Raw genomic sequence first — 54,947 nt, 5'->3', positions numbered from 1 at the left:
ATCCCAGCCGTCCGCAACGCCGAATGGGTAGAAGCAGGCGAGCCCGTCACCGCCGCAGAACTCGATGCGGCCGTCGAAGCGGCGGGAGTGACCCTTGAGCCCGGCGATGCGCTCCTTATTTATCAGGGCCGCGATCGTTTTGAAGCCGCTGGCCACAGCTACCCAAGTGGGGCGAAGGCATTTCCACGCCCAGGTATTGGCGAAGAAGGTGCCAAATGGATCGCCGAGCAGAACCCGGGGCTCCTTCTCTGGGACTTCCACGATGCTCGTAATAACGCACAGGGATCGCTCGAGGTCCACAGCCTCATTTTCGCGATTGGCCTCTGCATCATCGACAACTGCGATCTTGCCGCCGCCGCGCACGCGTTCCGCGAGGCAAACGTGTCCACGGGCCTGCTGGTCGCTGCCCCGCTCGCAATCCATCGGTCGACAGGTGTGCTGATCAATCCTCTCGTGTTGTATTAGTCAGCCGGTAGTCAACGCACAGCTGCCTACTTCCCCGCAAGCAACCGCTCCACCCGCGGCTTCACCTCAGTCGCCAGAAGCATGAGCGATTCAATGAAATGCTCCTGCGGCAGCCCGCCGATGTCCATTTGAAAGAAATGCCGCATGTGCCCCAGGTGGTCGTGCAAATCCACGATCCGCTTAGCAACCTCATCGGGATCGCCAATGAAGTAGGCACCAGGCGAATCAGCCTGCGCGAGGTACTGCCGTTTGTCGGGCGCCGGCCAACCCCGCAGTCGCCCCATCTCGACATTGAGGTTGTGCCAGCCCGGGTAGAAGCGATCGATCGCCTCCTGCTTCGTCGGAGCAACCAGGCCCATGGTTGCGACAGAAACCTTGATGTCCTCGGATGCGTGCCCAGCTTGTTCTGCCGCCTCGCGATAGAGCTGCGCGAGCGGCGCGAATCGGTGCGGTTCACCGCCGATGATCCCGTAAGAGATCGGTAGCCCGAGCCGTCCCGCGCGCACCGAGGAACCGGGGTTGCCACCCGTCGCAAGCCAAATCGGCAGGCGACCGGATGCGGGCCGCGGCACAACTGCGAGGTTGTCGATCGCCGGGCGAATCGTGTCGGTCCCGGACCAGGTGACGTAGGGCTGATTGGCGCGATTGATCGTCAGCAGCAGATCGAGTTTCTCGGCGTAGAGCCGGTCATAGTCACCCATTTCATAGCCGAACAACGGAAACGTCTCAACCGAAGACCCACGCCCAGCGGTGATCTCGATGCGCTCTCCGCCGCCAGCAATCGCATCCGCCGTCGCCATCTGCTGATAGACCCGCACCGGATCGTCGGTACCGATAATGCTCGATGCGCTCCCGAGCACAATCTGCTTGGTTGCGGAAGCCGCAGCGGCCATGATCGTGCCCGGTGACGATACGGGCATGCTCACCGTGTGGTGTTCGCCGATGCCGAAGTAATCAAGCCCGACCTGATCGGCGTGCACGATGGCGTCGAAGAGATTTCGAACGGCCACGGCCGTGTCGCGCTGCCTTCCGTCGGCGTCGAACTGAGTGTCGCCGAAGCTGTAGGCGCCGATCTGCATGGGTGCTCCTCTGGCGTCATGTCGTCCGGTCGCAACGCGTGGAATGCCCACGATATCGAACCGACTTGTGCTGGTCCGCTACTTAACCACCTACCGGCCTTCCCTGGGTCGACCATCCACCGGTAGCATCGACAGCTAGATTACAGCTGTTACTACTATCCGTTCTGTTTCTACCAACCGTCATAGACCCCATCATCCGGTCGGTTCATTCCCGCGAGGGCGTCGCCGAGGTCCTCGCCGACTATCGGAACAGGCTGGTGTCGTCCCGGCCCGACAGACTCATCCGGTCTGGCGTTCGCGTCATACACACCGTCACCATTGGTATCGACGAGGTTGGTTTCATAGACGCCATCGCCGTTGGCGTCCTGACTGACCGATTCCATGTATCCGTCACCGTCGGTGTCGTAAAAGGTCGTTTCGAGGTAGCCGTCTCCATTGAGATCAGCGCTGCTCGATTCTGCTATCCCGTCGCCGTTCTGATCGATCGTGCTGGAATCGATTAGACCATCGTCATTGGTGTCATAGAACACCGATTCTTGGAACCCGTCCCCGTCTTGATCGGCATAAACCGTGTCGAAATTCCCATCAAGATCCGTGTCGTAGGTGGACACTTCGACATCCCCATCGAGGTCGGTGTCCATATGAATGGCTTCGTAATACCCGTCACCGTCTGCGTCTTCGAAGAGGGTTTCCGCATAGCCATCGCCGTCGGTATCAAAAGTCTCCCAAGACATTTTGCCAGCTCCCTTGCTGTAGCAATCCATTTAGGATGAGCGAAGTGTACGCCTCACTGCCGCAAGTGAGCCGAAAGCTGGTGACCCCGTTCGCTTGGGAATACGAATGCCACGTTGTCCGTTGTCGAGGGCATGGATGGGTACAGGGAAACAGGTCATAGCGCCACGGCATCATCACCTGCCTCCGTAGATGCGACCGTGACCCTCCCCTCGATGGAATTCGAGTTGATTTCGTCATCATTCTGCGGCGCCTGCAGCCAAACGCGTGCAGTCCTCGAACACGTGACGCGGATGCTCCCGACCGCATCGCTGCGCGAGCGCAATGTTGCTGACGACCCGACGCTCATCACCGAACTCGACCTTCGTTCGACGCCGACGGTGATCGTGCGGGATCAGGACGGCGGCGAGTTTCTGCGCGCTGAGGGAGTTCCGAGCATCCAACACTTGCTTGTCGCTGCGGAGCGAGCTATGACCGCATCGAGTACAGCCTTCTAATCTGCAGAACCGCGCTTTCTCCACAGACACTCGAGCAAGGGTTCATTTACCAAGCCAACGTGTTTTCGCAGGCGTCCAATGGTGCGGAACAATGAGGGCTATGGAGACCTTCAAACGAACGCCATTACAACTGTTCAACCTGCCTCAGAATTTTGTAATACCTCTGTTTCAGCGGCCTTATGTGTGGAAAGAAAATGAACAGTGGGAGCCGCTTTGGAATGATATTCGCCGGGTTACCGAACTCCGTATCGCAGAGCCCGATTCCCACAGCACACACTTCCTAGGTGCTGTTGTTATTCAGTCCCACGAAGCTCAAAGTCGTCGTCTGACAACTTGGAACGTCATCGACGGTCAGCAACGACTTACCACCTTGCAGATTATTGCTGACGCGACATGCGCGCTCCTCGAGGATGCGAGTGAGATCCGACTCTCAGGCCAGCTTGAACGCCTTACTCACAATGATGAGATATACGTCGAAGAAGGTGAGAGCCGCCTCAAGGTGAGGCATCTGAACAAAGATCGCGATTCCTTTGATGAAGTGATGTCCGCCGAGCCGCCTGTTGACCATGGCGAACTCAGATTCTCAGATACTCAGATCGTTGCGGCACATCGCTACTTCTCCACCGTGGTAGGGCAATGGCTCGGCCCTAAGGACTCGGAAGGATTCTCGATAAAGGCCAAGGAACTCACCGATGTGCTCCTTGACGGTCTGCAATTAGTTTCCATAGAGCTAGAAGCTTCTGAAAACTCGCAGGAGATATTTGAGACTTTGAACGCGAGAGGAACCCCACTCACCGCTGCTGATCTCATTAGAAACTTTGTGTTTCAGCGACTCGCAGCGGAGGGTAGCGACACTGCGAAAGCGTATCGCGAAGACTGGCCATTTGAGACAAAATTTTGGACGCGTGAGGTGAGTGTTGGCCGAACCCGCGTTACCCGCAGTTCGCTATTCCTGAACCAATGGCTCGTCGCTCGAACCGGCGAAGAGATCAGTCCGCAGTCAACATTTGCCCGATTCAAGTCTTACGTCGAGCTTGAAGCTGAACAGAACATGGCTGATCTACTTCCCGAGATCAAGGTCCAGGCACAGCAATACGAATCCTGGACCGAGGCAGCGGACAGGCCAGGCGGGGACCTCAACCCGACAGAAATGGCTGTGTACCGCATGCAGGCCAGCGGAGTCGAGCTCCTGAAACCTCTCCTAATTTGGCTGCATCAGCCGGGCAAGATTTTGGGAGACGACGTGATTGCACTTGTGATCCGAGCTGTCGAAAGTTGGGTCGTGCGGCGCCAGATTCTCCGTCTTTCGGGTAGCGATCTAGGACGCATTGTGGCCGACATCATTGCTGCGAACTCAGTTGCGCCGAGTAATGAACTCGTCGACAGGGTATCGAACCACCTTGCTCGGTTGAACGTTACTAGTACATATTGGCCAGGCGACGAAGAAGTTCAGCAAGCTTTGATGACGGAGCCTGCGTATCGGCGATACCCCCGGGCACGGCTTCGTATGATGCTCGAGGCTGCGGAGAACCAATACCGTTCCGAGACGAAACAGCCCCAGATCGAACGTAAGGGGTACCCCATTGAGCATCTGCTTCCTAGGACTTGGCAGGAAACGTGGCCTGTTGATACTCCTGAGAAGGCAGAGGAGCGCCAATTGAGGGTTCATCGACTGGGTAACCTCACACTTCTAACCTCTTCCCTAAACTCCAAAGTCTCGAACGGACCTTGGGATTCGAAACGTGCCGCGCTATTGGACCACAACACCATCACACTCACAGGGAGGGTGGTCAAGCGCACCGAGCAATTTCCATGGGATGAGGAGCTCATCGATGAACGAACGATCGAGCTCGTTGAAACTCTGTTCAAAGTTTGGCCTGTCCCGAAGGGACATCATGGCAAAGTGGTTGACCCTCAGACCAAAGCTGGCGACTGGGTCGAACTTAAACACCTGATTGAAGCCAATCTCCTAACTCCCGGAGAAAAGATCGCTGCGACCCACAGGGATTTCAAGGGTGTGAAAGCAGCCGTCGCGCAAAATGGTTCGATAGAACTCGATGGAAAACGATTTAGCACCCCGTCAGCAGCTGCGAGGTACCTACGCAAATCACCAACTAATGGTTGGTATTTTTGGGCCAAAGAAGACGGACGCAGACTCCGCGATTTGCGGGCAGATTTTCAGAACGCCATGCCCGATGACGACCAATTACTCCGGTAGGTCTTACCGTCACCGATATACAATTTGACGCCGTTTCTAATCGATCGTCCCTATTCACCATTTGCGAATCAACGCTCATGCCGACAGCCGCGGAATATTACGCTCGTTGCACAGTATGTATAGTGCTGCACTGAACCATATCGACGATCACGAAAGGCAAACACGCCGGCACGCAACGGCAGGATGGCTCGAAAGTGAGTCCAGCTCAATTGTCTTCTCGCTGAGACGACAATATGCTTGCCGTACGCAGCTCGCTTTGAGTCGATCGCTTCCTCACTGACACGCCTCCCGAGCCGCAAAAAGGGGCGCGTGAGGGCGATGGGCACCAAGCAGACCGCCGATGCCTGGTCCCCTCATTCATGCTTGCGACAAGCGCACGAAACTCCCAGCCGGCTCCTCGCTGGCCGCGATTGAACTCACTCATCGGAAACTTTCCACGCTGTGTTTTCTCGAGGGCGGGATAAGACTTCGATTAGATTACCTTCACCCCATCGAACAAGACCGCGTCGCACGGAACTCGCCATATCTGCATCGGGCACGATGTCGACCTCTCAAGCAAGTCACGCGCTCATAACGTCCCAGGCTCACATTGACGCAGTCCAAGATAAGTCCAGGCAGACGCCGCTCCATCGGTTCAACTTCGCGAGAAGGCAACGAGGCCGGGCGCTGGTTGAAGCACGGATGGCGATTGCATCGTCACTACTATCGTTCCACCGAGCAGTTCACGGTCGGTGCCGATACTGTTCTACGGCCCGACAGAAAAATGGCTGCTGTGCTTGAGTGACTTCAGTTGCCGCGGTTAGCAATCACACGCCATTCAAATCATCCGCCGCAGCGTAGTCGCCAGTTCCTCCCGAGTCACCTCAAGCTCATCCCTGAGCCAAGCGTCGAGCGCACCCATAATTGCGGCAGCAGCGATCCTGGTTGCGGCATCCGGGCTCTCCGCGCCGCTCAAATATCGAGCAAAAACATCGATCGCCTGCGCCTTAATAATTGACCGGAATCGGCCGATGAGCGCCGCGCGATACAGCGCTCGATGCTCCCCGTAGTGATCAATGATGCGTTCGACGGCAATGGGACCATCGCTCGCGTCGCCACGGAGCTCCGCAACGCTCGCGGTGAAGATTTGCAGCGCGAGATCGCTCATATCTTCATAATGCGAATAGAAGGTTGTCTTACTGACCCCACTAGCCCGCAAAATATCGGCGACCGAAATCGAAGTCGCACCGGAACGCCCTAAGTCCCGTACGGCATCCAGAATCTTCCCTTGTGTTGCCAGCGCGCGTGGATCCTGTGACTTCCGCGCCGCAGTGCGCACCATTTCAAATGGCGGTGGAATGACATCGTTGTCCATGACACCAGCGTAGGTGAATAAGCCCTCCAAATTTCCCGAACTATAGTTCGGGAAGTCGCCTATACTTGGGTTTGCCTCAACTGCGGCATCGCACCGGCAACGATGCATGGAACAGCCCAGTTCGAGGTACATCATTCGACCTCAATGTGGAGGAGTCCCGTTGTTTTCCAGAACACCGATCGAGACCGTGGCCGATGCGAGACGACGCGCACGCAAGCGGCTACCCAAATCCGTCTATCGAGCCGTCCTCGCAGGCAATGAGAGCGGCGTCACCCTGCGCGAAAACGTCGCTGCCTTCGAACAGATCGGGCTTGTGCCCCGTGTTGGCGCGCCCAACAGCACCAAGACCGACTACCGCACAACCTTCATGAATCGCTCGATGACGATGCCGCTCATGATGAGCCCGGCGGGTGCACAGGCGCTGCATGCCGAAGGCGAACTACCCGTAGCTCGAGCCACGGCTGCGGCGGGTATCTCGATGGGGCACAGCAATTTTGCAAGCAGCCCCTACGAAGAGATCGTGCGCGCGAACCGCGACGCCATCTTCCAGCTCTACTGGATCGGTTCTCGAGACGAGATCGCCGCGCGACTCGAACGAATGAAGCGCGCCGGGTCGACGGCTCTGATCGTCACGATGGACGCAATGCCTTGGCAGTCACGCGACTGGGGCTCACCCGCGATGCCGGCGAAGCTCGACCTGCCATCGATGGTGCGGTTTGCACCAATGGCGCTCTCCCGCCCAGCGTGGCTCGCAAGCTACCTTGCCCGCCGTGAGCTGCCTGACCTCACCGTGCCGAATTTCGGTGACGGCGTCGGTTCGGCGCCCACGATGATGGAAGCGTTCATGGAGTGGCTGAGTATGGATGCGCCGCTCCCCACGTGGGAAGACGTCGCCTGGCTGCGCGAGCAGTGGGACGGGCCCCTAATGGTGAAGGGCATTTGGCACCCGGACGACGCGCTCCGTGCGATCGACGTCGGTGCTACGGCAATCGGTGTCTCGAACCACGGCGGCAATAACTTGGACTCAACCATGTCTCCCCTTCGTGCGCTGCCTGCCATCGCCGAGGCGGTCAACGGTCAAGCCGAGATCAGTTTTGACAGTGGTGTACGCCGAGGTGGCGACATCGTGAAGGCAATCGCACTCGGCGCAGATATTGCGCTGGCCGGACGAATGTGGCTATTCGCCCTCAGCGCTGATGGCGAACGAGGCGTCTCCGAAATCTTGGCCGCCGTACGGACGAGCCTCGAAAAGGTCATGATCGGACTCGGTCACACGAAACTCGACGAAATCAGCCGAGAGGATCTTCTGCTTCCCGAAGGGTTCGTGATCGAGCGCTCGGTGTTCAAGTCACTTGATCCAATTCGGGCATAGTTGCGCCTGCTCACGGTTCGTATTCGATTCGCACGGGAACGAATGCGAATCGTGAGCGGCCATGGTCTACCTCCGAAGGATCGAGCGCATTCGGAAACTCGAATTCAATCCTTTTCGTAAAGTTCGACAAGCAACACCTCTGCCGATTGCGTATCAAGCGTCGCTAGTGTCGCCGCATCCACGCCAAGTCGAGTGAGTTCCACCGTCAGCTTCAGCGGCAACGCGTTCTTCGGCAGTTGTTGCGAGGGTGCGCCTCGATTGGGCGCTACGCCTTGTCTCACACACTGCCAAAACTCGGCCTTAGTGACCTGGAGTTGCTCACGAAGGATATCGGCAAAGAGTCTCGCACCGTAGGTGTCTCCATTCACCGGACGTGAGATACGCGTGCGCAACCTGTCGCCCGAGGGCAATAGCAGTGTGAACGTCACGTGGTGCGTCACGGGCTTCCCCCGTGCCCCGCGAATGAGTTCCCAGCCCTCCGTCATGCAAAAGTCATAGTGATCATTTTTGGTCGCTGCGGGATACCTACTCGCCACCGCTGATCAACCAGTCCTTGAGCTGCGCATCCGTGGACACCGCCGCGAGCATCGCAATCGGCCAATTCAACTGATGATTTGGTGCGGAGCTGTAGTGAGTGCCCCAGTCCGCTTGGTACTCGCGCAACTGCAACACCATGTCTTCAATCGCCTCCTCAAGAGTTTTCCCCTCGGCGATGAAGCCCCTGCCTTCGAGGACCAGCACGTACACGTCGTCTTCGACATAGGTCGCGGCATTCGGTGAACATGTCCTCGAGAAGTACCGACGAAGTCGCTCCGCGTCCGCCACGGCGGAAACGCTCCCCTGCCTGCGAATCGTCACGGGTACACCGTGCTCCGAGGCGTCCATGATTTCCCGCCACTTCGTCCTCGCCTCGGTGGAGTTGTAGCTCGCGGGAAACTGCCCCATCGCCTGGGCCGACATGGCATCACCTTTACGTCCTGTATATGTTTTACGTAATGTAAAGAGATTACGCCGGATTCGCCTCCCTCGCCACCGAGCGAAAGGCACCGATCCGACTCCCGTGTCGGTGGCATACGCAACAATGAGGGCATGCATCCACACGCGCCGCTGGGCAATGAGCCTGAGTTCCGCGATCCCCCGCGGCCCCCGAAGTGGATGTTGGATGCGCTTGCGGCACTGTTCGTCATCGGCCTCACGTTCGCCCAAGAGCCGTCTCTGGAATACACACCGCCATCGATCGTTGCCATCACAGCATCCGTTGCAGTCGCGGCGATTCTGCCGCTGCGCCGACGTTGGCCGATCGCCATATTCGCGATCGTGACTGCGGTTTTCGCAGCCGTGGCGATCTTCGATCGAATGATCAACGTCGGGCTGGAAATCGGCATCGTGATCGCCCTATTCGGTGTGGGCATTCGGCGGGACCTAAGAATCGTGATGATCGCAACCGCCGTGGCAGTCGTGGCCGCAGTACTGGCAGTCGTTTCCGTCACCGGTTCGTTCTTTGATCCGCGCGTGCCACAGGTCATTTTGGCGCTCGCCTTTGCCGGTGCAGTCGGCGACGGCACTCGGATGCACCGGGGCTACATCACCGCGATCAAGGAACGTGCTTTGCGCGCCGAACAGACCAGAGAAGCCGAGGCCAGCCGTCGGGTCACCGAAGAGCGCTTACGAATCGCCCGCGATCTGCATGATGCCGTGGCCCACGAAATCTCGGTGATCAGCCTCAACGCCGGCGTCGCCTCGCAGACAATCGAGGTCGATCCCGAGCAAGCCCAACGTTCGCTCGCTGCTGTCAGAAGCGCATCTCGTGCGGTACTGAACGAGATCGGCGACCTGCTCGAACTGCTTCGCACGAGCGAGAGTGCCAACGACACAGCGGCCATTCCCCCACCAGAAACGCCGCAACCCGGGCACGATCAGCTCGACCCGCTTATCTTCCGCTTCGAAGAGGCGGGCCTGCGCGTCAGCCTGCGCATCGAGGGCGACCTTTCGACGGTTCCTGCGGCGACCGGCCGCGCGACCTATCGCATCGTGCAGGAGTCCCTCACCAATGCGTACAAGCACGGAGCCGAACACCGGGCACACATCCTGCTGGTCGTACGCGATGAACAGCTCGACGTGGTTGTCACCAATCCGGTGAACGGTAGCGGGCCGCCGCCAGAGGATGCGAACGTGTATCCAGCCATTGATACGCACGCCGGTCGCAGCTTCGGTATCGCAGGGATGCGCGAGCGTGCCGCGAGCGTTCGCGGCACGCTCGCGACCAACCTTGGGCCCGGAGGCTGGCAGGTGACCGCCTCCCTGCCGATCCCCGCAGATGACAACTCGGCGGAGCAGAAATCAGGAGACATGAACGCATGACGAGCGTGCTCCTCGTTGATGACCAAGCGCTGATCCGACAGGCGATCTCGGTCATGCTCAATCTTGCCGATGGCATCGACGTTGTCGGCCAAGCATCCGACGGCCGCGAGGCTGTGGCGCTCGCCAGCGAGCTCCGTCCCGACGTCGTGCTCATGGACATTCGCATGCCCGAGCTTGACGGCATCGAAGCTACAGCTCAGATCTGCGGCAGCCCCGATCTCGCGGCGACGCGCGTACTCATCCTCACCACCTTCGAGAACGATGCCAATGTGGTCGCTGCCCTGAAAGCAGGGGCGAGCGGATTCATTGGCAAGGGCGCCGAGCCGGATGATCTCATTCGAGCGGTGCGCGCCGTCACGGCCGGTGATGCGCTGCTGTCACCCGAGGCGACCCGTGGACTTATCTCGCGAGTATTGCATCCGGCTGAGGCACCCGCTGCGGCGCACAACACGGATCGTTCGCTCCTGGATGGCCTCACTGACCGGGAACGCGAGGTGCTCTCGCTGGTGGCACGCGGCCTCTCGAACCAGGACATTGCCGAGCGACTCGTGATCTCGGTACACACCGCGAAGACCCATGCTGGGCGGATCATGGTGAAGCTCGGCGCCCACGACCGGGCCCAACTGGTGATCGCGGCCTACGAAGGCGGCTTGATCGCACCAGGTGACTAGCCAGGTTCGCATCCACATCACGACAGGCATCTCAGGTACTGGGTGCCGAGCCTCTACGCGTCCACCGGAATTAGTCAAGCAACTTGATCAAGCTGGTGTAGCATTTTTCGAGTGCCCCAAGAATCACCCCAAGATGCCGCCCTCGCCGCGGAATTTCTCACCGCGCTTCGTCCTCTCTCGCGATACCTGCGCACGCAGCGCACCCTGTCCGAGGGGAAGGTCGGCATCCTTCGCCGCCTCGCCGAGCACGGCCCGGCCACGGTTTCGGAACTTGCCGTCGCCATCCACGTGAGCAACCAGGGCGCATCACTCGGGGTACGCGATCTCGAGACCGCCGGCCAGGTCGAGCGCACGACGGATGCGAGTGATCGACGTCGAGTATGGGTCGCGATCACCGACGCGGGCCGCGAGGCGCTTAACAAGGAGTCCTCGGCCTCGCAGGCACTGCTGCACGCGGCGGTCGAACGAAGCCTGGACGATGAGGAACGCGCCACGCTCGCCGCGGTCGTGCCCGTACTGACGAAACTCGGGCGGAGCATCCTCGATGAGTAAGCGCCTCGTTCCCGCCCTGATCTACGCGGCGCTCTCGACGGCCGTCGTGAGCTCGCTCGGCATGCTGCTCGTTCCCACGATCGCGCAGGAGATGAGCGTCTCGGTCGCGACGGCGCAGTGGATGCTCACGGTCAATCTGCTCGTCGGCGCGGTGGCGACCCCCGTGATGGGGCGGCTCAGCGATGGCCCGCACAAGAAGCGGATCCTGCTCGTCGCCCTGGCTGTTATCTTCGTCGGTTCGGTGCTCGCGGCGCTCGCAACGAATTTCGCGGTGTTCCTCATCGGCAGGGCGCTGCAGGGCCTCACGTACGGCATCGTGCCCGTCACCATCTCGCTCGCGCGCCGCTACGTCGATCGCAGCCACGTGCGAGCCACGATCTCTTCGCTTTCGGTGACCGTGGCCACCGGGCTGGGCCTCGGTTATCCGCTCACGGGCATCCTCGCGGACCTGCTCGACTACCGCTTCGCGTTCTGGTTCGCCGTCCTATTTATCTTGTCGGCGGTTGCCGTGGTCTGGAAGGTCGTGCCGAACGGCCCGGATGCCGAGGCTCCGAAGAGTGACTTCGATTTCCTCGGTGCACTGCTTCTCACCCTCGGCCTCGGTGCGCTCCTACTCGCCATCAGCGAAGGGCCGACATGGGGATGGGCGTCGGGCTGGACACTCGGCGCCCTCGCCTTCTCGATCGCAAGCTTTGCGGCGTGGGTGATCGTCGAGCTGCGCTCCGACCATCCACTCATCAACCTGCGCACCCTTCGCAACGGCGACGTGCTGCTCGCGAACGGTGCGGCGATCGGCCTCGGCGCGGCAACTTACATCGGGCTGTCGGTCGCCAGCCTCGTCGCGCAGGCACCGAGCTACACCGATTACGGAATGGCACTCCCCCTCATCTGGGCGGGCTTCGTGATCGCGCCGCTGTCGGTCGGTAGCTTCGCCGCGAACCGAGTCGTACGCCGCGTCGCGGGAAGGGTGTCGATGGATGCGCTGCTCCCGATCGGCACCGGAGTGATGGCGCTTGCCGGGGTTCTGCTCTGGTTCGCGCACTACCACTTGTGGGGCCTGCTCCTCGGCATCTTCCTCTTCGGCGTGGGCATCGGTTCGGGCTACGCCGCGATGCCAGCGCTCATCGCACGCAGCGTCGCGAGCGCCGAACTCGGCGCATCGGTGAGCTTCAACCAGGTGCTGCGCACTGTCGGAAGCTCGTTCGGTACCGCGATCACGGGCGCGATTATGGCCGCCCATCCGGGAGTCGGTGAACATACCACCGACGTCGGCATCACCACCGTCTTCGAAGTCGGCGCCATCATCTGCCTCACACTGTTCGCAATCCTGCTCGTGCGCACCGTGGTTTCGCGGGAGCGCTAGCCGCTCTTCCCAAGAGCGTTAGGCAGTTTCGAGAATGCCTCGGAGCCGCTCCAAGTCCTCGCGAACGAGCCTTGCATCCCGCTCGAAATCATCCTTGCTCACACCCGGCAGGCGATAGATCGTGAACACCACCTCGCTGCCGTCGCCATTGCGAAGCACCCGCAGCGGGTTCAAGACTTCAGTGCCGTCGGGGAAGATCACCGTGTGGTCGAGGATGCCGAGCCCTGCTCCGTCGTGGAACCGCACCTCGACGACGCCCATCGGTGAATCGGTGAGCCACTTGCCTCGCTCGTGACGGATGCCGGAGCTGAGTCCCGCAGCCCATCGCGGCAGATTCGCGGGATCGCTAGCGAATGCGATGACATCGCGTGGATCTCGCTCGATTGACTGCGAGATGTGCCGTGATTCATAGATCATGGGCCCGATTTTGCCCTTGCGCGATGGAGCGTGGCTGACAAGGCACTGCGCGGCCACGCGTATCGGTATATTCAGCTGCTCTCGACGTATCGGTAAATACAGATACACTGTTCGTATCGGTAAATACAGATATTGACCGCAAGGCGACTCATGACTCAGTACACCTCACGCATCCGCACGCCTGGTGACATTGGCCTTGCCATTCAGCAGGCACGGCTCTCCCGCGGACTCTCGCAGTCAGATCTGGCGAAAGAATTGGATGTGTCGCAGAGCGCGATTAGCGAAATCGAAAGCGGCAAAGCGACGATCTACCTCCGGCGCATCCTCGAAATTGCTCGCCTCATTGACCTCGATATTTCGGCCACATGGGAGGACGAAGATGCGCCTCGCAGTTGACCTGTACGGCGCCCGCATCGGCACGCTCGAAGGTGATGCGAGGACCTTCGATTTCGAACCCACGCGGGAAGGTATTCGAGACTTCAACGCATCAGGTCGCTCATCACTCGCAAACTCTGCGCTGCCTTAGCGGTGGGCGTGCCATACTGCGACAAGCAATGCTGCGATGAGGGAGTGATTGCAATGGTCGATGTACGTCGTGAAGTTCGCGCACAAGGAGATGGCTGGACCGAAACTCTGCAGTGGTACGCAGTCGCAGTCCGGGAAATGCAGTCTCGTCCCATTACTGATCCCATGAGTTGGTGGTTTCTCGCCGCGATCCACGGCACCCACCCACTGGTGTGGCATGAGTTCGGGCTTGTCGACGCCAACGAACAGCGACCCCCGGAAGCGGTGCAACAACGTGTCTGGAATCAGTGTCAGCATCAGAGCTGGTACTTCCTTCCCTGGCATCGTGGATATCTCGTTTCCTTCGAACGGATCGCACGCGCGGCAGTCGTCGCTGCAGGTGGCCCAACGAACTGGGCAGTTCCCTATTGGGACTACAGCGATGCAACACGACCGGACTCCCGCGTGTTGCCCTCGGTGTTCGCTGATCCGACGCTCCCCGACGGGTCCCCAAACCCTCTCAATGTCGAACGTCGCTACGGTGATGGCAGGACGCCTATCGTTCTCGACGAGCGGATGGTTTCGCTGCGGGCTCTAGCCGACACCGAATTCGCGGGCGGGACAGCCGATATCCCGCCGGGCTTCGGTGGGCCGCGCACGCTCTTCCATCACGGAACTGAGGGGCCATCCACATTCGGCACGCTAGAAACGTTGCCCCACAACGTGCTGCACACGGTGCTCGGTGGTAGCGCGCCGGGACAGGATCCGGACGACTGGCGCAATCTCGGGCTCATGACCATGCCGATCACTGCAGCTCTGGACCCGATTTTCTGGCTACATCACGCGAACATCGACCGTGTGTGGGAAGTCTGGCGACGGGAGAACCCCGATATTTCCGAGCCTGGGTGGCTCGATGGGCCGGCGGACCGCTCGTTCGTCGTTCCGACTCCGGAGGGCGGTGAGTGGATATTTACCGCGCGGGAAATGCTCGACACCGCCGCGCTCGGTTACTACTACGATTCCCTGCCGATCGAGGTGCCGGTGGAAGAAATCCCGCCAGCCGACGAGGTACCCGTGCCTCGCGACGAGGGTCGTCGACGAATAGAAGAACGTGCAACCGCCAGAGGAAGAGCAGCCGTGGACGCTAGTGGACAGCCAGAACTCGTCGGAGCGAGCGATATCGATATAGTCGTGCATGGCATGACCGACACTCCGGTGCGGGTCGATGGGTCTCGAATGCGCTCCTTCCAACGAGATGCGGCTCGCAGGACAGCACCCGCTGCGCCCCCACGAGTGTTTCTCAAACTCGAGGGAATCCGCGGTCCGAGCGATGCTGCGGTCTATTACGTTTACGTGGACGTGCCATCAGACGAGGATCCCGAGGAACGCCCCGATCGGCTCGCCGGTACCGTGTCCCTGTTCGGCGTTTCGGAGGCGAGCGACCCCGATGGAGCGCACTTGGGCAGCGGGATTAGTCAGGTGCTCGAGATCAGTGACATCGTCGACGCCGGTGCACTCGAAGCGGATGCGTCGGCGCTCGATGTTCGGTTTGTACCGGCGAATGACACCGTGGCTCGCGCGGAGTTCTCCGTCGGTAGGGTGAGCATCTACGTTCTCGAGTGACCATGTTGAAGGCGAGCCTCCGAGCGCAAGCAGTACTCAATGGCGCACGGCGTGCCCCTGCACCGGCGCTCATCTTCCTCGCGATCCTCGGCTGGGTGCTCTTCATTGGGTCGGGCCATGGCACGCACTCCTCCCACGCGATCACCCCAGCTGATCCGGGCATCCTGCTCGCACCCTCCGGGCACGCGGGACACGCATCCTCAATATCGATCGCCGCGATACTGCCCGGCCTCGGAATGTGGTTGGCGATGCTCCTCGCGATGTCACCGCCCCTGCTCGTCCGGGAAGTCGGCACCCAGTGGCGAATGAGCCTGCGTCGAAATCGCCTGACGAGAACGTTGCTGTTCCTGTATGGATACGCGTTCGTCTGGGTGATCGCTGGCGTGGTCGCGGTGCCACTAAGTTCGGCAATCGGGCAGAACGTCATGTTCGTGGTCCTTACCGCTATCGCCGTGGTCGTGTGGCAGCTCTCCCCGCTCCGCCGACGTGCACTCCGACAATGCCACCGAACGCCGATGCTTCGGGCCTTTGGCGTCGATGCCTACCGTGAATCGCTGCGATACGGGCTGGGATCAGGTGCCGTGTGTGTGGCGATCTGTGGCCCAGCAATGCTGCTCGTGCTGCTCACGGGGCAGTTTCATGTCATCGCGATGGCGCTCGTGACTATCTTCCTGACGATCGAACGCTATCGCCCGCTTGCACGACGTACTGCCGCGCTCCCACTACGCGATCGAGGGCGGGGTCCCGACCCCTGGACCACCCATACGCGGGTCGAATAACCGAAATGCGGTGACAGCAACCACCTCAGTTCAAGAGGGCGTGTCGCGTGAGATCGGCTGCTTCGCGTAGCTCGCAAAGCGGATATACAGGGCGATTACGTCGCGCATTACGCCACAATTTCCATGGAGGATTTCGACTTGTCTGCTATGCGCAGCTGACGGAGGCCATCAAGTTCAGGATGCTGAAGGGTTTTCCTTCGGTACCATCTGGAGACCCAATAGCCGAAATACGCGAACTCATTACGATGCAGTTCTCCTCGCTCAAAGCTGGACAATTTAGGACTCACTTGCGGGTCTCCCTCTCGCTCAAAGATCGCCCAAAGCACTAAGTCATCGCCGTGTCGCGAACGAAATTCCGCGCCGTCACACACGTCAATGCCTTCGTCTGTCCGCATGTTCCAGAGGTACTGAGAGACGGATTGTGTCAGCTCTCGAGGACGCGCGTCCTTCAATGCGGCGGCGTCAAAGTCGTGTAGTCCATACATGGACGTGGCAGTGGAATGAAATCGGTACCAAAGCGCCGCAATCGTTTCAGATGCAGTCACGTCGCAAAAGTGTCCGTCCAAATGTGCTGATGATGCGGCTCTAAGTGCGAGCCAATTATCAATATCAACGAAGCCGGGTTCGACCGTTGGGTGCAAGATCTCGTCAGATTCATCGACTTCAATTGCATCAATCTCAGACACGAGAGCCAGGTCAGGCCTGAAGTGGGCAAGCAATTCAATCAAGCAAGAACGCACACTGTCACCCGCGTACACAGTGCGATACAGTCCGCCGTCGATCGCGTCCCATCGCCCGTTGAAGCGCCCGCTTCCTCCTGCCCACCGCCAGTCGGCCCATTCCCACGGCTCCGGGCGATAGCCGATTCGCCAAACTCGCCTCGAGACAGGATTAATCCTCATCCGATTCGGGCAAAAGCTCGGGCTGCACCAAGCACTTGGTGGCTGATTGCATCGGTTGGTTCATCGCGCAGCACTCGCCCCGGGGCACGATCCTCCAGTTGGGGGTTCGCGCCTTGGAACCAGGCCTGCACGATAGCCGGTGAATTTCCTGCTTCCGTTAGGAGGCCAGCCACGTGATATGCCAATCGAAGCCGTTGTGTTACCGCGTCGCTCGGTCGCCGCTCACCAGCCACCCACTGCCGCACCGCACGCGTCTCACGCACGGACCCAAGGTATGCCACGAGCTTGGCTCCCAAAATATCGCGCAGGTGCGAAACGATGACAGGAAAATCCAATGTGACGGAATCGCGATGTACGCCAAGCCCGGGCGAAGAAGTTGTTGGAGCAGCCATGCCTCAATTGTCCCAGACCTCCTCAAGTCACACCACTAATCACATGATGAATGGCAATACTCACACGCAACTCATCGACAAGGGCGCCGTGCGAGAGCGGTTTGATCGCGCCAGGCGAATGATCGCATCCCAAGCACCGAGCACATACCCCAGCTGGGGTACGCCGCAGCAACCAAGTGACGGTCGTGAGGGGATGTGACCGCCGCGAATCGTCACGATGCTTGGGAGAATGAACACTCCTGTCACTCGCACCGAGCAATCAGCCACAGGCTCAGTTGTCTCGAATCCATCGGTAACGGATGCGACGGCGCCGAACGCAGCAACGAACACCGTGAAGAAGTCCAGCATCCTGGCTGTCTTCACCGGCCTCATCCTGACCATGTTCCTGTCCTCGCTGGACCAGACGATATTCTCGACCGCGCTCCCGACCATCGTCGGCGAGCTCGGCGGCGTCAATCACATGCTCTGGGTCACCACGGGCTACTTGGTCGCCGCCACGATCATGATGCCGATCTACGGCAAGCTCGGCGACACGATGGGTCGCAAAGGACTCTTCATCGGCGCACTGCTGGTGTTTCTCGTAGGCTCCGTCGTCGGCGGACTCGCGCCCGACATGACCTGGCTCATCATCGCCCGTGTCATCCAGGGCATTGGCGGCGGCGGGCTCATGATCCTGTCGCAGGCGATCATCGCGGATGTCGTGCCCGTCCGCGAGCGCGGCAAATACATGGGTGTCATGGGCGCCGTGTTCGGGCTTTCGAGCGTGGTCGGCCCGCTCTTGGGCGGTTGGTTCACCGAGGGCATCGGCTGGCGCTGGGCGTTCTGGATCAATATCCCGCTCGGTATCCTGGCCATCGTCATTGCCGCTATCGCGCTGAAGTTGCCCAAGCACGAGGCGAAGGCCCGCTTCGATATCTGGGGAACGATCACCATGGCGGTCGCGGTGACCTCAATCATTCTCGTCGCGTCCTGGGGTGGCGGCGAGTACGAGTGGGATTCCCCGGTCATCATCACGCTCATCGTGCTTGCGGTGGTGTTCTCGGCTCTCTTCGTCTGGGCCGAAGCGCAGGCCGAGGAGCCCCTCATCCCTCTGAAGGTCTTCAAGAACCGAAACTTCGTACTCTCCACCGCGGCAGGCCTGTTCATTGGCATCGCGATGTTCGGCACGATCGCCTATCTGCCGACGTACCTGCAAATGGTGACGGGCGTGAACGCGACCGGCTCCGGACTCATGATGATCTCAATGATCGTGGGGCTCATGTCCACGGCCTTGACCACGGGCATGCTCGCGTCGAAGACCGGTCGCTATCAGTGGATGCCGATCGCGAGCATGATCGTGCTCGCAATCGGCATGTGGCTGATGTCGACGTTGACCGTCGAGACGCCGATCTGGGTGCTGCTGAGCTACATCTTTGTCATGGGCGCGGGAATTGGCCTCGGAATGCAGATCCTCGTGCTCGTCGTGCAGAACGCGTTTTCGGATCGCGAAGTCGGGATGGCCACGGCCTCGAACAACTTCTTCCGTGAGATTGGTGCATCGCTCGGTGGTGCAATCGTCGGTGCGCTGTTCACGGCACGCCTGACAGACCTGCTCACCGAGCGGCTGGGCGATCTCGGAGCCGATGCCGGTGCCGTCGACATGAATTCCTTCACTCCAGCGGCAGTGAATGCGTTGCCGGACGCGATTCACGACGTCATCGTGGGCGCATACAACGACGCGCTCACGCCCGTGTTCGTCATGCTCATCCCGATGGTGCTCGCGGGGCTCGTGCTTGTGGCGTTCATTAAGGAGGTGCCGCTGCGAGCCGAGATTGAGGATGACGGCGAACGTAACGGCAACATCAACGTCGGTAACGGCGAAGGTGTCGGTGGCAGCACCGATACTGATGGCGACATGACCGATGTCGCCATCAACACCAAAACGATCGAAGCGACTCAGGAGACTCAAGCATGACCGCACCACCGTTGATAGAAGCGCGAAACATCTCGAAGAGCTACGGCAGCGGGCAGTCGCGCTTCGACGCACTCACGAACGTGTCCTTCGAGGTGCGCGAGGGCGAGAGCATCGCGATCGTCGGCAAGAGCGGCTCGGGTAAGTCAACGCTCATGCACGTGCTCGCGCTACTCGACTCCCCCGATCAAGGCAGTCTCGCGCTTGAGGGCGTCGATACCCAGACGCTGCGCGGGCGGATGCTCAACCGCACTCGCAATCGGACCTTCGGATTCGTCTTCCAACAGTTCTTCCTCACCGCCAACCAGACGGTGCTCGAGAATGTCATGCTGCCGCTGAAGATCGCGGGGATCGGACGCGCCGAACGCAGGCGGCGCGGCATGGCCGCGCTCGAACAACTCGACCTCGCCGACAAGGCGAAGAACAAAGCAACCGCGCTCTCCGGCGGACAGAAACAGCGCGCGGTGATCGCTCGTGCACTGATCAATAATCCACGCATCATCTTTGCTGATGAGCCCACCGGCAACCTCGATTCCGTCACGGGCGAAGTGGTCGAAGACATCCTCTTCACCCTCAATCGGGAGCACGGCATCACCCTCATCATCGTCACGCACGATCACGAACTCGCCTCTCGCTGCGACCGACGCATCCAGATTCGAGATGGGCGAATCATCTCGGATGACGGGCCGTCAACCGCCAGCGTGACCACCACATCCGCCAGCAACGGCGATGCCGAAACCGCTGACAATACGAGCACCGACGAGGAGCGAGCATGAAGACCATCGACCTCATCGGAAGCGCCATCTCGAACACGCTGCGTTCGAAAACGCGCACGTTCCTCACTACAATTGCGATCTTCGTCGGCGCGTTCACATTGACGCTGACGAGCGGCCTTGGCACCGGCATCAATCGCTATATTGACGACACGGTGGCGAGCATCGGGGCAAGCGACGTCATGACGGTGACAAAGAGCTCCGACACGGACTCCGGCGCACCCGGTGCGAGTGGTCCGGTCGAGTATGACCCGGATGCGATCAGCACCGTTCCCGGTGACCCCGGCGGCTTCGCGCCCACGACCGCGGCACTCACGGCGGACGACCTCGACACACTTGCGGAGGTTAGCGGCGTGCTGCGGGTAGAACCGACGCGGTCCATCAGCGCCGACTACGTGCAGTTCGCCGACGGCACGAAGTACGTCGCCTCGGTGGGCAGCCTCATTCCTGGCCAGACCGTGCAGCTTGCCACCGGGTCGCTCCCGGCGGATGGCGAGGATTTTCAGGTCGTGCTGCCGGTCGAGCTCGTCGAACCGCTCGGGTTTTCGTCGAATGGCGCGGCCCTCGAGCAAGACGTGACGATCGGGGTCAGTGATGGGGTGCAGGCGCAGCATACGGTGGTTGCCACCATCACCGGTGTTGCGGACGAGTCGCTCGCAGGGACCGGCGCGAGCCTGATTCCGAACGATGCGCTGGCGGATGAGCTCTGGTCGCTGCAGAACACCGGCGTCGCCGAAGATCAGCAGGATCGGTTTGCGAGTGCCAACGTGTGGTTCGCAGCCGATGCGACCGAGGCAGAAATCACCGCGCTGAAGGATGCACTGACCGACGCCGGGTTCACGGGCACCACGATTGCCGACCAGCTTGGCGCCTTCAAAGCGGTGATCGACGCCATTGTGCTCGTGCTCAATGCCTTCGCCGCGATCGCGCTGCTCGCGGCGAGCTTCGGCATCGTCAACACGCTCTATATGTCCGTGCAGGAACGCACGCGCGATATCGGCCTCATGAAGGCGATGGGGATGGGTTCAGGGCGAGTGTTTACGCTGTTCAGCCTCGAGGCAGTGTTCATCGGTCTACTCGGGAGTGTGATCGGTGCGGGCGTCGCGATCGCGGTGGGCAGCGGGATCAGCGGGGCGCTCTCGGAAAGCCTGTTCGCTGATTTGCCGGGGCTGCAGCTCATTGCCTTCGACCCGCTGACCGTGGGGATCATGGTGCTTGTCGTGATGCTGATCGCGTTCTTGGCCGGTACGCTGCCTGCGGCGTCTGCCGCGCGTAAAGAACCGGTGGATGCGCTGCGGTACGAATAGTGCGGTGAGACCGACCGTGCGAGAATTCGGGTGGACTGATTGATTCAGTTTCGGTCCGCCCGCGTTCTCGTCTCGGCATGGGTTGCCGGAACCAGCCGCGGCACGAGTCGAACGAGCACGACCATGATCACCAGTTCCACCAGGGTCTGCGTGACGACTACCAGCGGCGCGAGGTCGAAGGCCGCGGGTAGCGCGATCACCAGCGGCAGCACGACGAGCGAATTCCTCGTTACGCCGCTGAACACAACCGCCCGGCAACCTGGCGGGTCGAGGCGCGCGACCTTCCCTGCGAGCATCCCGATCGGAATCATGATCGCAGCGAACAGCACGTAGACCGGAATCGCAAGGAGCAGCGAACCGAATCGGGCACCAACTCCAGCGATTTGCGAGGCCACGACGACGGCAAGCGTGAGCATCATGAGCGGCACCATGGCGGACTCAACCGCGTGCTGCAACCAGGCGCCCCACCGCGTGTATGACGCCGCGAGCTGGGTTAATCCCGCAGCGAACAGCGGCAGCACAATGAGCAGCAGGAAGGCTTCGACGAATGGCGCCAGGTCGATTGTTGCGACGAAGTCTGCTCCAAGAAACGCACTGAGGTAGAGCGGGAGCAGCAACATTTGCAAGAGCATCAGCAGCGGCGCAGCAGCGAGCAGTCGATCTTTCGCGCCGCCCGCGAGCCCCGTGAACACGATGACGTAGTCAATGCACGGTGTGAGCAGTACGAATAGGACACCGACGAGCAGCACCTGATCGTGCGCCACGATTCTCGACAGAATGAACACGACGACGGGCGCTGCCGCGAAGTTGACGACCAGGACCGTCGCGAGGAATCGCCAGTCGCGGAATGACTCTCCCATCTTTGCGAACGGCACCCCGAGAAATGTCGCATATAGCAGCAGGCCGAGCACGGGATTAATCGCGGCTTCGGCAGGATGCGCGACGATAGGGAACGCTAGGCCGACCGCGGCACCCACCGCGAGCGCTGCCAGGTATAGCGCAACCTGGTGTCGCTCGAGCTGGTCCGTCATATGCCTCATGCCCTCCAGAATTGGCGTACCGGCATTCCCAGGGAGTATATGCACCTCACGGGGTCACCCGCACCGCCAAATATTTCAGCCCGGTTGAACAACACCCCCATTCAACCGTGTGACGATCTCGACGCGTGCCGCGAAGACTCCCCGGTATCCTTATAAATTCCACCGCTTCACCCTCGAGCTCAACGTGGAGCTCTGACGAAGGGAATCCCCCAATGTCCTTCCAGGCTTATCTCGACGCCATCGAAGACAAGACCGGGCTCACACCCCGACAACTGCTCGACATTGCGAAGACGCGCGGTTACGACTCCCCCGATGTCAAAGCCGGCGTGATCCTCGAATGGCTCAAAGACGACTACGGTCTCGGGCGCGGCCACGGCATGGCGCTCGTGCACGTCATCAAAAAGGGGCCAAAGATCGACAGCAAACATGTCGGTACCGATGGAACACACCGAGACGAATCCGACACGCTCTGGCTCGACGGGAAGGCGACAAAGCCCGAAGCAAAGTGATGTTCGTGGGTCGCTATCAGTCAACCGTTTAAAGGCAAACCGCAATGCACGATGTGATTATTGTCGGCGCTGGGCCAACCGGCGTCTGGCTCGCAACCGAGTTGCAGCTGCAGGGCGTGCAGGCCCTCGTCCTCGAACGTGACAATGAGCCGACGAAGATCGTTCGCGGTCTCGGACTGCACGTGCGAAGTCTCGAGATGCTCGACCAGCGCGGTATCCTCGACCGCTTCCTCGAAGCCGGTCAGACTTACCCCGTTGGCGCGCAGTTTGCTGGAATTCACAAGCCGGCAGCCGAACTCGATACCGCGCATCCGTATATCCTTGGGCTCCGGCAAACCGAGGTCGAGCGTCTCTTACTCGAGCACGCTCGCGAGCGTGGGGTGGAGATTCGGTACGGTGCCGAGGTTGTCGACATCCACGAAGGTGAAGAGAGCGTAGCGCTCGAACTTGCAAGTGGTGAGCGGCTCGAGGCACGTTGGGTGGTGGGATGCGACGGTGGCCGCAGTACGATTCGCAAGCGACTCGGCATCCAGTTCGAGGGCGAATCGGCCTCGAACGAGTGGCTGCTCGCCGAGTTTCACGTCAGCATGCCGGCTGATGAGGTGGCCGCGATCGTCAACGAGATTCGTAAGACAAACCTTGGCTTCGGCGTCGGTCCGACGGGCACGGGCACCTATCGCGGCGTCGTGCCCGCCGAGAACGTAACGCAACAGGCAACTCGCCCCACGTTTGAAGAGTTCACCCGACGTGTACGTGATGTTGCCGGGACTGACTTCGGCGCTCACTCCCCTCGCTGGCTCTCACGCTTCGGCGATGCCACTCGGATTGCAGCAAGGTATCGACTCGGTCAAGTTCTGCTCGCGGGGGATGCCGCGCACATCCACCCACCCCTTGGCGGACAGGGTCTCAATCTCGGCCTGCAAGACGCGTTCAATCTCGGTTGGAAGCTCGCCGGCGAAGTAAACGGCTGGGCACCCACCGGATTGCTCGACACCTACGAATCCGAGCGCCGCCCCGTTGCTTCCGACGTGCTTGACAACACTCGGGCACAGTCCGAGTTGATGCGCCTCGCCCCGGGCCCGCAGGCTGTCCGTCGCCTCGTGTCGAGGCTGATGGACTTCCCCGGTGCCACGCGGCACATTATGGAAATGGTCACGGCAACCGGCATCCGATATGACTTCGGCGATGTCGACGATTCAATCGGGCGCCGGATGCGGGATGTCAAGCTTGCTAGCGGACAGCGACTGTACGGACTAATGCACGATGGCCGCGGGCTGCTGCTTGACCGAGCCCGGCAACATTCGATACGCGGTTGGGAAGACCGCGTCAATCACGTCATCGACTCGACCGACGATCTGGGAATGGATGCAGTGCTCTTGCGTCCGGACGGGCACATCGCGTGGGTCGCAAAGGGTGAGCGGGTTGATGCTGCGCCGCTTACACGGTGGTTTGGTGAGCCATCGCGCTGACGACGTGGTCAGCCGACGACAAGCCCGACTTATCGTGCCGGCTAAGCCATGTACGCCGCGTCCGGAACATCCGTAATGAACATGTGACCCGGCGCATGCGTCAACGCGAACGGCGGCTTCGACGCCATAATCGCCGCTTGCGGAGTCACCCCGCAGGCCCAGAACACGGGAATCTCACCCTCGCGAACTTCGGGAGCGTCCCCGAAATCAGGTTGTGAAAGATCCGCAATCCCGAGCGAAGCGGGGTCACCGACATGCACCGGCGCACCGTGCACGGCCGGGTAGCGGCCAGAGATCCGCACCGCATCGGCAACTCGATTCGCCGGGATCGGTCGCATCGATACGACGAGCTCCCCAGTTAATCGTCCTGCCGGAGCACACTGCTCCGAGGTTCGATACATCGGCACATTTCGACGAAGTGACTGGTGTCGAATCTCGATACCCGCATCCACCAGCCCCGCTTCGAAGGTGAAGCTGCAGCCAATCAAAAACGACACGAGGTCCGGATGCTCTTCCCAGATCGCCGTCGCATCGGCGACTTCTTCGGTAAGCACCCCGTCGCGCCACACTCGATAGGCGGGAATATCGGTGCGCAGATCCGCACCGGGCGCGAGCGAGGGTTCGAAGGAGCCCGCCTCGAGCACTTCGAGTACGGGGCAGGCCTTGGGGTTCCGTTGGGCATACAACAGCACGTCAAAGGCCCAATCAGCGGGAACGGAAATCAAGTTCGCCTGCACGAGCCCGTGCGCAATTCCGCTCGTCGGTACCACCTCACCAGCACGATAGCGCTCGCGCGCTTCTCGTGCGGCCGTGAGCTGCTGGTCATTGGCAATCGCTGTCATCGCTCTCTTCTTCCGTGAGTCTTAGGCTCGCACCGAACCAAGTACCGCGTTGGCGGTCACCTGGTGCCCGGCTTCCACAGCGTGGCTGAGCTTGCCGCTTCGGGTTGCCTTGATTGGCATTTCCATTTTCATCGCTTCGATGAGCGCAACGGTTTCGTCTGCCTCAACATCGGCACCGTCTTCGAGTTTCCATTCACTGAGAATCCCCGCGAATGGTGCAAGCAGGGCGCCGTCATCGGCGGTTGAGTCGGTCGACTCCGTCGCCTGGTCCTCGCGATCGCTACCGGCGGTGGGTGCGAGCCCCGAGAGCAGTGCTTGCGGCAATCCCAGCTCCACCATGCGCCCGTCGATTTCAATCGACAGCCGTGTCAGGCCTTGCTTCGCTGGTACGGGGACTGCTTCGGCCGGATCGAAGTCGGCGTCGCTCTCTTCTTCGATCCAGCGCGTGTGCACTGCGAATGCATCGTCGTTGCCAATGAATGCCGGCGCAGTCACGACATAGCGGTCGAATGGCAGCACCGACGCGACGCCATCAATCTGGAACTCTTCGAGGGCGCGCCGCGCTCGAGCCAGCGCCTGGTTGCGGTCCTTGCCCCACACAATCAGTTTCGCGAGTAGCGAGTCGAAGGTCCCGGGAACGACATACCCCGGGTACACGCCCACATCCACTCGAACACCCGGTCCGCCCGGCACCTCAAAGCGCTCGACGACTCCCGGAGTGGGGAGATAGCCCAGGGCCGGGTCTTCCGCATTAATCCGAAACTCGAATGCGTGCCCGTGCGCCGGAATCTCCTCAGGTAGCGTCAGTGGTTCGCCGGATGCCACACGGAACTGTTCTTGCACGAGATCAACCCCGGTGACTTCCTCGGTAATTGGATGCTCGACCTGAAGCCGCGTATTGACCTCAAGGAACGAGAGCGTCCCGTCTTCGCCGAGCAGAAACTCGACGGTGCCCGCCCCGACATAGTTCGCCGCGGCACACACGTCCTCGGCGGAACGATGGATGCGCACACGGAGCTCGTCGCTCAGAAACGGCGCTGGCGCCTCCTCAACGAGCTTTTGATTGCGTCGTTGCAGGGAACAGTCTCGCGTACCGATAGTTTGCACGCGCCCGTGTTTGTCACCGAGCACCTGCGCCTCAATGTGTCGAGGGCGGTCCAAGAAGCGTTCCACGAGGCAATCTCCGCGACCAAATGCGGCAACGGCCTCGCGAACAGCCGCTTCATACGCGTCACGAACCTCCGCACGGTCCCTGACCACACGCATCCCGCGACCACCGCCGCCGAATACCGCCTTGATCACCACGGGAAGTCCGTGTGTATCAACGAATTCGAGCACTTCCTCGACGCCCGAGACCGCGCCCTGGGTGCCCGGCACAAGCGGCGCACCCACCTCGGCCGCGAGCGCACGAGCCCGCGCTTTGTCACCGAGCAGTTCAATCGTCTCCGGGTCCGGGCCGATCCAAGTGAGGCCCGCATCCTGGACAGCCTTCGCGAAGTCTGCTCGCTCCGAGAGGAATCCGTAGCCGGGATGCACGGCGTCGGCACTCGAGCGTGCGGCAATTTCCAGAATTTTCTCGATGTTGAGATAGGACTCTGCAGGAGTCTGGCCACCAAGCGCAAAGGCTTCGTCGGCGAGACGGACATGAAGCGCATCAACGTCATCGTCGGCGTAGACTGCGACACTCGCAATGCCCGCGTCTTTGGCTGCGCGAATCACTCGCACGGCAATTTCGCCGCGGTTCGCGATGAGAATCTTCTTCATGCTCATTGAGTTGCATCCTTATTGAAATCAACTAATTCATCGAGACCGTCGTTGGTCTCACACCGTTCAAATTTGACGAAGGATCCTGGCGGCAGCTGCGCCGCGAGATCCAGATCTGCCTCACACACGGATCCGATTACCGGATATCCGCCGGTCACCGGGTGATCAGCAAGAAAAAGGACCGGCTGCCCGTCAGGCGGCACTTGGATCGCTCCCGTCGCGAGCCCTTCACTCGGCAATTCGCGATCAACGTGTGCTTCGTCGCGGCTAATGCTCGCACCGACCAACCGCACGCCAACCCGATCACTGCGCGGAGACACTTCCCACCGCGTCTGCCAGAACGTGTCGAGCCCCGCAGTATCGAACCAATCATCGCGCGGGCCCAGCAGGATGCGGAGCGTGGTGGTCTCACCAACGCCAGCAAACTGGCGGCTTGGCGGCAGCGCGAAGCCAACCGCTTGCGAGGAAGATTCATTCGCGAGAATGCGGTCCCCCGCGGCCAGTGGCTCCGGACCTAAGCCAGCGAGGGTATCCCTCGACGCGCTTCCGAGCACGGTCCCCGCCTCGATTCCGCCGCGCACCGCGAGCATGGTCCGGACGCCACGTTCGGGCGGTTCGAGCTGCAGGATCTCACCCGTATTCACGCGAAGTGCTTGCTCATGAGGCACGTCTCGAACGCCGAGCGGCCCCTTGATGGTTCCGCGTCGAGGTGCACCTGCGAGTGCGATCACGGTGTCTCGCACGACGCGACATGAAACCGTTCCGGCGCCGAGTTCGAGCGCGGTCGCGCCTCGTACATTGCCGACGAGTTCGTTCGCCGTCACGAGCGCGGTTCGGTCGGCAGCGCCGGATGCGGACACCCCAAGATTCGCGAGATTGGGTCGGCCAAAATCCTGGAATATCGTCATCAGTCCTGGCTGCTGTATTTCCAGCACGGCGACGGCGTGCTGCGAATCTTGGGGCGCGCTCGTGACTTCGGTCGTGTGTTCCGTGCGAAGCGGTGTGGCTGTGGTCGCACTGTCACGAACTGCCTCGAACCGAACCGTCCCGCCTGGTTTGAGGAGCGCTGGATCAGGTCGCGACAGGTCCCACATCGGCAGCGTCGAGTGGCCGAGGAGTTGCCAGCCACCTGGACTCTCGCGCGGATAGATCCCGGTGAAGCGATCAGCGAGCCCCACCGATCCGGCGATGATTCGGTGTCGAGGCGTGGACCGCCGCGGCACGATAAGCGCGGTGTCGCCGCCAGATAAATACGCAAAGCCCGGTGCGAATCCGGTAAACGCAACGGTGTAGCTGGCCTCCGTATGACGACTGATCACTTCCGTTTCGGAGAATCCGGTCAGCCCAGCAATTTCTTCGAGGTCAACGCCGTCGTACACGACCGGCACCACAATGTCATCGTGGTGCGCCTGTGCCGCGTCGGCACCTTGTCCTGCGATGAGCACATCGCGGAGTAACCGGACGAGGACTTCGGGGTGGCGGGCATCGCCGCCCCGAATGAGCACCGTCTCTGCCGCTGGGACGAGTTCATCCGCCTCGAATCGGCTAGCGGCACGCGCGTGCTGCAGGGCCTGGAATCCGTGGAGTGCGTCATCCAGACTGCCAAAATCGAGGAGCAGACCGCGGTCGCCGGCGCGGCGAACAAATGGCAGTGCAAGTTCGGGGGTCACGGTATCAGCGCTCATGCTGCACTCATAAAGGACACGATATCGATCTGCTCCGCCTCAAGCTGGTGCCGGACAGCTTTCGCCATCTGCAGAGCGCCGGCACTGTCTCCGTGGACACAAATCGATTCTGCGTTCACTGTCACAAGTGCGCCCTCTCGCGATGGCACGGTGCCGAATTTCACCAGCTGCAGCATTCGCTTGGCGACCAGAATGGGGTCATGCAACACTGCGCCCTCTTCCGAGCGCGATACCAGTAAGCCGTTTTCTTGATACATCCGGTCGGCAAATGCCTCGGGTACGGCACGGAGTCCTTCGCTCCGTACCTGCTCCACGATGGGCGCGGCAGCAAGACACACCAGGGGCAAGTCTGGGTTCATCCGCTTCACCGCGCGGATCACCGCGGCAGCCTGGCGCTCATTGGTCGCAATCGCGTTGTACAACGCACCGTGAGGCTTGACATAGGAAACGCGGGTACCGGCGGCCCGAGCGAGCGATTCCAATCCCCCGATCTGGTAAATGACGTCCGCTTCGAGAGCGGCATCCTCAATCTCCATCGGGCGCCGCCCAAAGCCCTCGCGGTCGGGATAAGAAACATGGGCACCGACGGTCACACCCTGACGAGCAGCTGCCTGCAAGGTGTCGAAGATCGATCGCGGGTCACCAGCATGAAAACCGCAAGCGATATTGGCGCTCGTCACGAGTTCGATCATGGCGAGATCGCTACCAAGTTCTAGGCCGCCAGAGTGTTCACCCAGATCGCTATTCAAGTCGATTTTCATTATTGATCCTCTATTCCACGTGGATGGTTGACACTAATCGCCCTATCGAGCAACGTAAAGCAGTCGCTTGTTCGCGAACTCATCCATCCCTTCAGGTCCCAGCTCACGGCCAATACCGGAGCGTTTCACACCGCCGAAAGGCAGCTGAGCCCCAAATGCGGCTGGCACATTGACGTGCGTCATTCCGGACTCCAGCTGACGCGCCACTTTTGTCGCTCGGTCAATATCGCTCGAGAACACTGCACCGCCTAGCCCGAATTCACTATCATTGGCAAGCGTTACAGCCTCTTCGTCGCTCTCCACGCGATAAATCACCGCGACGGGCCCGAATAGTTCTTCCGAATATGCACGCATTTCTTTAGTCACTCCGGTCAGCACCGCGGGGACGAAATAGGCACTGCCCGCTTCGACAATATTACCGCCGACGTGGAGTGTGGCGCCCTTCTCGACGGCGTCACGGATCTGCGCTTCCAGTTCCGCTGCGCCACGTGCGGAGGCCATCGGATTAAACGTTCCTGGAAGCTCGGCATTCGGATCCCCCGGCTTCAAGTCACTCGCAAGCGACACCATCTCACTAACTAGTTCGTCATAGACCGAATCCATCGCGATGATTCGCTTATTCGAGTTGCAGGATTGCCCCATATTGGACACTCTGGTGGTCCACGCGGTGCGTGCCGCCGCAGCCGCATCCTCTGCATCCAGTACGACATAGGCGTCCGATCCGCCCAGCTCGAGTACCGTTTTCTTCAGGTTCCGTGCCGCATTGATCCCAATGGCAACGCCGGCACGCTCCGAACCGGTCACCGAGACGCCGCGTACCCGCGAATCATTGACGAGCTGCTCAATCTGCTCGTGCGTCGCAAGCACCGTGTTGTATGCGCCCGCTGGCAACCCGGCATCCTCGAAGATCTGCTGAATAGCGAGTGCCGATTCCGGGCAGGTTTCCGCGGGCTTAATGATGATGGTGTTACCAAGAATCAGGTTCGGGACCACGAGCCGCAACAGCTGGTAATAGGGGAAATTCCACGGCATGATTCCGAGTACAACACCGATAGGGAGCTTCTCAACGATTGCTTCGTTGCCCGCAGGCACCGAAATCGTCTGGTCCGCCGTCAAGACTTCAGCCTGTTCAACGTAGTAGTCAAAAATGCCCTTGCACAGGTCAATTTCGGCTTGGCTTTCCGAGAGGCCCTTACCCATTTCTCGGGTAATGATCTCGCCGAGTTCTTCGACACGAGACTTGAAAAGCTCGCCCGCACGCTGCACTGCCTCTGCCCGTTCGCGCACACTCAGCGTCTTCCACTCATTGAATGCTTTGTCGGCGCGGGAAAGGGTCTGTTCGATTTCAGACTGCGAAGGGTACGGATAGTTCTTGAGCAGCTCTCCCGTGGCTGGGTTCTGCACTCGATATCCGGATACCGATGTCGTCGTTTCAACGTTGGTGTTCATTCGCGTTCAGTTTCCTTCGCTTTGTGCGTCCGCGACGGCAGTTTCGCGCCAGATATTGCCGCGTTCCATTACGGGACGAACGAGTGCATTGAGTTCAGCCACCCGCTGATTTTCGTCGTCGAGCGGAATTGTCTGCTTATTGCGGTATTCCAGTGTCTCGAGCACCTGGTCATCGACGAAATAAGCGCCCGCAAAGAGTTCCGAAACCTCAATAAAGAGATCAGGCTGCTTTTCACGAATGAACTCGACGGAGAGCGCAGAGACGGCAGCAAATTCATTCACGAGTCGTCGCGTGGGTTCAATCAGATCGGGACGAATCTCACAGATCCTGCGCATGGCGTCAATGTAATCGGCTGTAGCAGACGCCTTCGGTGTGCTGCTATCGCCGGGGATCAAAAGGTCGGCAATTCGTAAAATCGCCTGTTCCTCTTCCGCTGTCCAAAGAGACGTGTTGGTGCTCATGCGTTTGCTCCTTTCGACCCGGTCGCTGCATATCCAGCATCCGAATTGGCATGTCCAGAAAGAATGAGTTCTGCGGTCCGCATCGCCATTGCGACGACAGTCGCCGTGGGGTTCGTGCCTGCAGAGGTGGGCCAGGTGCTGCCATCCACGATGTAGAGATTGGGCACGGTGTGCGCCCGGCCCGCGTGGTCGACGACGGAGTCCTCGGCAGAAGAGCCCATTTTTGCAGTACCGAGGAGATGCCATCCGGTATTTCGGATGTGCGGGGCCACGTTAATCTTCTTGGCGCCGGCTTCCTCGAATGATTCCTTCGCGCGCTCCACGTGGAAGGCGAGGAGACGACGGGTGTTCTCGGAGTTCTTGTAGTGAATCTTCACCGAGGGAAGTCCGTGTTCGTCCACCACTTCGGGATTCAGTTCAACTCGATTGTGGTCTTCGGGCAGGTCTTCCGCGATGATCCCCCAGGTCGCCGAGTGGTTCAGTCGTTCTCGAACCGTGTCATTGAAGTGTGTGCCCCAGAGGTCGCGATTGTCGCCCCAGGGGAATGCGCGGGTCATTTCCATCGCACCGCCGGTTGGCATGAGCCCCCATTTCGCTCCACGCACGAAGCCGCGAGACTCGTCGGTTTCATAGAACTCGAGCGAGTGGAGTAAATGCCCGTATGCTCCCTGAGCCGTACCGACTTCATCCTCAAACGTGCCAACGACTGCCGAATATGGATGCATCATGAGGCGCTTGCCGACCAGGCCACTCGCGTTCGCGAGACCATCAGGATGCTGTGCATTCGCGGACATGAGCAGGAGTCGGGGCGTACCGAGTCCGTTCGCCGCGAGGACAACGAGCTGCGCTTTTTGTCGACGTTCGACACCCTGGGCATCGAAATACACGACGCCCGAGGCCTTACCTGTCGCATCCGTCTCGATCTTGGCGACCTGAGAGCGAGTCAGGAGGAAGGCGTTCTTGCGCTGCGAGATTTCCGGCCAGTGGGTGAAGTCAACCGTGCTTTTTGCTTGGTCGCCAACGCCGAGGAAGGTTGCTCCCTTGCGCTCGCTCGGCTTCAACCGACCGTATGGGCGAGTCGCGATGCCGTTGGCTGCTGGCCACCAGTGCCAACCGAGGCGGTTGTGTGCTTCACCCATCCGTCGACCAACTTCGCCGATCGGCGTGGGCGCCATGGGAAACGAGGTGCCAGGAACCGCCGGGTCACCATCGAGCCCTGCGATCGCGAAGTCTTTTTCGGCCTGACGGTAATAGGGGATGAGTTCCTCGTAGGACATCGGCCAGTCATCAGCAACGCCGTCGAAGCTACGCACGCGGAAGTCTGAGGGAAGATTGCGCTGCCACTGCGCGGCATACATCATGGCGCTACCGCCAACCCCAGCCCAGAGCAGAGCGCTGATGTCAGCATCCGTCTCGTCGACCGCGAAATCACCGACACCCTGACGAATATTTGGCTGCGGCGACCACTCTTTGCCGCCCACAAGTTCACGCTCTATGCCCGCATTGCGAGACGTCGAGTAGTCGGGCCAGTCGCCCTGCTCGAGGCAGACTACGGTCATTCCAGCTTCAGCAAGAGCCTTCGTCATTACGGCACCGGCCGGGCCTGCACCGATGACAACGACGTCTGCGATTTCTGGGAGCTGGTACTCCCCTATTTTCTCTGCCATAGCTTCGTTCCTTTTCTTTCCTTGCAGCAGAAGTTTCCGTCAACCGACGTAGTGTCGGCCAGGATTACTACTCAACCTTCTCGGTTTCCTGGCATGCGAGACACAGTGTCGCGTTTGTTGCGGATGAGACGTCCATTTCCCGTGCAACATAGGACAGGTCACACGCATCACACTGAATTCGCGTTCCCCAGAGGTCTTCGATCTGTTCGCGCACCGGGTCGTCTTGATTTCGACGCAGTGCCGTGCCCTTGCAGAAGTGCACGATGACATACAGCACCACCGCAAGCACGAATGAGATCAACGGGGCGAGCGCAGATGCCGTGGGAAGCACATTGGCAAGCTGGAGCAGCACAATGCCGGTACCGGCCGAGACAAACCAGACGGCGACTCCTGGCCCAAATGACTTCACGCGAAGCGCTCGGAACTCGGGCTCCTCACCGCGGTTGAGGATCTGGTGAGTAATCATCATTGCGATGAGCGACACGATGAGCACCGCCTGCCAAGCGAGTGCCGCGGAGATATAGCTGAATACGTCGGTGAGCATGACGAGGAACATGCCTGCCGAGAGGACGACGACCCACATCTTCCGCGAAATGCCGCGTTTCGAAAAGTGGCCGACAAAGCGCTCAAAGTTCACGCTCGAGAAATAGAAGTTTGCAGAGTTGATTCGCACCTGGCTCACAATGATCACAATCAACCCGATAATGCCGAGGCTGTCGATAATTCCTTGGACAACGCCGCTCTCCGTAATCTCGCCGGCGTGCGCGGCGAATCCGACAATCGCGATGCCAACAAGGCCATTGAAGAGGTACGCCACGCCGTAGAACGCCCAGCCGAACGTCACGTGCTGGTGGAATTTCGAGTCCGACTTCTTTGCGAAGCGGCCGGCATCTTGTGTCTCCGGGAAGAGCACGAAAATACCCATGTACAGGATGAATACCGTCAGCCAACCGGGAATGCCGGTGCTCGGGTCGGGACCTTCTGGGAATACGTCCCAGTTCCCCTCCCAACCGACGTTTATTCCGGCTACGACGACTGCCGCCGCAACGCCGAAGAAATACACCGGCAGCGATACCCAGTTGAGCTTGCTCAGCCAGGTCTGCATACCGCCGAGCATGAGCGGAAGCATGCCGAGAACCACGATGCCGTACCAAATACGGATGTCCCACACACCGAAGAAGGATTGCAACGCCACCGCCACGATGCTGCCTTCAAACACGGCGTAGTAGAACAGGCACAGCCCGACTAGGAGGGGTGCAATCGCGGCGCCCTTATTGCCGAAGATACGACGCGAAAGCAGCGTCGAGTTCAACCCCCAACGAATGGCCTCTCGAACGGTTGCACTACCGAGCAGTGAATAGGCAATAACTACCAGCACCATTCCGATGACGGCCTGTTCGACGCCCACGAGTGCTGCGCCGAGAGCGCCGTAATAGACAAACGCCATGGCACTGGCGATTGCCGACCAACTACCCACAATTGCCGCTTTGCCTTTTCGAGCCGACTCGGGGACGACATGATTCGTGTATTCGCCGTCCTGCTCGTTTTTCAGGACCTGCGGGTCGTCCTCCATAGACGTCCGGAAGCGCACACTTTGAGTGTTTGCTTTTGCCATGGTTGCTCCTTTGCTTGCGGCCCTCAAGTTCCGATTCCCACGCCGTTATGGGCTCATACCGGTGAGCTCGACAGGACCGATTCTCTTCGTTGGCAATCACGAGACTAAGCGATTGTTCCACAATCCACAAGCCGTTGATCCACAAATTAGCGCTGAGGTGAGTGCACGTCTGGCACTGAAGGAGCGTCGAGCCCTTCAATTGGTGCCCAGCGACGTACGCTGTCACCTATGACTCAGTCGCAGGGCACCCAATCACCGAAGCCTCCGCAATCTCGTGCGGAGGAGATTGCAGAGTCCCTTCGACAGAGCATCGTTCACGGTGAAATGACGCCGGGGCAGCACTTGGCCGAGGTATCGCTCGCCAAGGAATTCAATGCCTCAAGAAACACCCTGCGCGAAGCCTTTCGGCTACTGAGCCAGCAGAATCTCGTCATGCAGGTGCCGAATCGTGGCACCTCCGTAGCGGTACCAACCCTGGCATCAATTCTGGACATCTATCGAGTTCGCCGACTTATCGAAGTATCCGCGGTTCGAACGTCTTCAACCTCGCATCCCGCATTCGATGCCATGAACCAGGCAGTTGTCGTTGCGACCGCCGCAGCCAAAGAAGGCAATTGGAATCGAGTCGGCACCGCAAACATCGACTTCCACGCAGCAGTAGTGCGACTCACCGACAGCCCAATACTGCAGACGCTTTACGACCGGATGTCCGCTGAGCTCCGGCTTGCGTTCGGCGTCGTGGGGAATCCCGAATACCTGCATTCACCATTTCTCGGCAAGAATCGCGAGATCGTCGATGAAATCCGCGCGGGTCGTGCGGACGCCGCCGCCGCCCTACTTGAGAACTATCTCGTGCAGTCAGAGCGGTTGCTGCTCGCGGCCTTGTAACCGCACCCGGGGCGGCCCAAGAAATGAGGGCGCTGCACTGACTGCCCAGCGCACAGGTCACGCTTTTTCGGCGAGAAGCTCACCCAGCATCGCACCGAGCTGCAAATCGGGCATTGCACCCAGGTGCGTGAGGCGCAGATCTCCGGACTTATCAATGAGGATCGTCGACGGAGTGCCTTCGAGTCGGTAGGTGTCCATGGTAATTGGAATGTTGCCGCGACCATCGTGTCGGTCCACGGCGACCGGGAACGGGATTCCGAACTCGCGCAAGAACACTTGCAGAGCTTCGGGCCCGGTTACGTCGTGATGCTCGAAGACTGTGTGGATGCCGATCACTACGACCTCTGGAAACTGCTTCCGCACCCGCACTGCCTGCGGTAGCCCATAGTTGAGGCATCCTGGGCACAGCATCTGGAACGCCTCGATCAGCACAACCTTGCCGCGCAGTTGCGCCAGCGAGGTCTCCTCACCAAACCACTGCGCAATATCGAGCTCCGGGGCGGCAATGCCCGCCGGCATCAGGCGGTCCATGGCTTCAGGCTAGTCACGGCGCCGTGCGGTGAGCAAGGATGGTGCATGCACCGCACATTCTGAGCAAGTAAAAAAGACGTATGTCTGACTCACGCCCCGACGAAGCTATTCTCAAGCAGATTCACGCACCGATAGAAGTACGACTCGACACCGACGAAAGCGGTTCGACGTTGACGATGCGTCGCGAATTCTCGCACTCGGCTGGGTTTCTCTGGCAAATGCTCACCGAATCGGAGCTGCTCAACCGCTGGTCCCCCATCGTCCCGGATCGCGCATTTGACTCACTCGGCCCTTCTACGAGTCGCGAGAGCCCCGACACCGATCCATTCGACACCGAGGTACTCGTGGTCGATCGCCCGCGGAAGCTGGCACACCGCTGGGGTGAGGAGACAATCCAGTGGACGATTTTTGAGGGTCCCGAAGGTGCATCCCTCGAAATGCGGCAGACGCTTCTAGACCGGTCGTTCGCAAGCCTCGCGGCGAGTGGCTGGCGTGTCTGCTTTGGGCGGCTCGCCGCAGAAGAAGACGGTGTCGAACGGGAACGGGTCGTCGGGGAACGAGCGCTTGCCTACGGTTTCGACGAGTTGAATGAGCAGTACGCGGCGCAATTTGGTTACGACGCCAAATAATCGCTGAGAGGCCGGAGCCACTGGCACTTCGCGACACACAGCCACCGACAATCTCCCAGGCTTCGATGTAAATAATTCTTGACACCATAGACCCGCCTCCGTAGCGTTAATGTCAAGAATTCCTTACATCGCGAATTCCTGACGCAAGGAGACGCTCGTGGTCTATGAAGAGCGCAATATCTGGACGAGCCTCGTCGTAAGTGTGATCGGCGTGGTCGTATATGTGCTCGTCATCCTGCAACAGGCTGGCGGCGGACCGCTCACCGAAACCACTTGGTGGCCGACGATGCTGTGGGTCATTGGTGGAAGCATCCTCGCCGCGATCATCTTGAGCATCCTCTGGGGCATCGTCGCGGGTCGGCGCGATCCCGAAGCAGCATCACAATCCGATGAGCGAGACCGTGAGATTGCCCACATGAGCTCGCGCGTCGGTCAAGCGTTCCTCATCATCGCGGGTCTCGGGATCATCGTGCTCAGCGCACTCGAGGCCCACTGGTTCTGGATCGCCAACACGATGTTTTTTGGCTTCGCCCTCTCATCGATCATCGGCGGCATCGCGAGCGTCATCGCCTACCGACGGGGGCTCGTCTAATGGTCAAGCCCACAAATGTCACCAACACCATCCGCGCCACCCGTGAACAAACCGGAATGACCCAGGCCGAACTCGCCAAACAAATCGGCGTCACCCGCCAAACCCTGATCGCCATCGAGCAGGGCAAGTACTCCCCCACCCTCGAGCTCGCATTCAAAGTTGCTCGTGTCTTCAACCGCAGCATCGACGACATTTTCCAGTACCCGGAGGACTGACATGTCTCAGCACAGCCCCACCACCACAACGACCATGACCGCCTGGCAACAACGTCACTACGGCGGCCCCGAAACCCTCGCCCTTGAACAGATTCCGATTCCTTCACCCGGTCGTGGCGAGGTACTCATCAAGATTCGCGCGACGGCGCTCAACGCCGCAGATATCCGCCTTTTGCACGGCGATCCACTGCTCGTCCGGCTCGCCTTCGGCCTGCGTGGGCCGAAGGAACCCGGCCGAGGGATGGATGCCGCGGCTACAGTCATTGCGATTGGTCCGGATGTGACAGGGTTCGCGATCGGCGACGAGGTCGTGGGTGAGCTTCCGAGCGGAGCACTTGCTGAGTATGCGATTGCGCCCGCCGAGCGCCTGGTGCCGAGACCTGAAAACCTGTCTGTCGAAACTGCCGCGGCGCTCCCCTTGGCCGGCGGCACCGCATGGCAGGCCATGGACACGGGCCGCGTCTCCACCGGTTCGCGCGTCCTCGTGATTGGCGCGTCGGGCGGAGTGGGGACGTACGCCGTCCAACTCGCTGCACACCGAGGCGCCGATGTGTGGGCGATGTGCGGGGAACGCAACCGCGCGCTAGTCGAAGACCTCGGCGCATCCCGCACCTTCGACTACCGCACGACGGAAATCGGAACGCTGCCGCAGGATCGATTCGACGCGATTATCGAGATCGCTGGCAACGCACCGCTTCGCACCCTTCGCCGACTTCTTGCGCCCGGCGGCACGCTGGTCATGGTAGGCGGCGACGGAAGCCGAGTGCTCGGCCCGCTGCCCCGGATGCTGCGCGCGGCCCTGCTGTCGATTGGGTCGAAGCGTCGCCTCGCTTCCTTCCTCGCGGTCGCGAAAACCGAGATCCTCAACGAACTCGTGACCTTGGCGGCGGACGGGCAAATTTCTCCCGTCATTGAACGCACCTGGCCACTCGACCAAGCACGCGAGGCGATTGCGCATGTAGACGCGGGACACACGGTTGGGAAGGTGGTTGTCCTGCCGGTTGCGGCTTAGCCCGAGCGCCACTCGCGAGTGGCAGTGAATCGGGTGCGGTTGCGATTGTGAACGACGGACGCTTCAAGACATGCACACGGTATGCAGCATAGATTAGTGCAGTATTTGCTGCAATAATTGATGCATGAGCGATGCAACCGTCCACCGAATCTCCGTCCCGATGAGCGATCGAGATCTTCGCGACCTCGAATTACTGCAGTCCTCCCCCGAATATCGCGAACAGCTCCCCGCATCAGCAAGCAGCAAAGCCGCGTTGACCCATGCCGTATTTGATGAGGGGATGAAGGTCATCAAGGAGCGTGCCGAGGCTCGAATCTATGAGGAAATGGCAAAGGAATCTGCCGAGACCGAATCACGATCGAAGAACCGGGCACGGCTTTCGCGCCGAGGACGAGACAAGGTCGTTGACTAGCGGTGGAACTTCGACGCGGTCGCATCTATCTGGCCAAGCTCGAGACCGACGAACCCAAGTATTGGCTGGTTGTTTCGAATAATCAGCGTAACCGTGCATTTCGTGATGCCCTCGCCGTGCGCATTACCTCCACGAATAAATTCACCGAGTTGGACTCCGTCGTCCCGTTACCGACCGGTGAAATCCTCACCGGCTGGGTCAGGTGTGACTCGCTCACCACGATGTACGAGGACGAGCCAATCAAGGACGTCGGTGGGCTTTCACCCGCCGCAATGCGTGCAGTCGAATCTGGACTTCGGGCTGCACTCGGCATGCAACCATAGGCAAGCTCCGAGTGAGACCGTCACGGCATCGCGACCAACAGCTACATTCTCAGTCCGAAAAATCTACGGCTCTAAGGGGCTGTTCCCTAGCCGCGGCAATGCGCTCAGCCTGTGCCTCAATCGCCTTCTTGAGCTTCGCATCCGACCGCCATAACTCCGCGCGAATCGTGAGGCGGTCTTTCGTAGATTTCGGTCGCCAGACTCCGATCAGTTCGCCATCAACGGCGACAACACCCGGTCGACCGAGCACCGGCCACAGCTCCTTGCGGCGGCCTGCATCCGGCACCAGCAGCTCGCGATCCTTCGCCGCCAACACGAGATCAAACCCGCTCAGCAGGCGCAGCTGCGGCGCATCCGCTTCGGCAGCGTTCGCCAGCATGGGCAGGTCATCTTCGAGTACGGATGCGCGCTGGCCATCGACGTCAACCTCGCGCGCGTCCGCGGGCCAATGCGGCTTGATCTCGCCAACATTGGTCTCGAGATAGGCAGCCACCTCGCGCGGCGTTGCCGGACCCAGGAGGTGCAGGTAAGCACGAATCACCTGCAGGTGAGTGGATGCGCGGAGCGGGTCGATAGCCGGTCCGGGCTTTCGACGCGGCAGGTTCGGTACGCGGCGCAGGTTCGGTGGTTTTTGTCCGGGTTCGAGTTCGAGGCCAGAGTGCAACGCCGAAAGACGGAACAACTGCTCATGCGGATGGGTTGCCTGACAGGGTCGGCAGTCAACTTGATAGGGGTCGGGTAGCTGCTCGTGCAGCGCCTCGGACAGCTCGCCCTTCGAGAGCGACTTGCCGCGCGGCGGCACCGCATCGTGCATCGCTTCAGCAAAGATCCGCATTCCGTCGAGAGCGTCGATCCCGGCGGCCTGCAGGTCCTTTGCCGCCGCCAGGATGCGTTTGCGCCCATCCTTCTCGGAGTACGGCGACACCGCGACCTGCACGTCGGACACGTCTGCACGACGCAGAAAGTGCGGTGCGCCGCGAACTGTCCAGGTCAGTGCGAGCTCTTCGCTGAATCCGGAGGTCACCCTGATCGCCTCTGCCGTTGCAACGCCTCGATTCACGAGCGCGATGACGCCCGCCGCATTCGCACCGTCTTGGATGCCGAGGTCAAGGCTCGCGAGCTCGGTAACAGTGGCCGCGTCTGGTTCCGCATCAAGGCCGGCTGCCCGCCACCGGTAGCGGAGGACTTGTTCGCGTGAGAGCGTGACGGCGTCGTCAGTCATGGATGCGAGTGTACGGTGTGGCGAGGCGAGTCAGCCTGATTATTGGGGCTTATCAATCGAGGTCATGCACCTCGCATTGGTCCGATTCCAAGTGATCGATGGCCTCCAAGAGTCGTCGCGCATTCGCTGGCGACCGCATTAAGTAGGCCGTTTCCTTCAACGATTGATGTTCATCCAGCGAAAGAATCACCGACGGTTCTCGACCAGCCCGCGTGATCACGATTTCTTCGCGATCGTCAACGACTGAGTCGAGCACTTCTGCGTACCGAAGCCGTGATTCGCTATAACTCATTGTTTTCATCTGACACCCCTTCCGTACAAGAAATCGCACGCTGGCTGTGATGGTCGATGGTGGCTCAGTTCTTCCGGTGCGCGAGGGTACTGAGATCACGCTCTGAGGACAGCGATCGCGAGATTCTCGATATGGCGCCCTAGACAACAATTGGGTGGAAGCGTCAGATAATGACCTTCCACCCAATTGCACGATCTTGAAACTTAAATCTAAATCGCTTCTAGTTGGACTCCCAGAAGTCAGGTAGCGGCGTGAGGTTCGAAATCTCGTGATAGGGCTGGTAAAAGTCGCTACCGGGCAAGCCATATCGGTTTACCCAAATACGTCGGACACCATACTTCTTTGCGGGCATGATGTCGTACTCCCATCCCTGTGCCACGTGGGTGATCAAGTTCGGGTCACGGTCAATGGTCTTGAACAGGTGTTCAAATGCGCCCGGTCGTGGCTTGAACCATCCGGCATCTTCCGCTGTTAGGACATAGTCGAACTCGACTCCAATAGTGTCGACGTGATGCGTAATGAAGTCGCGATCCGAGTTGGAGATGATCGCGAGCTGTACACCTTTTTCCTTCATTTTGTTCAACGCTTCTGGCACTTCGGGGAAGACTGGAAAGTCCTTCGCTTCCTCGACTAACTGATCGCCGAACGCATCTTCGTATGCTGCCCCGTGCAATAACATCGTGTTCTCGAGAGTCGAACGCACGAGATCCTGGTACCGACGATACGGAGCTTGCGCAACGGCATGAAAGCGGATCACACGCAGGTTATCGAGAAAGACGTCGTGGTCTACTCCAACTTCATCGAGGCGATCTTTCACAATCGGCAAGGCCAGTCGATTGAGGTCGAAATCGATGAGGGTTCGATAGCAGTCAAACGTTGCGATTGGTGTGTTGTTTGTCATTAGTGTTCCTATCTGGTGTGGTGTTTAGAGGATTATTTGCCGCCGCTTGAAGCGACAATTGCGTTGAAAGTGGTTTCGCCAGTGTTGGCATTTGTGATGTCGAAGACGGGTTCGACGTTTCGGAGAAAACTGAGGTCAAAGTCGGTAGTTCCATCGACGACGAGATCTGCCCCAATTTGCCCGACGGCGGGCGCTATCTTGAATCCGTGTCCAGAGAAACCACCGAGTACAATCGTATTTTTATGCTCTGGTGCGAGCGCGAGGTATTCATGCATCGAGCGCGTATAGCTCTCAACATATGTGTTCATGCGAACTGGGTTTGGGTCGATACCCGGGAGGAAGTCACGCACGATCCAGGAGAACTTTTTACGCTGCTCCCCCGCCTCGCGGTGATCGAGGTGTCGCGGAACTTCATCCGGATCACCCGTTGGGAGATGGTCGTTGAACCCGAGGCCGAGTTTGACCAATTCGCCACCCCGAGTGGGAATGCCATAGCAATAGCTCGGGGCTACCTGCATAAAAGGCGGCAGCCTGGTCAGGTAGCCGTCGGCCTTTCCTACGAACCACGCTGAGGTGAGCCTCCGAGTGACAATCCAGTCCGAGAGCCCGGGGATGACTTTTGTTGTCCAGCCGCCACATGCCACCACGACTCGATCAAATGTTTGCCGAGCGCCTGATTGCGAGATAATTCTTGCTCCAGAGGAATCCTCCTCGATGCTGCTTATCGCACTGAATTCATTGACGGTGGCTCCCGATCGCACCGCCTCTTGAACTGCCGCGACGATACTCCGCTCGGGATAGATCACACCCGCCGTGCTGTCCCAGATACCCATTTGATCATTTCGAATATTGAATTGCGGGAATCGTTCACGCAATTCTGTGGCCTCGAATGACTGGTGATCGAGGTCCCATTTACTCGCCATTTGTGCGGCGTGACCGAGCTGCGAATCGCCCTGGCGACCGATGAGGAGGGCGCCTGACTTGTCGCGCATTTTTCGACCGCTTATAGTCTCAAGTTCATCCCAGAGCTGACCTGCGCGCAAAACCAAGGGCATGTAACCCTCAGTGGTGAGCTCGAGATTTCGAAAGAGTCGACTCTCACCGCCGGCTCCAGCAAATGGATGCCCGATATAGCCGCTTTCAAACCCGTGAACTTCGATACCTGCCCGTTTACTCAAAGCCCACAGCACTTGCGCGCCAATAGCACCGAGCCCTATTACAGCAACTTTCATTCTCTACTCTCTCCAAAACGCAGTCTTCAAGTAGCGCGCAATTCCAGCGCTATCAGTATTTACCGAACGGTCTTTACGATTAAGGCTACTCGCTACCGGTCAACTTTGAGTTTGTGTTCCACGTTAGCCACGATTCGTGATGAAACGATACAGATTACGGCGTAGATTATCCCCGCCAGCACCAACACATTGAAATATTGAAATGTCATTGCCCCGATTGAGAAGGAATTACTGGTCAACTCGCCAACACCAATTGCAAACGCAAGGGAGCTGGACTGGAACACCATAATGAGCAATGATGTCAGCGGACCGAGCACCGCGCGTAGCGCTTGCGGCAACACGATGTGGAAGAATCCTCTTGTTGGCGTAATTCCAAGACTCGCGAATGCTTCTGTTTGCCCCTTAGGAACGTGCAAAATACCAGCTCGGAATACCTCACTCGAGTATGCCGAGAGATTCAGCCCGTGAGCCAACACCATCGTTGCGAATGCCGTCATCGTAATTCCCGCGTCCGGCAGGCCGAAGTAGAACAAGTAAATTACCGCAAGCAGCGGAATACCTCGACATACTTCAATAAAGGCAATCATGATGCGGCGAATCCACACGAACTTGCCAACACTCAGTACAGCAAAGAGCAAGCCAAATGGAAGTCCGACCAAGATCACACACCCTGTAAGTGCAAGCGAAACGCCGAGACCCTCCATCAGCTTCGGGAACCATTCGGCCCATCGTTCGAAGATCATACGGTCACCACCTTTGAGCGGACTTTTGCATCAACAAAACGCGAGAAATAGGACAGCGGAATTCCCACGATCAAATAGAGCACCGCGGCAATTGAGAAGACAAATACCGCAGAGGCTCCTCGTGACACTTCAAGTTGTGCCATAAAGATAATGTCTGCAACACCAATGATCGATGCTTTGGCGCTGTCTTTGAGGAGGCTCACTGCGTATGAGGCTGAAGGTGGAAGTGCGATGTTCACCGCCTGGGGCGCCACTATTCGCCAGAACTGATTCGTTGGAGTCAATCCCAAGGCAGCCGCGGCCTCCCGCTGACCTCGGCTCACATTGTCGATACCCGCGCGAAAGTTCTCCGCCAGGTATGCGGCTGAGATGAGACTTAGCCCAATGAGTGCTGCGGGGAGCGGTTCCAACGCCAGTATGGGGCTGATGCCGTAGTAGATGATAAGCAACCACACAAGTGGCGGCACACCGCGGCAAATATCGATTATTCCAACTGCCAACCACCGAAGCGGTAAGAATTTGGATGTACGGGACAGTGCCAAGGGCACGGCGACAATAGCTCCGACAACAAACGAAACCACCGTTAAAATTATCGTGATACCAAGCCCAGCCCCGATATTCGTGAAGAGATCACCAAGACTGAGATTGTTCATCTATTGAGCACCGCCTGCAAGAAGGACTTCGTGCGTTCCTCCTTCGGGTTCTTGAAGAGCTGCTCAGGCGGGCCCTCCTCAAGAATCAGGCCCCGGTCAAGCAACATCACTCGGTCCGCAACTCGCTCCGCAAACTTCATTTCGTGAGTTACAACAATCATGGTCATTCCGGTATCGGCCAGATCTCGCATGACCTTAAGCACACCGTCAGCGATTTCTGGATCAAGTGCGGACGTAGGCTCATCAAAGAGCATTACTTCCGGATCTAATGCGAGCGCTCGAGCGATCGCGATTCGCTGCTGTTGACCACCTGAGCATTCGGAAGGCTTCGCATCCGCTTTATCCGGTAGTCCGACCTTCTCAAGCAGGTTTCGCGCGACCACCTCCGCTTCTGGTCCGCTCCGTTTCCCGTTGAGTTTTTGCGCCAACACAATATTCTTGAGCACACTCAGATGGGGAAACAAATTGAAGCTCTGAAACACCATGCCAACCCGCCGGCGTAACTGGATCAGTTCTTCTTTTGTCGGGTTGAGCGGATCTTTGAATACGGGCTGCCCATTCAAGATGAGCTGACCGTTTGTCGGTCGCTCGAGGTAGTTGAGGCAGCGGAGAAAAGTGCTCTTTCCCGCACCACTCGGTCCAATCAAGGCGATTACTTCACCGCTGTGCACATCCAGCGAAAGTCCCTTCAGGACTTCGTTTTCGCCGTAGGTCTTTTGGATATTGTCAGCACGGAGCAGTACTTGGTTCTGGGCGTCGTCCATGGGATTCGTCGCTCCTCTCTACTTGCTTAGCCTTCTGGTGAGTAGATCCACTGTGGGTCAAGCCCATAGGCCTCAAACTGCGATTGGAACTCACCCGAATCAATGAAGTCGGTCAGTGCGATGTTCACGCCGTCCTTTAGCTCGACATTGCCTTTCTCGACCAGAACCACAGCAAGTGCTTCCTGCTGCGTGTGGGGCAACTGGTCAGAGGGTTCCATCGTGGTCAACGAGAGTTCCGAGTATTGATCCTGCGTGAGTCGCCAGGAGTTCGCGTGATTGTTCACGATCCCCACGTCGATTCGCCCAGCCTTAATGTCATCAATCACCGCAACGTCGGATTGATACTCGGTGACATTGTCGCCAAATACGTCATAGAGTTGTTCATTCCAGAGGTAACCCTGTGGGGTGCCGATCTTCTTATCAGCTAAATCCTCGACGGTATTCCAGTCCTCGCCCTTCGTGACGATGCCCATGGTGCTCTGATACATCGGCTCGCTGACTTCGAACAGGTCCCGACGTTCGTCATTGACCGTCCAGTTACTCGAGCTGAGGTCGGCACGGTTGTTCTGCAAACCCTCGATCGCGCCGGCGAAGGAAGTCACCTGGTAGTCCATCTCTAAGCACAATTGCGCGGCGATGTGATTCAGCAACTCGCCTTCAACGCCCGAGAGGGTATTGCCTTCCGTGGTGATGAACGGCGGGTGCTCGACGACAAGTGCGGTGAGTTTACCTTCGGTCATGGTCTCCACCTCAGCGACCGGCTCACAGTCATCCGCAACGCTGGAGGCTCCGCCTCCCCCGGCCGAGCAGCCTGTCAGCATCAGGGTGAAGGCAGCGAGGCCGCTACCGACAGCAAGAAGCCTTGACCGGTTGTTCTTGGTTCTAGGAGTGATACCCATTGAAGGTCCTCAATTCTGGTCAGAATCATCGTTGATTCGCCGAACATGCTTTGGTGACTCCTAGATAAGCACCCGCAATTGTTCATGTCAAGCCACTTTTTTGAGGTGTTTCGCCTTTTTTTCGTAAAATATTGATAATCAGGTAGGTTTTTCCCGATCTTTGATTAGGATTTGACCATGTGGCTAGATGAGTTAGATCACCAGATCCTTGCAGCGTTGCACGTAGATGGCCGGTCGTCGTGGTCCAAGATTGCGACCGAAATTGGCAGCTCGACCAGCACCGTGCGCCGACGATTCGAGTCCCTTTTTGAACGGGGCCTCATCCGAGTCATTGGCAGGACCGACGTATCGAGGCTCGGCTACGGACCACCTGTCATCGTGAAATACTTCGGCCGAGATGCGCTACGCCCGGAATTCATCGAGCATCTCAAACACCATCCACACGTGCGCTTTCTCGCATCCACGGTCGGGTCGGCCCACGCCTTGGCTGAAATCGTGCCTCGGTCACTTTCCAACTTGCAGGCCATTCTCACCGATATTTCGCAGCGTTTCGATGTGACGTCTGAGAGTTTTGTCGTGGCGCATACATACACCTCCGGCCAGGATTGGCTACCAAATGCGGCGCGCGTAATTCAGGCAAAAGGGCCGAGTGCTCCTGTGACGCTGACCGCGGATCAGACCAACATCCTCAGTTTGCTCCTCAGCGACGGACGAACGTCGTACGCCACGCTCACAAAAGCGCTGAATAAGTCGGAGAACACCGTCCGCAAGGCTGTGGATGAAATGCTCACGCAAGAAATCATCTCGCTACGCGTCCTCGTTGAGCCCCAAGTCCTGGGCTTCGAGACAATTTTTTGGGTGCTCATCGACGTCGACCCAGCCACCCTTGTTTCTGCCGCAACCACCCTCGCTGAACTCCCCTCTTCCAAGACTGTCTTCGCCACCACCGGCAGCAATAATCTGCTCGGTCAGTTCGTCCTCTCCCGACACGCCGACACCTATACGTTCATGACGGACGTGCTCGGAAAACTCCCTGGAGTACGCGATTTCGAAATCCTCTTGGAATCCGATACGTACAAGCGAGTATGGAACACCCTGACTGACGGGGTTTATACCGATGTGGCCGGGCCCGACTGGCTTTTTGGCGACAGCGGCACCTAGCAAGTTCATTCACCACTCAGGAGAAACTGCTTTGTATCAACAAGGTTCTCCAGTGATTCACCAGCTTCCCAACGCCGCAGGTTCGCAATGAAGAGATCGAGCGCTTCATCTCGCCAACCCGCAACGTCAGCGGACTGGTGAGGTGACACAAGGACGTTGCTCAATCCCCAGAGCGCGCTGTCTTGTGGAAGTGGTTCCTCGTCAAACACGTCGAGCGTGGCAAAACCAAGCCGGCCCGCCTCGAGTGCATCGATGAGGGCGAGTTCGTCAATCAAAGGACCTCGGCCGACATTGACAAGATGGGCACCGGGTTTCATGGCCGCAAGCTCGGCCGGGCCAATCATTTTTTGCGTCGCACTCGTGAGCGGCACTGCGAGAACGACATCATCGGCCGTCGTCAAGAGGTCTGGGAGCGATTCAACGCCATAAATATGCGTCTGCCCACCATCGGAGTTCCGAACAGTTCTTGGAGTGCGTCCCACGACTGCGACATCCATATTGACCGCAGTCAAGAGCCTGGCTATGTTGCGCCCAACTCCTCCCGCACCGATGACTACCGCTCTTCTACCTTCGAGCCGTGACACGGGGCGCTGACTCCACACTCGCTGCCGCTGGTTCGCGAGCGAACGGTCGAACCGCTTGGCCCAATATAGGATGCTCGCCAACACAAATTCAGCCATTGGCTGCTCAAAGATCCCGCGCGTATTAGTAACTGGAATGTTCGCGGTACCCACTTCGGGCGTCGCGACCGCGTTGACACCAATGCTGTTGGTATGGATCCATTCGAGCCCCTCGGGGCCGCAAGCGCGCACTATCGATGTTTGAAGATCCCAGACCAGCAGGATGCCGGCATCACCTCGCAAGCGTTCATACTCTGCGGGCGACGACACGTATACGGGTGTCGACACATCACTCAGTCGGGCCAGTTCAGGCGGGATGGTTTCTCGATCTGCAACGGCGACAATCACTCGAGTGTTCAACCACGACTCCTTGGTATCGGCATGGGAATAAATGCGACAAATGCCTCGTGCGAGAGACCTGCACCCGACTGCTCTGTCACTCCCCTCAACTATCGCAATAGTGAAGCCTGCCACTGTCTAACTGTAAAACAGAGATCCGACCTGAGCAATATCAGAGTCGCGAAGGAGTCGATCTCTACCCAGTGAGTAGGCATTCCCTCTTCGCTGACGCAACCTTTCACCGATGAGCGGGTTCTTCCGGGCGATATTGAGCCTGTTCCGCATCAAGGCCGGATGCCCGCCACCGGTAGCGGAGGACTTGTTCGTGAGAGAGGGAGACGGTGTCGTCAGTCATGGATGCGAGTGTATGACGTGGCGTGGCTAACCGGCCTGGCTTTTTGGGGTCGTCAATCTAGGCACTATCGACCATAATGAAATCGGCACGCGGCAATTCGCACTTCATCGTTGGTCGCGCGATAGACAATCCGGTGTTCGTCAGTAATGCGCCTTGACCAGTACCCAGAAAATTCATGTTTCAGCGGCTCCGGCTTTCCAATGCCTTCGTTGCCGTTACGGACAATGTCTTCAATGAGCGCGTTAATTCGCTTCAGAATCTTTCGATCCTGCGTCTGCCACCACAGGTAGTCTTCCCACGCATTGCGATCCCAAACAAGCCGGACGGTCATTCTGGATCTACGAGGTCATGCACCTCACCTTGGTCGGACTCCAGGCGATCGATGGCTTCCAATAGTCGTCGTGCATTCGCTGGTGACCGCATCAAATAGGCCGTTTCCTTCAATGATTGATATTCATCCAGCGAAAGAATCACTGCCGGTTCTCGCCCAGACCGTGTGATCACGATTTCTTCGCGATCGTCGACAACGGAGTCGAGCACTTCTGCGTACCGACGCCGTGATTCGCTATAACTCATTGTTTTCACTTGATGCCCCTTCCGTACAAGTAATTGTACGCTGAGCCATCTTGAGTGTCGAGGACTGCTTTACAAAAGAGGAACGCCGTAGCCAAGAAAAATCGGGCCACCGGAAAGTTGCATACGCAGAAACACTATGTACGAACAAGCAGGCCGAATATTCGGAGGCCAACGCGGATGCTCCGACTGGCAAGCTCACAGACTCACCTTTGACGGCCACCAAATCTATAGTCCGTCCCCTCTACGCTAGTGAGCATGCACTCCCCCTCCGCTGACGCAGTCCCTCGCCGATGAACTGGTTCTTCCGAGCGGTACTGAGCCTGTTTGCCGCGCCGAGAATCAATATGCGCGAGGACTACGGCAAGGTCAGGCGCTTCCAGCGTTGGGTCGCGTCCATAGGCCGTGCGCGGCACCGCAACTCCTACCGACAGACCGCCGAGATCATTGGCGGTCGGCAGATCTCGGTGCGAATTTTTCAACCGGCGGATCGCCGCGGGGACGATGTCCTACTGTTCTTCCACGGCGGTGGCTGGGTGACCGGAGACATCGATACCTATACCGCCGCCTGCGTCGCGATGGCCGATCTCACCGGCTGCACCGTCGCATCCGTAAACTACCGGCTCGCGCCCGAATACCCGTTTCCGGCGGGACTTGACGACTGCTACAGCCTCACGAAGCGGCTTCTGAACGAACCGGAACGCGCGGGACTCAAGGACGTCCGAAACCTAGTGCTGATTGGGGACTCTGCTGGCGGAAACCTCGCGGCAGCAGTCTCGCTTAAACTGCGCGACGAGAGCCATCACGGCGTCGACCGGCAAATCCTGCTGTATCCGGTGACGCACTGGGACCACGACCCCGAGACCTCGCCCTTTGATTCGGTCCGCGAGCACGGTGAGGATCTCCGCCTCACGAACGCCGAAGTCGACGATTACTTCGATCTCTACGTTCCGGATGCAGAAAAGCGTCAGGATCCGCTGGTCTCACCGCTTGAGTCGACCGACCTCGCGAACCAGCCAAAAACGCTGGTGGTGACCGCCGATTGGGATCTCTTGCGCGACGAGGGTGAGGCCTACGGCGAAGCGCTGGCGGATGCGGGTAATGCGGTTCAGGTTCACCGCGTCCCGGAGGCGCTCCACGGCTTCATACAGCTGCCGCGATTTTCACGGCAAATGCGAGACGCGTACGAGGTGATTAACGCGTTCCTCGATGAGGGTTTTGCGCCCGACCGTACCGGCGCAGTCGACTTCCCCGCTCCGGAGCAGCGCTCGTGAACGGACCGATCACCACGCGACGTCACTGGGTGCGGCTCGACAACGCATCCAATATCTTTCTCGCTGCCCGCACCGACGCCGACCCAAAAGTCTTTCGGATGAGCGTGGAGACCGATCACGAGGTCGATCCGGTGCTGTTGCAACAGGCCTTGGATGAGACCTACGACCGGTTTCCGCTCTATCACGCGGTGCTGCGGCGCGGAATCTTTTGGTATTACCTGCAGGACAGCGATCTTCGCCCCGCGGTCGAGCCCGACGAACGCTACACCTGTTCCCCGATTTATCAGGCCGATCGCATCAATCTGCTCTTCCGCATCCTCTATCACCGACAGCGGATCATCCTCGAGATCTTCCACGCACTTTCCGATGGCACCGGGGCACTGTGGTTTGTCTCCGATCTCGTGACCGCATATACGCGACTGCGCTACCCCGAACCGGGACACTCGAATGCGGAAACAAGCGACATCGGGGCGAGCTCGGATGCGCAGGTCGAGTCGCTGGGTCCGCTGACCGAACCGGAGGAGACTCCGGAACAGACCCGGGGTTTGGTGCCCGACAGTTTCGCGCACCACTTTCGCCGCCGCCCTCGTAACGAGCGATCGCTACCGGAATCGGATTTTGACGAGGCTGCGGCACCGGCAACCGAGGATTCGCTCGAAACCGCCGACGAACCCAAGCCGCCGCTCAACCTGCGGCAACGACTCCGGAGCCAGCTCGATCGTTCCGACAGGAAGGTCTATCGTGTGCGGGGCACGCGTACGCCCGATAACCGCACGCGTGCCGTCGAACTGACAATGGATGCGAAGAGTGTCCTCGACCTCGCGCGCGCGGAAGGCGTGTCGATGACGATGTATCTCACCGCGCTGTTTTTTGAGTCCATTCGAAAGGCCTCGGATGGTCTGGGCAAGGCGCGTACGCTTTCTGCCTCGGTGCCGGTCAACTTGCGGCAGTTTTTCGAGTCCACCTCGGCTCGAAATTTCTTCGCGACGGTCCGAGTGGATTACCGGTATGGCGACAGCGAAATCGAAGGCGAGGGCGATCTCGGCGCCATCGCGCGACAGCTTGAAGCCCAATTCCGACCGAAGGCCACCCCCGAGGCACTCGAAACGAAGCTGCGACAGCTCATTCGCCTCGAGAAACTCCCGGTGCTGCGGATCATTCCCAGGCCCTTCAAAGACCTCATCTTAAGGCTGGTCAACTGGGGCAATAATCGCGGTCTGACCGTCGCCGTGTCGAATCTGGGCCGGGTGACACTACCGGAACCGGCCGAATCGCGAGTGCGGCGGCTGTACTTCCACGTCACCGCGGTCCGGCCACAGTTCTGCGCGATGAGCCACGGTGGGCTCCTCACGATTAGCTTCTCCTCGCCGTTTTGCGAGACCGATCATATTCGGGAGTTTGCCCGCCACCTCACCGAAGCGGGGATCGAAGTGAGTGTGGCCGCTGCGCCCGCCACCGAGGAAGAAGTCACGGAGCTGGTGGGATGAGCCCGGATGCAATGAGCTCAGGTCCAATGAGCCCGGATACGCCGGGTCGCGACACGACAAGTCGAGGTAACCCGAGACGCTGCGCTGACTGCGATATCGCGATCGAAGGTGCGTGGATGCGCTGCCCACTGTGCGGCGCAGCCGTTACCGGCGAGGCAACGCCGAGTCCCCTACCGGCTATTCCGCTCACGTTTTCGAGGCGTCGCGTATTGAAGACGCTGTTTCTCACTTCGCTCGGCGTGATCCTCGCATCCTTCTCGGTACAACTCTTTTTCGGTCATGACATCGGCGACCTCGGAATCGCTCGATCGATTTGGCTTGGTGTGACTGCCATGTGGCTCGTGGTGCTAATGGCGGTTCGCAAGCGACACAACGTGGCGAAAAGCACCGTGTATCTAGTGCTCTTGATCGGGTTGATCTGCGTGTACTGGGATTACCTCAGCGGCTGGAATGGCTGGGCGCTGACCTATGCAGTGCCCATTGTCTGTGCCGCCGCGGCTGTGGGCCTGTTGATCACCGTGCGGCTTATGCGTATCGAGGTCGGCGACCACATTGTGTATAGCGGGCTGACCGGGTTGCTCGGGCTCGCCCCGATCGCCTTCCTCGTATTCGGTTGGGTAAATAACCCGTGGCCATCCTTCATCTGCATTGCGGTGAGCGTGATCGTGATCGTGCTGGTGCAGGTGATTCGCGGGCGGTCGATCGGGCATGAGCTCGGGAAGCGGTTTCATCTGTAGGGCTACGAAGAGGTGCGCGCACACACGACATTGCGAACACCGCAGCAGTGGACCAGTTGGGATTAATGGCGCTCGTGGAAGTATGGACTAATCGCTTACTGCTCAAAAACTCCGCCAGTCGCTACCTTTATTCGCGGTCTCCGCGAGAACGCTATTCCGAGCTATGCAGGGGATCACCGATCTCAGTCGCGAAATCGGTGATCCTAACTGACGCTCCCGGCTGGTGTGCCCGCGTCCTAGCTAGAACGAAACATAGTTTCCGTTGTCATAAACCATGAATTCTTCCGCACTTTCCGGAACAATGTAGACTCCGTACCCGGTGAATTCTGATCCTGGGTACAGCGTAGGACCGTCTGAGAATGATGACATTCCATCTCCCAGCACTACCCATTCCTCGGAATATTGATTCCCTTCTGCGGTTGCAAGTTCCAGATCCCAACTTGCCAAGGATGGTTCCACTCCGTCGGGATCGATGCCGGTCATCGTGTACTCAACCACAACATATTTGTATCCGGCTGGCGCCTCGCTGTTGAACATGTTCCATTCATAGACAAGGTCGTTTGCATTCGAGTCGAAAATACTCGCCGTCAGGCTGTATTTCTCTCCGCCAAACGGTCCAGTTGCGGTGTATGGTTGCGTGTAAGGCGCGTCAATTGTGCCTGCTTCGGCAGAAACAACAGGTTCTTCCTCTTCAACCTCGGGTTCTTCCACCACTACTTCGTCAGCTTCGTCCGCTACTTCGTCAGCTGGTACGTTCTCCGCCGTATCCTCAACTTCGTCCTGGTCTTCGACGATTTGGGGTTCAGCCACTGGCTGCTCGTCTTCATCGTTCGAGGTGAACGACGCCATAAACATGAGGTTCGAGATAAGTGCAATTCCACCAAGCACCACACCAATAATCGCCATTGGTTTCGACTGGTGCTTAACAAGCGCAACTATGCCGAGTGCAATTGCAGCAACCGCGACTAGGAGACCCAGGAGCGGTACCAGTCCTAAAAGAAAGGCAATAATTCCAACAATTAGAGCCGCGATTGCCAGACCATTAGAGCCAGAGCGATGTGGGGTCGGTCCTTGGGCCGGAGCAACAAGAGTCTGTGTGTTTCCGTCGGGTGAGAACTGATTGGGATGAACCGGAGGCGGCGGCATCATCGGATCAGTCCATCGTTGGCCGTCCCAGTATCGCGATTCGTTATTGGCGTGAGGTGCTGGGTACCAGCCCGCCGGCGGAGTTTCCGTCATGTCATTCCTGTTCTTTAACCAAGCGGATGGACACTCTTATCCATCGACAGATTGATTTTAGCTGAGAATCAACTTGGAGTAATGGCGTCATCTTTGATCCACTTCCGCAATTTAAGTCCCGCATTAAATTGCAACTCCATCGAGTCTGGGGGTGCTAATTCCGCCACAGCGCACCTGCTCATTCCACACTTCGGAGTGTCTCTCATCACGTAGTTTCCTGGTCAGAATCGGACGAACGCATCTTCTAAAAAGCACTCTTGGACTCGAATGGCCTGACCACCGCTGGCGCTGGTCCGTTGATTCCAGTGAGCCTTACCGATGCAAGAACTCCAATGCGTGCAGTTCTTCATCAACCATTAACACTTGCTATACAAGCCTTGTGTCACAAGATATGATGTGAAGCATGGAGTTCGACGAAGAACGCATCGCCACCAACATCCGCAAGGGTGTGCTCGAGTACTGCGTGCTGGCACTGCTTTCGCAGCGCGAAATGTACGGGCTGGAGCTCGCAAACCAACTCGTCGAGCGCCACCTCACCGCAAGCGAAGGCAGCCTGTACCCGCTGCTCACTCGCATGCGTAATTCCGGCAGCGTAGCCACGCGCTGGGATACTCCGGACACCGGCCGAGCCCGCCGTTACTACACCCTCACCGATGAGGGACACCGCCAACTCCGCGTGTTTGCGGAGGTGTGGTCCACAATCGCGCCACAGGTCGGCGCACTGCTAGAGGAAGAATCATGAGCCAAGACGACCCCGCAACGCGGCAATACTTGAATGCACTCAAGGCACAGCTGCAAGGCGTGCCGAAAGCCTCGCGCCAGACCATCCTCGATGACGTACGCGCACATATCGTCGATGCAGTCGAAGAGGGACGCGAAATAAGGGAGATCCTCACCGCGCTCGGCTCCCCCGAGGAGGTCGCTCGAGACGCTCGGGAGCAACTCGGTGCAGATTCTGCCCCGACCACCCTCGACTCTGCCGATAAAGCCGCTCGGACCCTGCACTTCGCCTCGCTCGCACTGGCGATCATTACCGCAATACTCGTCTCATTCATCCTGCCCTCTTTCGCTATCGAAGAAGTCGGAATGTCGAGTGAGGGAACGGGCTCAACAATCCAAACCGCAACCAGCCTGTTCGATCAGTTCGGGATCGGCATCGCGCTGCTGCCACTCTTTCCCGCGTTGCTGGCATTCCTGCCATTGGTGTTCATCCCGAAGTTCCGTGGCGCAGTCGCACTCGCGAATGCTGTCGTGATGACTGTGATTTCGGTCTTCGCTG

61 protein-coding genes (2 of these 61 only partly in view) are annotated in these 54,947 nt (G+C 59.2%); 31 read left to right on the top strand and 30 right to left on the bottom strand.

Annotated elements, in window-relative coordinates:
* A protein-coding gene (locus tag ACTHXA_RS04720; RefSeq protein ID WP_441669872.1) for a cyclase family protein crosses the window boundary here: on the top strand, positions 1-465 show its end. The gene continues 474 nt to the left of window position 1, outside the view; the window shows 465 of its 939 coding nt (coding positions 475-939); the start codon falls outside the window, past its left edge; its stop codon occupies positions 463-465.
* 26 nt (positions 466-491) lie between these two features.
* Here the strand turns inward: ACTHXA_RS04720 and ACTHXA_RS04715 are convergent, their stop codons facing one another.
* Together ACTHXA_RS04715 and ACTHXA_RS04710 are read right to left on the bottom strand one after the other, a co-directional pair.
* Positions 492-1,544 carry an LLM class flavin-dependent oxidoreductase gene (locus ACTHXA_RS04715; RefSeq protein ID WP_441669870.1) on the bottom strand — a complete coding sequence of 351 codons (1,053 nt, stop codon included), beginning with the start codon at positions 1,542-1,544 and terminating at the stop codon, positions 492-494.
* Positions 1,545-1,714: 170 nt separating this feature from the next.
* The gene (locus tag ACTHXA_RS04710; RefSeq protein WP_441669868.1) at positions 1,715-2,278 is read right to left on the bottom strand and encodes a hypothetical protein; all 564 of its coding nucleotides are present in this window, start codon (positions 2,276-2,278) and stop codon (positions 1,715-1,717) included.
* Positions 2,279-2,491: 213 nt separating this feature from the next.
* Here ACTHXA_RS04710 and ACTHXA_RS04705 point away from each other — a divergent pair, with 213 nt between their 5' ends.
* Both ACTHXA_RS04705 and ACTHXA_RS04700 read left to right on the top strand, forming a co-directional pair.
* Positions 2,492-2,773, top strand: coding sequence for a thioredoxin family protein (locus ACTHXA_RS04705; protein WP_441669866.1), 282 nt, complete (start codon positions 2,492-2,494; stop codon positions 2,771-2,773).
* Positions 2,774-2,873: 100 nt separating this feature from the next.
* On the top strand, positions 2,874-4,991 hold the full coding sequence (locus tag ACTHXA_RS04700) for a GmrSD restriction endonuclease domain-containing protein (protein WP_441669864.1): 2,118 nt from the start codon (positions 2,874-2,876) through the stop codon (positions 4,989-4,991).
* Between the two features lie 817 nt (positions 4,992-5,808).
* Here ACTHXA_RS04700 and ACTHXA_RS04695 read toward each other — a convergent pair.
* Positions 5,809-6,345: a TetR/AcrR family transcriptional regulator gene (locus ACTHXA_RS04695; RefSeq protein WP_441669862.1), complete on the bottom strand. Its 537-nt coding sequence runs from the start codon at positions 6,343-6,345 to the stop codon at positions 5,809-5,811.
* Positions 6,346-6,505: 160 nt separating this feature from the next.
* Here ACTHXA_RS04695 and mftD point away from each other — a divergent pair, with 160 nt between their 5' ends.
* Positions 6,506-7,717: a pre-mycofactocin synthase MftD gene (mftD, locus tag ACTHXA_RS04690; RefSeq protein WP_441669860.1), complete on the top strand. Its 1,212-nt coding sequence runs from the start codon at positions 6,506-6,508 to the stop codon at positions 7,715-7,717.
* A gap of 104 nt (positions 7,718-7,821) precedes the next feature.
* Here the strand turns inward: mftD and ACTHXA_RS04685 are convergent, their stop codons facing one another.
* Positions 7,822-8,202, bottom strand: coding sequence for a cytotoxic translational repressor of toxin-antitoxin stability system (locus ACTHXA_RS04685; protein ID WP_441669858.1), 381 nt, complete (start codon positions 8,200-8,202; stop codon positions 7,822-7,824).
* A gap of 40 nt (positions 8,203-8,242) precedes the next feature.
* Positions 8,243-8,677 carry a hypothetical protein gene (locus ACTHXA_RS04680; protein WP_441669856.1) on the bottom strand — a complete coding sequence of 145 codons (435 nt, stop codon included), beginning with the start codon at positions 8,675-8,677 and terminating at the stop codon, positions 8,243-8,245.
* Positions 8,678-8,806: 129 nt separating this feature from the next.
* Between ACTHXA_RS04680 and ACTHXA_RS04675 the strand changes: the two genes are divergently transcribed.
* The 4 genes from ACTHXA_RS04675 (at position 8,807) to ACTHXA_RS04660 (ending at position 12,664) form a co-directional block, all read left to right on the top strand.
* On the top strand, positions 8,807-10,078 hold the full coding sequence (locus ACTHXA_RS04675; protein ID WP_441669854.1) for a sensor histidine kinase: 1,272 nt from the start codon (positions 8,807-8,809) through the stop codon (positions 10,076-10,078).
* Positions 10,075-10,749, top strand: a complete 675-nt coding sequence (locus ACTHXA_RS04670) for a response regulator transcription factor (protein WP_441669852.1) — start codon at positions 10,075-10,077, stop codon at positions 10,747-10,749. Before ACTHXA_RS04675 ends, ACTHXA_RS04670 begins: the two co-directional genes overlap by 4 nt.
* A gap of 111 nt (positions 10,750-10,860) precedes the next feature.
* Positions 10,861-11,301 (top strand): MarR family winged helix-turn-helix transcriptional regulator, encoded by a 441-nt coding sequence (locus ACTHXA_RS04665; RefSeq protein ID WP_441669850.1) that lies wholly within the window; start codon positions 10,861-10,863, stop codon positions 11,299-11,301.
* On the top strand, positions 11,294-12,664 hold the full coding sequence (locus ACTHXA_RS04660; RefSeq protein ID WP_441669848.1) for an MFS transporter: 1,371 nt from the start codon (positions 11,294-11,296) through the stop codon (positions 12,662-12,664). The genes ACTHXA_RS04665 and ACTHXA_RS04660 overlap by 8 nt, the downstream gene beginning before the upstream one ends.
* Positions 12,665-12,682: 18 nt before the next feature.
* Here ACTHXA_RS04660 and ACTHXA_RS04655 read toward each other — a convergent pair whose 3' ends face one another.
* Positions 12,683-13,081, bottom strand: a complete 399-nt coding sequence (locus tag ACTHXA_RS04655; RefSeq protein WP_441669846.1) for an SRPBCC family protein — start codon at positions 13,079-13,081, stop codon at positions 12,683-12,685.
* Positions 13,082-13,231: 150 nt separating this feature from the next.
* Here ACTHXA_RS04655 and ACTHXA_RS04650 point away from each other — a divergent pair, with 150 nt between their 5' ends.
* From ACTHXA_RS04650 to ACTHXA_RS04635, 4 genes are all read left to right on the top strand, one after another.
* Positions 13,232-13,477 (top strand): helix-turn-helix transcriptional regulator, encoded by a 246-nt coding sequence (locus ACTHXA_RS04650; RefSeq protein ID WP_441669845.1) that lies wholly within the window; start codon positions 13,232-13,234, stop codon positions 13,475-13,477.
* Positions 13,461-13,607: a hypothetical protein gene (locus ACTHXA_RS04645; protein WP_441669843.1), complete on the top strand. Its 147-nt coding sequence runs from the start codon at positions 13,461-13,463 to the stop codon at positions 13,605-13,607. Before ACTHXA_RS04650 ends, ACTHXA_RS04645 begins: the two co-directional genes overlap by 17 nt.
* Before the next feature lie 164 nt (positions 13,608-13,771).
* Positions 13,772-15,208, top strand: a complete 1,437-nt coding sequence (locus ACTHXA_RS04640; RefSeq protein ID WP_441669841.1) for a tyrosinase family protein — start codon at positions 13,772-13,774, stop codon at positions 15,206-15,208.
* A gap of 2 nt (positions 15,209-15,210) precedes the next feature.
* On the top strand, positions 15,211-15,987 hold the full coding sequence (locus ACTHXA_RS04635) for a copper chaperone (RefSeq protein WP_441670000.1): 777 nt from the start codon (positions 15,211-15,213) through the stop codon (positions 15,985-15,987).
* A gap of 107 nt (positions 15,988-16,094) precedes the next feature.
* Here ACTHXA_RS04635 and ACTHXA_RS04630 read toward each other — a convergent pair whose 3' ends face one another.
* Together ACTHXA_RS04630 and ACTHXA_RS04625 are read right to left on the bottom strand one after the other, a co-directional pair.
* Positions 16,095-16,889, bottom strand: coding sequence for an RES family NAD+ phosphorylase (locus ACTHXA_RS04630; protein ID WP_441669839.1), 795 nt, complete (start codon positions 16,887-16,889; stop codon positions 16,095-16,097).
* Complete coding sequence (locus ACTHXA_RS04625; RefSeq protein WP_441669837.1) at positions 16,886-17,281, bottom strand: hypothetical protein; 396 nt, start codon at positions 17,279-17,281, stop codon at positions 16,886-16,888. The genes ACTHXA_RS04630 and ACTHXA_RS04625 overlap by 4 nt, the downstream gene beginning before the upstream one ends.
* Before the next feature lie 43 nt (positions 17,282-17,324).
* Between ACTHXA_RS04625 and ACTHXA_RS04620 the strand changes: the two genes are divergently transcribed.
* The 4 genes from ACTHXA_RS04620 to ACTHXA_RS04605 are packed head-to-tail and all read left to right on the top strand — an operon-like array spanning position 17,325 to position 21,312.
* Positions 17,325-17,480 (top strand): hypothetical protein, encoded by a 156-nt coding sequence (locus ACTHXA_RS04620; protein ID WP_441669835.1) that lies wholly within the window; start codon positions 17,325-17,327, stop codon positions 17,478-17,480.
* A gap of 30 nt (positions 17,481-17,510) precedes the next feature.
* Entirely contained in the window at positions 17,511-19,235 is a 1,725-nt protein-coding gene (locus ACTHXA_RS04615) for an MDR family MFS transporter (protein ID WP_441669833.1), read from the top strand.
* Entirely contained in the window at positions 19,232-20,008 is a 777-nt protein-coding gene (locus tag ACTHXA_RS04610) for an ABC transporter ATP-binding protein (protein ID WP_441669831.1), read from the top strand. The genes ACTHXA_RS04615 and ACTHXA_RS04610 overlap by 4 nt, the downstream gene beginning before the upstream one ends.
* Entirely contained in the window at positions 20,005-21,312 is a 1,308-nt protein-coding gene (locus ACTHXA_RS04605) for an ABC transporter permease (protein WP_441669829.1), read from the top strand. Before ACTHXA_RS04610 ends, ACTHXA_RS04605 begins: the two co-directional genes overlap by 4 nt.
* A 44-nt stretch (positions 21,313-21,356) precedes the next feature.
* Here ACTHXA_RS04605 and ACTHXA_RS04600 read toward each other — a convergent pair whose 3' ends face one another.
* Positions 21,357-22,352: an arsenic resistance protein gene (locus tag ACTHXA_RS04600; protein WP_441669827.1), complete on the bottom strand. Its 996-nt coding sequence runs from the start codon at positions 22,350-22,352 to the stop codon at positions 21,357-21,359.
* A gap of 212 nt (positions 22,353-22,564) precedes the next feature.
* Between ACTHXA_RS04600 and ACTHXA_RS04595 the strand changes: the two genes are divergently transcribed.
* Both ACTHXA_RS04595 and ACTHXA_RS04590 read left to right on the top strand, forming a co-directional pair.
* Entirely contained in the window at positions 22,565-22,861 is a 297-nt protein-coding gene (locus ACTHXA_RS04595; RefSeq protein WP_441669825.1) for a DUF4287 domain-containing protein, read from the top strand.
* A gap of 44 nt (positions 22,862-22,905) precedes the next feature.
* Complete coding sequence (locus ACTHXA_RS04590) at positions 22,906-24,330, top strand: FAD-dependent monooxygenase (RefSeq protein WP_441669823.1); 1,425 nt, start codon at positions 22,906-22,908, stop codon at positions 24,328-24,330.
* Positions 24,331-24,371: 41 nt separating this feature from the next.
* On the opposite strand, the gene ACTHXA_RS04585 is transcribed toward ACTHXA_RS04590, so the two are convergent.
* The 8 genes from ACTHXA_RS04585 to ACTHXA_RS04550 form a co-directional block, all read right to left on the bottom strand.
* Entirely contained in the window at positions 24,372-25,172 is an 801-nt protein-coding gene (locus ACTHXA_RS04585) for a putative hydro-lyase (RefSeq protein ID WP_441669821.1), read from the bottom strand.
* A 21-nt stretch (positions 25,173-25,193) separates the two neighbouring features.
* Positions 25,194-26,936 (bottom strand): acetyl/propionyl/methylcrotonyl-CoA carboxylase subunit alpha, encoded by a 1,743-nt coding sequence (locus ACTHXA_RS04580; RefSeq protein WP_441669998.1) that lies wholly within the window; start codon positions 26,934-26,936, stop codon positions 25,194-25,196.
* 2 nt (positions 26,937-26,938) lie between these two features.
* Positions 26,939-28,621 (bottom strand): 5-oxoprolinase/urea amidolyase family protein, encoded by a 1,683-nt coding sequence (locus ACTHXA_RS04575; RefSeq protein ID WP_441669819.1) that lies wholly within the window; start codon positions 28,619-28,621, stop codon positions 26,939-26,941.
* Positions 28,618-29,382: a LamB/YcsF family protein gene (locus ACTHXA_RS04570; protein ID WP_441669817.1), complete on the bottom strand. Its 765-nt coding sequence runs from the start codon at positions 29,380-29,382 to the stop codon at positions 28,618-28,620. Before ACTHXA_RS04570 ends, ACTHXA_RS04575 begins: the two co-directional genes overlap by 4 nt.
* A 42-nt stretch (positions 29,383-29,424) precedes the next feature.
* Positions 29,425-30,831 carry an NAD-dependent succinate-semialdehyde dehydrogenase gene (locus ACTHXA_RS04565; protein WP_441669815.1) on the bottom strand — a complete coding sequence of 469 codons (1,407 nt, stop codon included), beginning with the start codon at positions 30,829-30,831 and terminating at the stop codon, positions 29,425-29,427.
* A 6-nt stretch (positions 30,832-30,837) separates the two neighbouring features.
* Positions 30,838-31,293 carry a hypothetical protein gene (locus ACTHXA_RS04560; protein ID WP_441669813.1) on the bottom strand — a complete coding sequence of 152 codons (456 nt, stop codon included), beginning with the start codon at positions 31,291-31,293 and terminating at the stop codon, positions 30,838-30,840.
* The gene (locus tag ACTHXA_RS04555) at positions 31,290-32,960 is read right to left on the bottom strand and encodes a GMC family oxidoreductase (RefSeq protein ID WP_441669811.1); all 1,671 of its coding nucleotides are present in this window, start codon (positions 32,958-32,960) and stop codon (positions 31,290-31,292) included. The genes ACTHXA_RS04560 and ACTHXA_RS04555 overlap by 4 nt, the downstream gene beginning before the upstream one ends.
* 67 nt (positions 32,961-33,027) lie before the next feature.
* Entirely contained in the window at positions 33,028-34,575 is a 1,548-nt protein-coding gene (locus ACTHXA_RS04550; protein WP_441669809.1) for a purine-cytosine permease family protein, read from the bottom strand.
* Positions 34,576-34,803: 228 nt separating this feature from the next.
* Between ACTHXA_RS04550 and ACTHXA_RS04545 the strand changes: the two genes are divergently transcribed.
* Positions 34,804-35,463, top strand: coding sequence for a GntR family transcriptional regulator (locus ACTHXA_RS04545; RefSeq protein WP_441669807.1), 660 nt, complete (start codon positions 34,804-34,806; stop codon positions 35,461-35,463).
* Positions 35,464-35,520: 57 nt separating this feature from the next.
* Here the strand turns inward: ACTHXA_RS04545 and ACTHXA_RS04540 are convergent, their stop codons facing one another.
* Entirely contained in the window at positions 35,521-35,994 is a 474-nt protein-coding gene (locus ACTHXA_RS04540; protein WP_441669805.1) for a TlpA family protein disulfide reductase, read from the bottom strand.
* Between the two features lie 80 nt (positions 35,995-36,074).
* On the opposite strand from ACTHXA_RS04540, the gene ACTHXA_RS04535 reads away from it, so the two are divergent.
* From ACTHXA_RS04535 to ACTHXA_RS04510, 6 genes are all read left to right on the top strand, one after another.
* Positions 36,075-36,623, top strand: coding sequence for an SRPBCC domain-containing protein (locus ACTHXA_RS04535; RefSeq protein ID WP_441669803.1), 549 nt, complete (start codon positions 36,075-36,077; stop codon positions 36,621-36,623).
* Positions 36,624-36,780: 157 nt separating this feature from the next.
* Entirely contained in the window at positions 36,781-37,215 is a 435-nt protein-coding gene (locus ACTHXA_RS04530) for a hypothetical protein (protein WP_441669801.1), read from the top strand.
* Positions 37,215-37,430, top strand: a complete 216-nt coding sequence (locus ACTHXA_RS04525; RefSeq protein WP_441669799.1) for a helix-turn-helix transcriptional regulator — start codon at positions 37,215-37,217, stop codon at positions 37,428-37,430. The genes ACTHXA_RS04530 and ACTHXA_RS04525 overlap by 1 nt, the downstream gene beginning before the upstream one ends.
* A gap of 1 nt (position 37,431) precedes the next feature.
* Complete coding sequence (locus ACTHXA_RS04520) at positions 37,432-38,442, top strand: NAD(P)-dependent alcohol dehydrogenase (protein WP_441669797.1); 1,011 nt, start codon at positions 37,432-37,434, stop codon at positions 38,440-38,442.
* A gap of 124 nt (positions 38,443-38,566) precedes the next feature.
* Positions 38,567-38,854, top strand: a complete 288-nt coding sequence (locus ACTHXA_RS04515) for a hypothetical protein (protein ID WP_441669795.1) — start codon at positions 38,567-38,569, stop codon at positions 38,852-38,854.
* A 2-nt stretch (positions 38,855-38,856) separates the two neighbouring features.
* Entirely contained in the window at positions 38,857-39,177 is a 321-nt protein-coding gene (locus ACTHXA_RS04510; RefSeq protein ID WP_441669793.1) for a type II toxin-antitoxin system PemK/MazF family toxin, read from the top strand.
* 49 nt (positions 39,178-39,226) lie between these two features.
* On the opposite strand, the gene ACTHXA_RS04505 is transcribed toward ACTHXA_RS04510, so the two are convergent.
* From ACTHXA_RS04505 to ACTHXA_RS04470, 8 genes are all read right to left on the bottom strand, one after another.
* A complete protein-coding gene (locus tag ACTHXA_RS04505) occupies positions 39,227-40,399 on the bottom strand; it encodes a winged helix DNA-binding domain-containing protein (RefSeq protein WP_441669791.1) in 1,173 nt (390 codons plus the stop codon).
* A gap of 52 nt (positions 40,400-40,451) precedes the next feature.
* Positions 40,452-40,700, bottom strand: a complete 249-nt coding sequence (locus ACTHXA_RS04500; protein WP_441669789.1) for a type II toxin-antitoxin system Phd/YefM family antitoxin — start codon at positions 40,698-40,700, stop codon at positions 40,452-40,454.
* A gap of 211 nt (positions 40,701-40,911) precedes the next feature.
* Complete coding sequence (locus tag ACTHXA_RS04495; protein ID WP_441669787.1) at positions 40,912-41,592, bottom strand: HAD-IA family hydrolase; 681 nt, start codon at positions 41,590-41,592, stop codon at positions 40,912-40,914.
* Positions 41,593-41,624: 32 nt separating this feature from the next.
* The gene (locus ACTHXA_RS04490) at positions 41,625-42,824 is read right to left on the bottom strand and encodes an FAD-dependent oxidoreductase (protein WP_441669785.1); all 1,200 of its coding nucleotides are present in this window, start codon (positions 42,822-42,824) and stop codon (positions 41,625-41,627) included.
* Between the two features lie 92 nt (positions 42,825-42,916).
* Positions 42,917-43,567 carry an amino acid ABC transporter permease gene (locus tag ACTHXA_RS04485; RefSeq protein WP_441669783.1) on the bottom strand — a complete coding sequence of 217 codons (651 nt, stop codon included), beginning with the start codon at positions 43,565-43,567 and terminating at the stop codon, positions 42,917-42,919.
* Positions 43,564-44,220, bottom strand: a complete 657-nt coding sequence (locus ACTHXA_RS04480) for an amino acid ABC transporter permease (RefSeq protein WP_441669781.1) — start codon at positions 44,218-44,220, stop codon at positions 43,564-43,566. Before ACTHXA_RS04480 ends, ACTHXA_RS04485 begins: the two co-directional genes overlap by 4 nt.
* Positions 44,217-44,984, bottom strand: coding sequence for an amino acid ABC transporter ATP-binding protein (locus ACTHXA_RS04475; RefSeq protein ID WP_441669779.1), 768 nt, complete (start codon positions 44,982-44,984; stop codon positions 44,217-44,219). The genes ACTHXA_RS04480 and ACTHXA_RS04475 overlap by 4 nt, the downstream gene beginning before the upstream one ends.
* Positions 44,985-45,010: 26 nt before the next feature.
* Positions 45,011-45,883 carry a substrate-binding periplasmic protein gene (locus tag ACTHXA_RS04470; protein ID WP_441669777.1) on the bottom strand — a complete coding sequence of 291 codons (873 nt, stop codon included), beginning with the start codon at positions 45,881-45,883 and terminating at the stop codon, positions 45,011-45,013.
* 177 nt (positions 45,884-46,060) lie between these two features.
* On the opposite strand from ACTHXA_RS04470, the gene ACTHXA_RS04465 reads away from it, so the two are divergent.
* A complete protein-coding gene (locus ACTHXA_RS04465; protein ID WP_441669775.1) occupies positions 46,061-47,044 on the top strand; it encodes an Lrp/AsnC family transcriptional regulator in 984 nt (327 codons plus the stop codon).
* A gap of 5 nt (positions 47,045-47,049) precedes the next feature.
* On the opposite strand, the gene ACTHXA_RS04460 is transcribed toward ACTHXA_RS04465, so the two are convergent.
* The 3 genes from ACTHXA_RS04460 to ACTHXA_RS04450 all read right to left on the bottom strand — a co-directional run bounded on the left by ACTHXA_RS04460 (position 47,050) and on the right by ACTHXA_RS04450 (position 48,943).
* Positions 47,050-48,024, bottom strand: coding sequence for a D-2-hydroxyacid dehydrogenase (locus ACTHXA_RS04460; protein ID WP_441669773.1), 975 nt, complete (start codon positions 48,022-48,024; stop codon positions 47,050-47,052).
* Between the two features lie 398 nt (positions 48,025-48,422).
* The gene (locus ACTHXA_RS04455) at positions 48,423-48,689 is read right to left on the bottom strand and encodes a Txe/YoeB family addiction module toxin (protein WP_441669771.1); all 267 of its coding nucleotides are present in this window, start codon (positions 48,687-48,689) and stop codon (positions 48,423-48,425) included.
* A complete protein-coding gene (locus tag ACTHXA_RS04450; RefSeq protein WP_441669769.1) occupies positions 48,686-48,943 on the bottom strand; it encodes a type II toxin-antitoxin system Phd/YefM family antitoxin in 258 nt (85 codons plus the stop codon). Before ACTHXA_RS04450 ends, ACTHXA_RS04455 begins: the two co-directional genes overlap by 4 nt.
* Positions 48,944-49,224: 281 nt before the next feature.
* On the opposite strand from ACTHXA_RS04450, the gene ACTHXA_RS04445 reads away from it, so the two are divergent.
* The 3 genes from ACTHXA_RS04445 to ACTHXA_RS04435 are packed head-to-tail and all read left to right on the top strand — an operon-like array spanning position 49,225 to position 52,429.
* The gene (locus tag ACTHXA_RS04445) at positions 49,225-50,205 is read left to right on the top strand and encodes an alpha/beta hydrolase (RefSeq protein ID WP_441669767.1); all 981 of its coding nucleotides are present in this window, start codon (positions 49,225-49,227) and stop codon (positions 50,203-50,205) included.
* Positions 50,202-51,692 (top strand): alcohol acetyltransferase, encoded by a 1,491-nt coding sequence (locus tag ACTHXA_RS04440; RefSeq protein WP_441669765.1) that lies wholly within the window; start codon positions 50,202-50,204, stop codon positions 51,690-51,692. Before ACTHXA_RS04445 ends, ACTHXA_RS04440 begins: the two co-directional genes overlap by 4 nt.
* A 26-nt stretch (positions 51,693-51,718) precedes the next feature.
* Positions 51,719-52,429, top strand: coding sequence for a DUF6320 domain-containing protein (locus ACTHXA_RS04435; protein WP_441669763.1), 711 nt, complete (start codon positions 51,719-51,721; stop codon positions 52,427-52,429).
* 240 nt (positions 52,430-52,669) lie between these two features.
* Here ACTHXA_RS04435 and ACTHXA_RS04430 read toward each other — a convergent pair whose 3' ends face one another.
* Entirely contained in the window at positions 52,670-53,668 is a 999-nt protein-coding gene (locus ACTHXA_RS04430; RefSeq protein ID WP_441669761.1) for a DUF2510 domain-containing protein, read from the bottom strand.
* Positions 53,669-54,071: 403 nt separating this feature from the next.
* Here ACTHXA_RS04430 and ACTHXA_RS04425 point away from each other — a divergent pair, with 403 nt between their 5' ends.
* Positions 54,072-54,410 (top strand): PadR family transcriptional regulator, encoded by a 339-nt coding sequence (locus tag ACTHXA_RS04425; RefSeq protein WP_441669759.1) that lies wholly within the window; start codon positions 54,072-54,074, stop codon positions 54,408-54,410.
* Positions 54,407-54,947, top strand: partial view of a DUF1700 domain-containing protein gene (locus tag ACTHXA_RS04420; protein ID WP_441669757.1) — the 5' portion only. The gene runs 473 nt beyond the window's last position; the window shows 541 of its 1,014 coding nt (coding positions 1-541); its start codon is at positions 54,407-54,409; its stop codon lies beyond the right edge, outside the window. The genes ACTHXA_RS04425 and ACTHXA_RS04420 overlap by 4 nt, the downstream gene beginning before the upstream one ends.

This window comes from Gulosibacter sp. (genome assembly GCF_052090685.1).
In the GTDB taxonomy this organism is placed as follows: Bacteria; Actinomycetota; Actinomycetes; order Actinomycetales; family Microbacteriaceae; genus Gulosibacter.
Note: the sequence above shows the minus strand (reverse complement) of the source record. Positions and strands in the feature narration are given on the sequence as shown.

Coding starts and splice junctions, on each gene's coding strand:
- ACTHXA_RS04550 (WP_441669809.1), bottom strand. CDS start 34,575: ATGGCAAAAGCAAACACTCAAAGTGTGCGCTTCCGGACGTCTATGGAG.
- ACTHXA_RS04500 (WP_441669789.1), bottom strand. CDS start 40,700: ATGAAAACAATGAGTTATAGCGAATCACGGCTTCGGTACGCAGAAGTG.
- ACTHXA_RS04640 (WP_441669841.1), top strand. CDS start 13,772: ATGAGTTGGTGGTTTCTCGCCGCGATCCACGGCACCCACCCACTGGTG.
- ACTHXA_RS04620 (WP_441669835.1), top strand. CDS start 17,325: ATGATGAATGGCAATACTCACACGCAACTCATCGACAAGGGCGCCGTG.
- ACTHXA_RS04535 (WP_441669803.1), top strand. CDS start 36,075: ATGTCTGACTCACGCCCCGACGAAGCTATTCTCAAGCAGATTCACGCA.
- ACTHXA_RS04545 (WP_441669807.1), top strand. CDS start 34,804: ATGACTCAGTCGCAGGGCACCCAATCACCGAAGCCTCCGCAATCTCGT.
- ACTHXA_RS04670 (WP_441669852.1), top strand. CDS start 10,075: ATGACGAGCGTGCTCCTCGTTGATGACCAAGCGCTGATCCGACAGGCG.
- ACTHXA_RS04715 (WP_441669870.1), bottom strand. CDS start 1,544: ATGCAGATCGGCGCCTACAGCTTCGGCGACACTCAGTTCGACGCCGAC.
- ACTHXA_RS04675 (WP_441669854.1), top strand. CDS start 8,807: ATGCATCCACACGCGCCGCTGGGCAATGAGCCTGAGTTCCGCGATCCC.
- ACTHXA_RS04635 (WP_441670000.1), top strand. CDS start 15,211: ATGTTGAAGGCGAGCCTCCGAGCGCAAGCAGTACTCAATGGCGCACGG.
- ACTHXA_RS04565 (WP_441669815.1), bottom strand. CDS start 30,831: ATGAACACCAACGTTGAAACGACGACATCGGTATCCGGATATCGAGTG.
- ACTHXA_RS04425 (WP_441669759.1), top strand. CDS start 54,072: ATGGAGTTCGACGAAGAACGCATCGCCACCAACATCCGCAAGGGTGTG.
- ACTHXA_RS04710 (WP_441669868.1), bottom strand. CDS start 2,278: ATGTCTTGGGAGACTTTTGATACCGACGGCGATGGCTATGCGGAAACC.
- ACTHXA_RS04465 (WP_441669775.1), top strand. CDS start 46,061: ATGTGGCTAGATGAGTTAGATCACCAGATCCTTGCAGCGTTGCACGTA.
- ACTHXA_RS04480 (WP_441669781.1), bottom strand. CDS start 44,220: ATGAACAATCTCAGTCTTGGTGATCTCTTCACGAATATCGGGGCTGGG.
- ACTHXA_RS04600 (WP_441669827.1), bottom strand. CDS start 22,352: ATGAGGCATATGACGGACCAGCTCGAGCGACACCAGGTTGCGCTATAC.
- ACTHXA_RS04470 (WP_441669777.1), bottom strand. CDS start 45,883: ATGGGTATCACTCCTAGAACCAAGAACAACCGGTCAAGGCTTCTTGCT.
- ACTHXA_RS04585 (WP_441669821.1), bottom strand. CDS start 25,172: ATGACAGCGATTGCCAATGACCAGCAGCTCACGGCCGCACGAGAAGCG.
- ACTHXA_RS04595 (WP_441669825.1), top strand. CDS start 22,565: ATGTCCTTCCAGGCTTATCTCGACGCCATCGAAGACAAGACCGGGCTC.
- ACTHXA_RS04445 (WP_441669767.1), top strand. CDS start 49,225: ATGAACTGGTTCTTCCGAGCGGTACTGAGCCTGTTTGCCGCGCCGAGA.
- ACTHXA_RS04705 (WP_441669866.1), top strand. CDS start 2,492: ATGGAATTCGAGTTGATTTCGTCATCATTCTGCGGCGCCTGCAGCCAA.
- ACTHXA_RS04485 (WP_441669783.1), bottom strand. CDS start 43,567: ATGATCTTCGAACGATGGGCCGAATGGTTCCCGAAGCTGATGGAGGGT.
- ACTHXA_RS04655 (WP_441669846.1), bottom strand. CDS start 13,081: ATGATCTATGAATCACGGCACATCTCGCAGTCAATCGAGCGAGATCCA.
- ACTHXA_RS04700 (WP_441669864.1), top strand. CDS start 2,874: ATGGAGACCTTCAAACGAACGCCATTACAACTGTTCAACCTGCCTCAG.
- ACTHXA_RS04680 (WP_441669856.1), bottom strand. CDS start 8,677: ATGTCGGCCCAGGCGATGGGGCAGTTTCCCGCGAGCTACAACTCCACC.
- ACTHXA_RS04555 (WP_441669811.1), bottom strand. CDS start 32,960: ATGGCAGAGAAAATAGGGGAGTACCAGCTCCCAGAAATCGCAGACGTC.
- ACTHXA_RS04560 (WP_441669813.1), bottom strand. CDS start 31,293: ATGAGCACCAACACGTCTCTTTGGACAGCGGAAGAGGAACAGGCGATT.
- ACTHXA_RS04645 (WP_441669843.1), top strand. CDS start 13,461: ATGCGCCTCGCAGTTGACCTGTACGGCGCCCGCATCGGCACGCTCGAA.
- ACTHXA_RS04570 (WP_441669817.1), bottom strand. CDS start 29,382: ATGAAAATCGACTTGAATAGCGATCTGGGTGAACACTCTGGCGGCCTA.
- ACTHXA_RS04490 (WP_441669785.1), bottom strand. CDS start 42,824: ATGAAAGTTGCTGTAATAGGGCTCGGTGCTATTGGCGCGCAAGTGCTG.
- ACTHXA_RS04605 (WP_441669829.1), top strand. CDS start 20,005: ATGAAGACCATCGACCTCATCGGAAGCGCCATCTCGAACACGCTGCGT.
- ACTHXA_RS04475 (WP_441669779.1), bottom strand. CDS start 44,984: ATGGACGACGCCCAGAACCAAGTACTGCTCCGTGCTGACAATATCCAA.
- ACTHXA_RS04625 (WP_441669837.1), bottom strand. CDS start 17,281: ATGGCTGCTCCAACAACTTCTTCGCCCGGGCTTGGCGTACATCGCGAT.
- ACTHXA_RS04430 (WP_441669761.1), bottom strand. CDS start 53,668: ATGACGGAAACTCCGCCGGCGGGCTGGTACCCAGCACCTCACGCCAAT.
- ACTHXA_RS04575 (WP_441669819.1), bottom strand. CDS start 28,621: ATGAGCGCTGATACCGTGACCCCCGAACTTGCACTGCCATTTGTTCGC.
- ACTHXA_RS04435 (WP_441669763.1), top strand. CDS start 51,719: ATGAGCCCGGATACGCCGGGTCGCGACACGACAAGTCGAGGTAACCCG.
- ACTHXA_RS04615 (WP_441669833.1), top strand. CDS start 17,511: ATGAACACTCCTGTCACTCGCACCGAGCAATCAGCCACAGGCTCAGTT.
- ACTHXA_RS04610 (WP_441669831.1), top strand. CDS start 19,232: ATGACCGCACCACCGTTGATAGAAGCGCGAAACATCTCGAAGAGCTAC.
- ACTHXA_RS04580 (WP_441669998.1), bottom strand. CDS start 26,936: ATGAAGAAGATTCTCATCGCGAACCGCGGCGAAATTGCCGTGCGAGTG.
- ACTHXA_RS04515 (WP_441669795.1), top strand. CDS start 38,567: ATGAGCGATGCAACCGTCCACCGAATCTCCGTCCCGATGAGCGATCGA.
- ACTHXA_RS04660 (WP_441669848.1), top strand. CDS start 11,294: ATGAGTAAGCGCCTCGTTCCCGCCCTGATCTACGCGGCGCTCTCGACG.
- ACTHXA_RS04685 (WP_441669858.1), bottom strand. CDS start 8,202: ATGACGGAGGGCTGGGAACTCATTCGCGGGGCACGGGGGAAGCCCGTG.
- ACTHXA_RS04505 (WP_441669791.1), bottom strand. CDS start 40,399: ATGACTGACGACGCCGTCACGCTCTCACGCGAACAAGTCCTCCGCTAC.
- ACTHXA_RS04540 (WP_441669805.1), bottom strand. CDS start 35,994: ATGGACCGCCTGATGCCGGCGGGCATTGCCGCCCCGGAGCTCGATATT.
- ACTHXA_RS04495 (WP_441669787.1), bottom strand. CDS start 41,592: ATGACAAACAACACACCAATCGCAACGTTTGACTGCTATCGAACCCTC.
- ACTHXA_RS04590 (WP_441669823.1), top strand. CDS start 22,906: ATGCACGATGTGATTATTGTCGGCGCTGGGCCAACCGGCGTCTGGCTC.
- ACTHXA_RS04650 (WP_441669845.1), top strand. CDS start 13,232: ATGACTCAGTACACCTCACGCATCCGCACGCCTGGTGACATTGGCCTT.
- ACTHXA_RS04695 (WP_441669862.1), bottom strand. CDS start 6,345: ATGGACAACGATGTCATTCCACCGCCATTTGAAATGGTGCGCACTGCG.
- ACTHXA_RS04520 (WP_441669797.1), top strand. CDS start 37,432: ATGTCTCAGCACAGCCCCACCACCACAACGACCATGACCGCCTGGCAA.
- ACTHXA_RS04630 (WP_441669839.1), bottom strand. CDS start 16,889: ATGAGGATTAATCCTGTCTCGAGGCGAGTTTGGCGAATCGGCTATCGC.
- ACTHXA_RS04525 (WP_441669799.1), top strand. CDS start 37,215: ATGGTCAAGCCCACAAATGTCACCAACACCATCCGCGCCACCCGTGAA.
- ACTHXA_RS04455 (WP_441669771.1), bottom strand. CDS start 48,689: ATGACCGTCCGGCTTGTTTGGGATCGCAATGCGTGGGAAGACTACCTG.